The sequence below is a fragment of the Mongoliibacter ruber genome, from assembly GCF_003003005.1.
In the GTDB taxonomy this organism is placed as follows: Bacteria; Bacteroidota; Bacteroidia; order Cytophagales; family Cyclobacteriaceae; genus Mongoliibacter; species Mongoliibacter ruber.
On record NZ_PVTR01000001.1, the window covers coordinates 115,344 to 173,014 of the forward strand.

Here is a 57,671-nt window from a genome sequence, read left to right on the forward strand (position 1 = left end):
AGCGGTTCGGGCACCAAAGTACAAGGCAGATGGAGAGCATCTCTCGCGTGGTCAGGTGCTTCAGGATCTCAAGTTGACATCTACAGAGATGGGGCCAAAATAGCCACTGTCAGCAATAATGGCTCTTATGTTGATCAGACTAATTTTAGAGGCGGTGGATCTTTGACTTATTCTGTTTGTGAAGTTGGATCTACTACTTGTTCAAATAGTGTAACAATCTCTTTCTAAAATAAATACTTTTATTAAAAAGCCGGGAAGGTCTCAGACTTTTCCGGCTTATTTTTGATATCTTTTTTTCAATCCATAAAGAATTTCTTCTAGGCCATTCAACCGGATTTCATACAAGGTACTCAACCACATTCCTAATTTTCCTTCAGGAAAGCCTTGCCTATGCATCCAAACCAAATATGGCTCAGGGATATCACACAAAAGCCTCCCTTTATATTTCCCGAAAGGCATTGTTTTGGTAACCAAATCAATTAAAATTTCTTTATCCATTTGCCAAATAAAATATAAATTGGGCAAATTTTAATGCCAAACCCCATGAAGAAGCTCTTTTTCTCAGTCTATATGTTTCTCCTAGTTCTTGGAATACAACCTGCCAACTGCCAAACTGTTGAAGGTCAGTGGGAGGGAGTCCTCGAAGTGATGGGGACTAAATTGCCGCTGATTTTTAAGTTTGTACAAGAAGGTGACAGCTGGAAAGGTTCTATGGATAGTCCAAGCCAAGGGGCTAAAGGAATTGAGCTGTCTAAAGTCTTGATAGATGAAAACATGGTAGCTTTTGAAATTGCCGCTGCCAATATACAATACGAGGGGTTGCTACTCGGTGAAATGATCTCGGGTACATTTAAGCAGTCAGGAATGAGTTTCCCCTTGGACTTGAGCAAAATGTCAGACACTGAGAATGAGGATATACCATTGAATAGGCCACAGACCCCAAAAGAGCCATTTCCCTACTTTTCGGAAGATGTATCTTTCCAAAACACCAAAGAGGGAATTACCCTTGAAGGAACTTTGACCATACCTGATGGAGAAGGCCCTTTTCCCGCAGTGATCTTGGTTACAGGATCTGGGCCTCAAGATCGAAATTCTACAATTTTTGATCATGAACCTTTTTTGGTCATCGCTGACTTTTTGAGTAGAAATGGAATAATCGTTTTGAGGTATGACGAACGTGGTGTTGGTGAGTCAGACGGTGACTTCAGTACTGCAACCTCAGAAGATTTTAAAAATGATACCCAGTATGGTTTACAGTACTTAAGAGAACTTCCTCAAGTGCAAAAAGACAAAGTAGGTATGTTGGGTCATAGTGAAGGAGGAATGATCGCATGGATGTTGGCAGCTGAGAATCATAAAACGGCAGTGGATTTCATTATTGCACTGGCAGGACCTGTCGTAGAAATTCCAGACCTAATGGCCAAGCAAACGGAGGATATTTCGCGAAGTACTGGCAATACACAAGAAATGGTCTCCCGTCAAGTAGCTATAAACCGGAAGTTTTATAATCTGATAAAGGAAAACGCCTCCTTGAGCGATATAAAATCAGCAATTCCTGATTTGGTGGATGAGGTGATCACTACTTACGATCTCCCAGATGAGGTAAAATTGCAGCAAAAAGAAGCGCTTTTGGCAACTTTGGAGGTCAGTCTCAATCCTTGGTTGGTATATTTTATTCAGTATATACCTGAAGAAGATATCCGCAAGATTGAAATCCCGGTATTTGCAGCTTTTGGCGGTAAAGACTTGCAGGTCAATGCGGCTCAAAACGGGAATAAACTTATCGAACTGTTTGAAGGTAAAGAGGAGTTATTGAATCTTCAAGTATATGAAGATCTAAACCATCTTTTCCAAAAAGCTGACACGGGAGCGGTTGCCGAATACCAGGAAATTGAAGAAACCTTTAACCAACAAGTACTTGATGATATATTGGAGTTTATCAGAGAGTTAAAACGCTAATAATGGTTTTTAAGAATTTCAAATTCTTAAAAACCCACAGCCTTATCGTCTCCTCTCCAGTCTGCTCCACCTTCTAATTTCCCATCAGGCAAAACCAATATCGCATCTACCTTTCCCAGAATGGGAGTGTAACCTTCATTAATTTGGTATCCTTTTTCCTTTAGAATTTCCAAAGTCCCGACTGAAAATCCATTGGGTTCAAAGTTGACATAATCCGGTAGCCACTGATGGTGAAACCGAGGAGCATTTACCGCTTCTTGCATGCTCATGTCAAATTCTACTACATTGAGAATGGTCTGCAAAACAGAGGTAATAATGGTTGAACCTCCGGGAGTTCCCACAACCATAAATAATTCGCCATTTTTTTCCAATAAAGTAGGAGTCATTGAGCTCAGCATTCTCTTCTGGGGAACAATTGCATTGGCATCAGCACCGATTAAGCCAAACATATTGGGAACACCTGTTTTGGCACTGAAATCATCCATTTCATTGTTGAAGAAAAAACCTAATTCATCAGAATAGAGCTTTGAACCATAGGCCCCATTCAGGGTGGTGGTAATGGCTGCAGCATTGCCAAATTGGTCTACAATTGAATAATGAGTAGTTTCATCACTTTCTACGATCTGTATGCTTCCTTCCCTTATATCGCTGGAAAGACTAGCTTTATTGGGGTTGAAATCAGCTATTCGCGAACGTAAGTAGTCCTTAGAAATCAATTCTTTAACAGGAATATCCACAAAGTCAGGATCTCCTAGGAAAAAATTCCTGTCCGCGTAAGCCCTTCTTTCCGCTTCAGTCAATATTTGAATGTATTCAGGACTATTATGCTCCATAGATGCAAGATCAAAATCTTCCAACATTCCGAGAATTTGGGCTAAAGTAACCCCACCACTACTTGGTGGTGCCATAGAAACAACGGTAAATTCTTTATAAGGAAAAGTGATAGGATCTCTCCATTTTGCTTCATACGCTTCAAGGTCTTCTAGCGTAATGATGCCGCCATTTGATTGGATAAAATCAGCAATTTTCTGGGCTGTTTCTCCCTTATAAAACTCGTCCCTTCCGTTTTCGGAGATTTTTCTAATAGTATTGGCCAGTGCAGGATACTTGATGGTATCCCCTTCATTAAAGGGCTGTGCAAAAAAAGTATTCTCTCCATTGACTTGTATAAAATTCTGCCTGTTGTTAGCCAACCTTTGCGCTTGATTTTTGGTAACTACCACGCCCTTTTCTGCTAATTTGATGACAGGAGCTAAAATTTCTTCTATGGGTAAGGTCCCTAATTTCTCATGTACTGCAAAAATGCCAGCTATGGTACCGGGTACTCCCACAGCCATAGCGCCTAAGGTACTCAAACCCGGAATTACTTCTCCATTTTCATCCAAGTACATATCTCTACTAGCCGCAAGAGGTGCTTTTTCCCTGTAATCTATACTTCCTATACTGCCATCAGCAAGTCTATAGACCATGAATCCACCACCACCAAGATTGCCGGCAAATGGAAAAGCTACTGCCAAAGCCAATTCAGTTGCTACCATTGCATCAAAAGCATTCCCGCCTTTTTGAAGGATCTGAAGACCAATTGCAGAAGCCTCTTCTCTTGCGGTGACTACAATTGCATTTTCGACAATGAGTCCTCTGACTTTCTGATCCTTATCCAGTGAGCTGGTACAGGAAACAAAAATCATCAAAAACAAAAAGAAGAAGCTCAAGCCTCTTCTTCCCATATTTACAATAGTCATATTAATCTAATAAAGTATCATTAAATAGTTTCAATATCCTTTTGTACTCGTCAGTCCAACTGCTTGGTTCGACGAAGCCATGGTCCTCAACCGGATAAACTGCCATTTCCCAATTGTCTTTGCCAAGCTCGATCAGGATCTGAGCAAGCCTTACCACGTCTTGGAAATGTACATTGACGTCCAACATGCCATGAGCTATCAATAAGTTGCCTTGTAATCCATCTGCAAAATAAATGGGAGAGGACCTTTTGTATGCGATGGGGTCATTGAAAGGTTCATTTAGAATATTAGAAGTATAACCGTGATTATAATGAGCCCAATCCGTTACGGATCTCAGGGCAGCTCCTGAAGTAAATGTCTCTGCTTCATTGAACAAAGCCATCAAGGTGATAAAACCACCATAACTTCCGCCATAGATACCGATTTTGTCTTCCTGTACATTATGGTTTTCTTTCAAATACTTAGCCCCATCTACTTGGTCTGAAAGATCCAACCCTCCCATGTGTCTGTAGATTGCTGTTCGCCAATCTCGGCCATATCCAGCGGATCCTCTGTAATCTATATCCAAAACTGTATATCCAAGGTCGGTCAAAAGGTTATGGAACATGTATTCCCTAAAGTAACTGGACCACCACTTATGGACATTTTGAAGGTATCCAGCGCCATGGACAAATATAACAGCAGCCCCATTCCTATTGCGCTGAGAAGGTTTGTATAGTCTGGCAGGCACCTGAGTCCCATCTTGTGCTGCAAAAGTGATCAACTCAGGGTCTCTCCAATCGTAGGCTTTGAACTCATCGCTCAGTCCTTCTGTCAATTGCTTGGGTTCGGCCCCAGGTTCATTTGCTTGAAGGAACAATTCCCAAGGCTTGTTGCTGTATGAATATAAGATTGCTATGTTTTTTTCATCAGGGGAAAGGCTTACATCGTTATTCCCTGTCATTGTTGTCAGTTTTTCCAACGGACCACCATTAATAGGCATCATATAGAGGTGTCTTTCACCAGGATGAACTTCCGATGTGGTCAGGTACCAAAATTTACCATCATTTGAAATTTTTGGATTGAAAACTTCAAAAATGCCTTTGGTCAATTGCCTTTTGGTACCGCTTCGCACATCCAAAATATAAAGATGTGAATACCCAGAAGCCTCAGATTGAAAGTATATATTCTTGTCATCAGGCAACCATCCGAAAACTGCATTTCCCCAAGAACCACCTATTCCCGGTCCTGCTATCCAGGCTTCATCCCTCTGTCTGTCTAAGTTTTTGAGCTCACCTGTGTTCAAGTCAAGCAAGGAAATCCATCGGTCTTTGTTGTCATTGGAATAACCATTTACAACAGCATACTTTCCATCAGAAGAAAAATATGGCCCTGTCAATACCAATTCCCTCTCTTTTTCCTCCCACTCTTTGTCAGGATAATCTTTAACATAGTCGGGCAGGTCCTTGATACCAGGCAATTTGGATGAATCGACAGTGTAGACTGTGTCCTTATCTAAATTGTAGATAGCCATTTCCACTTTCATTGGATCATCACCAACCTTTGTTCTGGTATTGATTTCAGTGGTATATCCGGATATATGCGAGTAATCTGGAACTATAGTCCGCTTGTTTTCAGCTCTGGTAATCAGCGAAAAAGTAACAAACTTCTCATCAGGTGATAATTGCAGATTGTTGACTACTTTTTTGCCTGTGTAAAAAGTAAAGGGTTCAGTTTCTTTAGTAGCTTCTAAATAGCTTTTGGTCTCTTCTTTTTTCTCTTCTCTTTCTCTAACCACGCCCAAAAGTTCTCTGTTGTCATTTTTTAGCCACTCGTCTTTTTGTGATAAGCTAGGTTCAGATTCTTTGGGCTTTTCTCCTGATTTGATAAAAGTAGTCCTTTCCAGTTTTCCCTTATCTATATCAAAAACGTAAATGTTGGAATTCATGACAAATGAAATCCTATTTTCATTTTTTAAAAATTTGGCATTTGATATTCCTTCTCCAAGAGAAACAAGCACTATTTTTTCATCCTTGACAATATCGTATAGAATCAGATCTCCTTTTTGAGTGAAGATTTTTTTAGTTTTCCCCTTGTTTGAGTGAGCGTTTGAAGGAATTCGATTCCTTTGTTCAGATAGCCCAACTTTTTCGATTTTATCAGGATTACTGATATGGATTTTGTAAAGGGAATCACCGGGATGATTTTCAGGATTGTAGTTAAAGTAAATAACCTTTCCTTTTTCATCCCAAGAAACATTGGATGGAAAATTACCCATCCATTTGGGATCTTGCATAATCTGATCTACCGACAGATTTTGAGCATAGATACTTTGAAATGAAAATAGGGAGAGGATCAGTAGTAAACTGTATCTTTTCATAGAAATAAAATTTGCACAAATATGGAATAAAGTACCTGAAGTGTACAGAAAAAAAGTATGTATGGAAGAATAAAAGTGTGAATTAAAAGCTTTCTAAAAAAGTCTTGAGCTCTTTTTCAATAATTTCAATTTGCTTCAGCAACTCTTGATATGTACTATGGGAATTTTCAAGGTCGCCTTCAATCTGCTCTAATAGTTTTCTTGTTTTCATGGCACCAACATAACTCATGCTCGGTTTGGCTTTGTGACATTTCTTTTTAATAACCGCGAAATCCTCTTTTTTGTAGTAAGGTTCAAGCAACTTGAGGTCATGCAGATTTGTATCGATGATGATCTGGATCATCTCGCGCAACATTTCTTCATCGTCGTCGCCAAAATACTGAATAATGGTCTGCGGGCTTATTAATTGGTACATGAAAACATTTATTATAAAGAATAATGTATCTTTTACACAAGAATATGCATTTTACTTAAGAATTCGAAAGTTAATGGATTTTTTTTCAAATATAATATTTGTATTGAATAAATTAAATCTTAATCCTTAAGTAGACACCTTAATTAATAATTTGGAATGTATAGTTTTTTATAGTCTGGCTAAAACTTAATTTCGGGGTTTCAAACTGTTTAACCACTTCACAAGTTAGACTAAAATATTATGAATAAAAATAAGCTAGTATTCCTGATTCTTGCAATCCTTTTTCTTTTGGTTATGTTGTACATAGGATATGACATTTCCAGCAGGACAACCTTTCCAGGTTCTAAAGGAAACCTTAAGGAGAGAATTGCACCATCAGATAGTCTAAAAACCAATGAGTAAAAAAGAAAAAATTGATATTGACAAAATTGACCTTGACAAGATGAAGGAGATGACTACAGATAAGCCTGGTCTTCTCCCGTACGCACATCAGTCAGGAAGTGCCATTATCAAGCCAGAAGACAAGGGTAAAATTACCGGTAGAGCAGTATCTGCAATGCATTCGCAGACTGATATGCAAATGTCTCAGATTTACAAGCAGATGCAATTATTGGCTGATCAGGCAAAGGCAATCAAAAATAGGGTAGAGGTATCAGAAAGGATTTACCAAACACCGATGAATTTTGAACCATTGATCAATCATCACTATTTTTTATATCAAAAGGATGATGAATCAGACTTTTTGAGCATGGTAGCTCCTGAAGAGTGGGGTAGGAAGAAAAGGTTTCTTAGCTTTGTAGCTGAAGTTAAACTTTTGGCCGACCATACATGGGAAATTATTCGGCAAGGAGAATAAAATGATCAAATGCATCTACTTAAAGTACAAAACCTGATACAGGTAATTTCATTAGAAATTGAAGACATTGAGATTGACTTTCAGCTTGAGGTAAATGGTAAATACCTAGAAGGAAAAGGTGAAAAATTACTGGATGGAATTTTCCAATCATTGAATGGAAATGGTAAACTGCCACTTTTGGAAAGACTCAAATTCGATTTTAAAATCAATCGGTTTTTATTCCTGTATGATGATGAAGTTCATTTTAATAGATATAGGTTAAATACCTTTAAAACAGATCTTTATGATACTTTTTCTTTTCAATGGTTGGAGTCATACAAGCGCCTCTGTAGAACTTACGAAAGGGACTGCATGAAAGCGGGTATGCAGGAAAGAATCTGGAATGGTCCACCAATAGCTTCAAAGGTTTTTGGTAAAAGCGAGGAATTTGGTGACTTAAGTGGCAATGGATCTTCAGGATGGAAACTTAATGCTTATAATGATGCCCAATATGACCTTTTGAGTAGGTTACATGGCTATAAAATGGTTAGGATTCCACAATATGAAACATTGATGATTGGAGGGAGTCTCAAAAAAGTAGATGATCTTTTGAGAAATCCAAAAGAGGAACATCAAAAAGGTATAGTGAATTGGCTAAAGAGAAAAATGGAGTAAAAGCCTTGGCAGTTTTGCCAAGGCTTTTACTATTTATAAGTCAGGCAAATAATCCATACATTTCCCTGTCTACTTTCTGAACAATACCTGAAAAATCTTCAGGATGGGCCACAAAATCCAGTTCGTTTACATCAACAATCAACAATTTTCCTTTGTCATATGAGCTTATCCAATCTTCATAATGGCTGTTAAGATTTTTTAAGTAATCGATTCGAATAGAGTTTTCATAGTCTCTTCCTCTTTTTTCAATCTGACCGACTAGTTTTGGAATGTCAGCCTTTAGGTATATCAAAAGGTCAGGAGCCTTGACATAATTGATCATTGAGTCAAATAAGGCGAGATAATTGGAATAATCTCTGTCAGATATCAGCTTAGATTTATGAAGATTTGCTGCAAAAATGTAAGCATCTTCATAAATCGTCCTGTCCTGAATGACAGATAATCCGCTATCTCTGATTCGCTTGATTTGGTTAAATCTGCTGTTCAGGAAATAAACCTGAAGGTGAAACGACCAGCGTTTCATGTCCTCATAGAAGTCGGCCAAGTAAGGGTTGTTGTCTACTGCTTCCAGTTCGGCATTCCAACCATAATGTTTTGCCAATTTTGTAGTCAGAGTGGTTTTTCCACTGCCGATATTTCCAGACACTGCTATATGCATATTGATAAATTATAAACTTGATGTCTACTATATAATGAAAAGAAAGCCTGACAAGTTTCAAAAATTGTCAGGCTTCCATTTTTATGATGAAAATTGAAATTTATTTAAATCTTTCCGAAACTACCAATTCTTTGCTACCAGGGGTATACTTATAAAATCCTTCACCTGTTTTCGCTCCTTTATACCCTGCTTCCACCATATTCACTAATAATGGGCATGGTGCATATTTTGGATTCCCAAACCCATCATGAAGTACCTTGAGAATTGACAAACAAACATCAAGACCAATAAAATCAGCCAATTGAAGCGGACCCATTGGATGTGCCATCCCCAGTTTCATGACCGTATCTATTTCTTCTATACCTGCCACGCCTTCATAAAGGGTATAAATTGCCTCATTGATCATTGGCATCAAAATCCTGTTTGCAACAAAGCCAGGATAATCATTGACTTCGACAGGTGCTTTGTTCAATCCTTTGGACAGTTCCATGATCTGATTTGTAACTTCATCTGAAGTCGCATACCCTCTGATCACTTCAACCAGTTTCATGACCGGAACTGGGTTCATGAAGTGCATACCTATTACTTTATCGGGTCTTTCGGTGACAGCTCCTATTTTGGTAATACTTATAGAAGAGGTGTTACTGGATAGAATGCAGTTTTCGGGTGTGTATTTGTCAAGTTTCCTAAAGAGGTCAAGCTTGATGTCAATTTTTTCTGTGGCGGCTTCTACTACCAAATCTGCATCTTTAACTCCATCCTCTAAAGACGTAAAAATCTTAATTCTTTCCATGGAAGCTGTTTTTTCAGCTTCATCAATCAACCCTTTGGAAACTTGCCTGTCCATATTTTTGCGAATGGTAGCAATTGCTTTTTCCAGGGCATTGGCCGATATATCGACTAAAGAAACTGAATATCCAAACTGGGCAAAAACATGTGCAATTCCGTTGCCCATCGTTCCGGAACCTATCACTGATATATTTTTCATTTTTATTTTGGGTTTAGTATTTAAAGTAGAAACTCGGCAGGACAATTTTTGTATACCCACACTTAAAATATATTTCTAGGCTCAAATCTAGCCCGAATAAGAAGCAATTCCAATTTCACTTGTCATAAAATCCTTACCTTTAAGGCATGAAAGAACTTGGAAAAATCAACAGCCTATTAATCAATAGGTTTACCGATAATGGTGCTTATTTGGCATTACAAGAAGGTGGCGAAGTGCTTTTACCAAAAGGGTACTTGGATGGAACCGAAGAAGTTGGTAAAGAAATTGAAGTTTTTGTGTATACCGATTCTGAAGATAGGCCAGTAGCTGTCACATCGCCTCCTGTGGCTTTGTTGGATGAATTCGCAGTAATGGAAGCCAAGCAAATTACCAAAATTGGTGCTTTTATGGACTGGGGATTACCCAAGGATCTTTTTGTGCCCAATGCCGAAATGGGTCAAAATATGGAAGTCGGGGAGAAGTACCTTATACGGGTGTGTCTTGATTACAAGACCGAGCGCTTGATTGGTGTCAATAAATATGAAGATTTTTTACTTACCGATACTCAAGGCTTCGAAGCCGGGCAACAAATAGAGGTTTTGGTATTTGATGAATCTGACTTAGGCTATAAAGGATTGATAGAAGGGAATTTTGAAGGATTGATTTATAAAAATGAGGTTTTCAAACCCATGGAAATCGGTGATAGGGTGAACGCTTATGTCAAAAAAAGGAGAGATGATGGGAAATTAGACTTACAACTTCTACCAAGTGGCAGGGAAAAATATGAAGAAGGGGCCGAAAAAATCCTAGAAGTTTTAAAAGTCCAGAAGTTTTTGCCCCTTCATGATAAATCATCCCCTGAATCAATCAAAGAGTTGTTGGGAATGAGTAAAAAACACTTCAAACAATCAATAGGTCAACTTTACAAGGCTAAAAAAATTGAGATAAAAGGTGATGGAATCAGCTTAGTCTAATTCTAAGATGTTATTTGGCGTAAGGCACAATACAGCTTTATTCTTTTTGATGGCTATAGGCGCCTTGATCAAATGTGGAAATTTAGTCAAAATGGTTAGCCAGCTATCTTCATCCCATGTTTTGCCTGCAATTTTGGTTTGATAATCAGGATGTGCTCTGTTTAAAAGGTCCTTGGGCCGCAAGTTTAACATGTCTAATATAGACCTCCAACCAGTAGTTGTGATCGGCTCTTTTTCCATGTTGATTTCATTTACATGGTTGGAAACTGTTTTTGCATATGCTCTCATCTGTTTGTCCACACTGTGAGATGGATTGTAATAGAAGAATAATTCATTTGGATGTGCTTTCATAATGCATTGGTTTAGAGTTAGATAATTTACTGTATTTTAAGCAAAAAACAAACCAAAGAATGGTAATACTTCTAAGTATAGAATTTTGTTAAAGGATTTATTGGATATGCATATAGAAAATTTCAAGACTCAAAGCAAATCAGAGTTTCAGAAAAATAAAAAGCTCCTACCCAAATTAAAAAATCTCAAAGGCAAGGTTTTGGATGTGCTTTTTGAGAATGCCCATGATGAGCAATTTAAAAAGATCAATTGCTTAAACTGTGCAAACTGCTGCAAAACAACAAGCCCCATTTTTATCCAAACAGACATAGAAAGACTGGCCAAGGTTTTTAAAATGAAGCCATCGGGATTTGTGGATACCTACCTAAATTTGGATGAAGATGGTGATTATGTACTGAAGTCTTCACCATGTCCTTTTTTGAATGAAGACAATACTTGTCTAGTGTACGAGGAGCGTCCCAAAGCTTGCAGGGAGTATCCCCACACAAACAGAAAAAATATGCATGGAATACTGAATTTAACCTTGAGAAACACATTGGTTTGTCCCGCTGTATTTGAAATATTTCAAGACTTTGAGAAAGATTTTAGGAAGTAAGCAAATCTCTTTACTATTTTAGTGCCTTAAACCTATTGAAGATAACCATGAATAAAGAAGACCAGCATTTTTTGGGCGTAGATGTGGGAGGCACACATCTCAAAATCGGTTTGGTAAGCAAAGGCGGTGAAATTGTATCGTTTGAGAAAATCGATACAGCCCCATACAGAGATGACCCTAAGGGTTTTAATACCTGTTTTATTGAAGGAATGGCTGATATTTTGAAGAAATATCCGAATGTCAAAAAAGTTGGTATTGGTCTGCCGGGACTGATATCAAAAGACAGAACCACCACCTTGGAAATACCTGCAATTCCCGCTTTGAATGGTTTTAACCTCAAAGGTGAGTTGAAGAAAAACTATCCAAATATTTCATTTTTCTTAGAAAATGATGCTGCAGCCGCTGCTATTGGAGAATATAGATTTGGAAAGGCAAACCCTCCCAAAAATTTCCTTTTTATTACTATGGGAACGGGAATAGGCAGTGCATTTGTTCTGGATGGAGCCGTTTTCAAAGGTTCCAGGGGAAATGCTATGGAAATGGGACATATGCTTAGCCGGGGGAATGAAGGTTTGGAAAAATTGATCGGCAGAAATGGGATTTTAAAAATTATGGAGCGCTTCATTCAAGCTTACCCAAGGCTTGCAGGCGATTTGGAAAATAAAGAGCTTGGAACCCATTTGTTGGTAGATACAGCAAAAGAAGGGAATGAAGTTTCTTTGATGGTTTTTGAAGAAGTAGGAAGGATCCTTGGAGAAGCAATCGTTTCAGTAGTAAGGGTGTTGGATGTGACTCATGTTTATTTTGGTGGTGGAATCTCCGCAGGGTTAGAGTTTATGATGCCTTCTATGGAAAAAACTGTCAGACAGTACCTCACCCAATATTATGTATCCGACCTTTGTCTCACCAAAGCTACCCTAAAAAATGATGCGGGAACGTTAGGAGCTGCGGCCCTTTGCTTTTTGGAAGAAGAATAGAAAAATACAAGACATAAAAAAAGGTGGACTCAAAAATCCACCTTTTTTATTTTTCATCGGGGATTCAAAGTACTTATCGTCACTTCACTCACCCTACTATAGGCATTCAAGCGAAAGATTACTTTAAGTGGTTCGCTTTTAACGTCATCAGAATCACAATTAGGACTTGCCTCTACGTAGTAAATGAAGAAATTCTGACTTCTATCTGCCAATTCAACCCTGTCAGGCCTGCCAAATGTCTTGATTAAAGCCTGATTGTCTTTTCCCAACAAATCATTTTTCACCAGTCTGAAGGCCTCAACTTGGGGCTCTCTCAATCCCATACAGCCATTTCTGTCTTTTTTCCAAGCTTCTAAATCTACCCCTTCAAGGTCTACTTTTGAAGAACAAGCGCTAAAAGCATATAAACATAAAAGAAGAAAGAGGGAAGAAACTTGATTTTTAGACATTTAGAATGTTGGATAAATTTTTTATGACGAATTTTTTGTAAAAGTATGTTGACAGGACCTATAGAAAAAGAGTTTAAGCTGATTTAATTTGAATCTAAGCCAAGGAAAAAATTAAATTTCCAAAACATTTTTTTTCAAATTAACAGAATTCACATTTTTTTCCTTAATGTCAGGGACTTGAATATTAAACACACTATTATTATTGAATTAAAAACCCATTCGGATCAAAACAGTTTCAATTTTGTCTAAGCTTTAATCTTTATATTAGCACGCTAAAATATCAACACATATGTATTATCGATTCGGAAAAGCATTTCACTTCTTATCAATCTTTTTCTTCATTTTAGTTTTCATTTACATTTATTCATCTGTTCCAGAAACAGTAGCCTACGAAATTGACGAACAAGGACTCCTCAGCAAAGGATTCAGTAGAAGTTCTTTTTTCTATACTGGCATTGCTATTTTTGCAGCATTGAATATCATCTTGGCAGTACCGGCCAAAATGATTGAAAAGCAAAGTACACTGAAATTAAAAAGACTATTTCCAATTGGAGATGATTTCAGAGATTACATGTTGACTTGGATATTTAGTTTTACAGGTGTCATCAATGTCTCACTCAGCATCCTCGCTCTTTTTATCCATAGTATCAACAATCAAAATGAAATCAGTAGCAGCTCATTCAGTGGGTTCTTTTACCTGGTTCCTATTCTTTTTGTGACGTGGATTGTCGCATTGTTTTGGATATTATCTCAAAAATTCAAATCATTACAGCGCGAATCTTAACTGATCAAAAATATCTAGCAATTACTATTACCTCTATCAATACAAATGGCTGAAAACGTACAATACACAGAAGACAGTATCAAATCCCTCGATTGGAGGGAGCATATCAGGCTTAGGCCAGGTATGTATATCGGTAAACTCGGCGATGGAAGTGCCCATGATGACGGGATCTATGTATTGGTCAAAGAAGTGTTGGATAACAGTATCGATGAGCACATGATGGGGTATGGTCGTACCATAGACATCAAAATTTCCGAACACAAAGTAGAAATAAGAGATTATGGTCGTGGAATTCCGCTGGGTAAAGTGATTGATTGCGTTTCCAAAATCAATACGGGTGGTAAATACGATTCAGGAGCCTTCCAAAAATCAGTTGGCTTAAATGGTGTGGGTACCAAAGCAGTCAATGCCCTTTCTGATTATTTTAAAGTCCAATCTTATAGAGATGGAGAGACGAAAGTGGCTGAATTTGAAAAAGGTATACTCAAAGAAGATCGAAAAATAGAAAAAAGCTCCGATCGAAATGGCACCAAGGTGATTTTTACACCGGATGCATCTGTGTTTAAAAACTACCATTTTATACCTGAATACCTAGAAAACCAAATTTGGAATTATGCCTTCCTGAATGCAGGGTTAACTATTAATTTCAACGGTAAAAAATATTTTTCAGAAAGAGGACTTTATGATCTCCTGATGAGAAAGGTAGATGAAGACTCCATCAGGTATCCGGTCATTCACCTCAAAGGAACTGATATTGAAATGGCCCTGACGCATTCCAACCAATATGGGGAAGAATATTATTCATTTGTCAATGGTCAATATACCACCCAAGGTGGAACTCACTTGGCGGCTTTCAGAGAATCTCTGGTCAAAACTGTCAGAGAATTTTACAAAAAAGACTATGATGCTTCGGATATCAGACAGAGTGTCGTCGGAGCCATCGCAGTTCGGGTTCAGGAACCTGTGTTTGAATCCCAAACCAAGACCAAGTTAGGCTCTCAATCTATAGGCCCAGATGGTCCCACCCTGCGGACATTTGTCAATGACTTTGTCAAAACAGAATTGGATAATTACTTACACAAAAACCCAGCTGTTGCAGATGCTTTATTGAAAAGAATACTTCAGTCAGAAAGGGAAAGAAAAGAGATATCAGGTATTAAGAAGCTTGCAAATGAGCGGGCAAAAAAAGCAAATCTTCACAATAAAAAACTAAGGGATTGTCGTGTCCATTACGATGATCCTAAAGCGGACGAAGACAAAAAAAACAGGACCATGCTCTTTATCACAGAAGGGGATTCGGCTTCCGGTTCTATTACCAAGTCACGTGATGTACAGAGTCAGGCGGTGTTCTCTCTAAGAGGTAAACCGCTAAACTGTTATGGTATGACAAAAAAGGTGGTCTATGAAAATGAAGAATTCAACCTTCTTCAGCACGCCTTGAATATAGAAGATGGCATCGAAGGATTACGTTTCAGGAAAATAGTCATCGCTACTGATGCTGATGTCGATGGTATGCACATCCGCTTACTGATCATGACATACTTTCTACAGTTTTTCCCTGATTTGGTCAAAAATGGCCACTTGTTCATACTCGATACGCCACTGTTTAGGGTAAGAAACAAAAAAGAAACGCTCTATTGTTATACAGATGAAGAAAGGCAAAGGGCTATTCACAAGCTTGGGAAAACGGCTGAAATAACCAGGTTCAAAGGTTTGGGTGAAATTTCTCCAGAAGAGTTTGGTAATTTCATTGGAGAAGACATCAGGTTAGATCCTATCATATTGAGCAAAGAAACCAAAATCGCCGACTTACTAGGCTTCTATATGGGGAAAAACACACCTGATAGACAAACTTTCATTATCGATAACTTGAAAATAGAAAAGGATATCGTTTTTGATGATCCATCCAAAAATCAAGCAACTGAAAAAGAAGAAACTGAGGCAGCTTAGTTCGCAGTTTAATTTTCAATTTACTAAATAAATACCGCTACAATTACTCCAGAGTATTGAATTACTTAATCAAGAATGAGCGAAAATACCAACAATAGTAACCCTGAAGAAAAGGACGAAAGCTTACACGATTCTATTCCCGTAACAGGGATGTACAAAGACTGGTTCTTGGATTATGCTTCCTATGTGATTCTAGAGCGAGCTGTACCAGCGATTGAAGATGGGTTTAAGCCTGTGCAGCGACGTATCATGCATGCTATGAAAGAAATGGATGATGGGCGCTTCAATAAAGTAGCTAACATCATCGGTCAGTCCATGCAATACCACCCACATGGCGATGCCTCCATTGGAGATGCTATTGTCAATATGGGACAAAAAGACCTTCTGATCGAAACCCAAGGTAACTGGGGGGATATCCGAACAGGTGACTCGGCGGCCGCTGCAAGGTATATAGAAGCTCGCTTGTCTAAGTTTGCCTTGGAAGTGGTTTTCAACTCCCAGACTACTGAGTGGCAGCTCTCCTACGATGGAAGAAAAAGAGAACCTATTACTTTGCCGGTGAAATTCCCCTTGCTTTTGGCTCAGGGCGTTGAAGGAATTGCAGTAGGGCTTTCTACCAAAATCCTTCCACACAACTTCTGTGAATTAATAGCTGGCTCCATTGCTATTTTGAAAGGTGAAAAGACCAACGTGCTTCCAGATTTCCCTACAGGAGGGCTAGCTGATTTTTCTGAATACAATGAGGGTTTGAGAGGTGGCAGGGTTAAAGTCCGTGCCAGAATTGAAGAGGAAGACAGCAAAACCCTGTTGATTAAAGACATTCCTTTCGGTACTACAACCAACTCTATTATCGATTCCATTATCAAAGCCAATGATAAGGGAAAAATCAAGATCAAAAAGGTGGTAGACAATACTGCCAAAGATGTAGAGATTCAGATTCAACTTGCTCCTGGTCAATCGCCGGATATGACGATTGATGCACTTTATGCCTTTACCGACTGTGAAGTCAGCATTTCTCCCAATGCTTGTGTGATCATTGAGGACAAACCTGTTTTCTTGACGGTCAATGACATTTTGCAATATAATACCAAACAGACTCGGGCATTGCTCAAACGGGAATTGGAAATCCGTAAAGCCGAGTTGATGGAGAAATTGCTTTTTTCTTCTTTGGAAAAAATATTTATCGAAAACAGAATATACAGGGACATCGAAGAATGTACAACTTGGGAGTCTGTCATCGCGACAATTGACAAAGGTTTGGATCCATTCAAACCGGATTTTTACAGGGATATTACAACAGAAGATATTGTCAGACTTACTGAAATCAAAATCAAGCGTATTTCCAAGTTTGATACTTTCAAGGCTGATGAATTGATGCGCAAGTTGCAGGAGGAATTAAAAGAGGTCAATCATCACCTCAAGCACCTCACTGAATATGCCATCAAATATTATGAAAACCTATTGACCAAATATGGTAAGGGTAGAGAGAGAAAAACTGAAATCCGTGCCTTTGACACCATTGAAGCCACTGTGGTGGCTGCCAATAACGCAAAACTTTATGTGAATAGGGCTGATGGTTTTGTGGGATATGGATTGAAAAAAGATGAGTTTGTCTGTGATTGTTCAGATCTTGATGATGTAATCGTCATCCGAAGAGATGGAAAATGCGTCGTTACCAGGATTCAGGAAAAAGGGTTTGTTGGTAAAGATATTTTGCATGTAGCAATATTTCGAAAAGGGGATGAACGTATGGTTTACAACCTAATCTACCTGGATGGTGGATCGGGTAGGGCTATGGTAAAACGCTTTCAAGTTTTGGCCGTTACACGTGACCGTGAATATGAACTTACCAAGGGTTCAAAAGGCTCAAAGGTGCTGTATTTGACTGCAAACGCAAATGGAGAGGCAGAAATAGTAACAATCTATCTCACACAGGGCGCCAAGGCGAAAATTAAGGTTTTTGATTTTGATTTTTCAACAATCGAAATCAAGGGCAGGGGTGCAGGTGGAAATATTTTGACCAAGTATGCTGTTAGAAAAATACAACTGAAAATGGAAGGTGTATCCACTTTGGGAGGACTTGATATTTACTATGATTCGGTGGTAGGAAGGCTCAATACAGATGAAAGAGGTAAGTTGATCGGTAATTTTCTAGGAGACGATAAGATAATCGTATTCTACAAAAACGGAGACTACGAACTGACCTCATTTGAACTTTCCAATAGGTATGAGGCGAGCAATGTTATGCTTATTGAGAAATTTGATGCTCAAAAGGTGGTGTCAGTTATTTACTTTGACGGTGCGAGTAAAACACACTTTGTAAAGCGTTTTTTAATTGAGACGACTACCATGAATAAAAAATTCAATGTAGTATCAGATCATAAAAACTCTGCTTTGAAGATTGTTTCTACTGAAAAACAGCCTCAAGTAAAAGCTTTGCTTAAAAAGGGAAGTGTAGAGGAAGAGCAAGAATATGATTTGGATATGCTTATAGATGTCAAAGGCTGGAAGGCTATTGGTAACAAGCTTTCCTCACATGATGTGGTGTCTCTATCCCTTTTGGCTAGCCAAACTAAACCTGAGTCAGTTGCCGAAGACACAAAGGCAGAAGATGCTTCAGATGAAAATGACCAAGATGAAGATTTGGAAATAGGCACGACAGTAGATTTGAGTGTCAAAAAAGATGAAGACGACAAAGATCAATTGGGCTTATTCTGAGAAAAGCGGAAAACCTAGAAACAATGGCCACAAATGGAAGTGGGTACCAAAGTGGAAAGGGTGCAGCTAGGACCTAAGCAAGTTTGGATGATGGTTGGGATCGTTAACTTTAGGAATTAGTTTGAAAGGCTAAAAAAACCAAAGAGGAAGGTATTTTTCTTCCTAAAGTTTTTAGAGATAAAAGGAAAGAAGAATTATGGATCAAAATACCGAGTTGGCTTTTTTGGAGTACCTTAAAACATACATTACTCCTCACAAGATCAAACTGATGGACGAAATTTTGTCCAAACGTACCCGGTACTTTACTGTTGTGCTAGAGGACATATTCAAACCGCATAATGCATCAGCCGTTCTCAGGACGGCTGATTGTTTTGGTATCCAAGATGTCCATGTCATAGAAAAAACCAACACCTACAAAATCAACCCTTATGTCACAAGGGGAGCATCTCAATGGGTTGACTTACATAGGTATGGGTATCAAAATGGCTCTGGAGTCATGGACTGTTTTGATTCGCTCAGGTCAAAGGGTTATAAAATATACGCCACTAGCCCTGTGGCAGATAGCATCAATATCAATGACCTCAAACCAGATCATCCCATGGCTCTTGTTTTTGGAAATGAACATGAAGGGGTTTCTGATGAGGTTATTTCTCAATCAGATGGTTTGGTTCATATTCCTATGCATGGATTTACCGAGAGCTTTAACATATCTGTAACGGCATCAATTTTTCTTTTCGATTTGTTACGCAAGGTAAAAGAATACGCTATTTCAGATTTTTACATTTCAGAAAGTGAAAAAGCTAATTTGAGATCAAAGTGGTACAGAGGATTGGTGAAACAAGTAGACATTCATGAAAAGGAGTTTTTGCGAAAAATTGACATGGAAATTTGAGCTTATTTTTTTGCAAACCATTTTGAAATAAAAATTTTGATTTGATCAATACCTCTATAAAGTTAACCCAATTCATTTTTGTTTGAAATGAACTTTTCCGGAAGACATTCTAAGAATTCCCTTCAAATACAAGTAGCCAAAAATCAAACAAATCAAAGAACTGATAACCATAAAGGTCATCTTACCGGCCAATTCATTTAAATAGGGGTGGTCATTAAATAGGACCATGGGTATTCCAGCAAGTCCTCTCAATAAAAAAACTCCACAGATAGCAATTAGTATAGGTTTGAGTAAGGGTAATTTTATGATCAATCCTGCCCCTGAAAAAGCATAAAGTGCCCAAACAGCAAAAATCAATGCAATAAATAAAGTAACGATAATGGGTTCAATCATGCCCTGTTCAGCTTGCAAGGCCATCATTTCTCCAGCTCCAAAAAACCTATACCAATCAGGTCCACCTATGACAATTCCTACATGCATCAGTGAAATTGCGGCAGTCATACAGCCAGCTATAAAAAGGGGTTTATTCATACCATTTTCATTTAACTAACAGAAAAAAGCCCCTCAGTTAGTGGGCTGAGGGGCGAAAATCTACTTTCTGATGATTGGAAGTTTGATTTGACTTGGATATTTATTGGAATGGTGAATGCTATTGGTAGCTACCACACCCTCTGTTTCGTCATAATTATTTCCTCCCGTGTTCATATTTCTGTCAAATCTGGGAAAGTTTGAACTCGAAATTTCAATCCTGATACTATGGCCTTTTTCAAAGTAATTGGAAGTGGACATAGGTGTCATATTTACTTCATATACCTCACCACTTTCCATAAAGACTTCTTTTTCATAACCTTCTCTGTATCGGATTCTTTGGATAGTTTCATCTAGGTTGTATGCTTTACCATCTGGATATACATCGATAATTTTTATAGTCAAATCCGTATCTTTTACGTCAGATGATAAAAAAAGCTTGGCTTCAATAAAGCCACTGACCTCAATACCTTCTTTCAAAGGCTCTGAAGTATACACAAGGATATCTTCTCTCAATTCCATCTCTTGCTGGTCAAAAGCGCCACCTTGTACTGCATTTCCTGTGCAACACACATTTCCTCCATAAGAGTTGACAGGATTCATAGGGTCGTATTTGAAGGTATCAGGATTGTCTCTTCCCGCTTTTTTACCAGTTAGCGCTCCATCACCTAACCTGCTGTTGGCGTTCCCTTTACTATTAAGGTAGAAAGTTTCCATTTTAGCTTCTTTTGGCGGCCAAGTATCTGAAGTTTGCCATTTGTTGGCTCCCATGGTAAAGTAAGTCACTTTAGGCATGTCAAGGATGGCGTTCTGATCACCTTTAAGCCAATAGTCAAACCATTTGAATGTGATAGCCGGGTCAGGTAAAATTGCATTTCCCATGCTTCTTTCTCCAACTACTGTATTTTCTGTGGCTCTCAAGAAAGAGCAATGCAGGGTAGGGGCTATGATCAAAAACTGGTTTTCCTTTGTTCCCTCTACTTTTGCAGCCTCTCTAATGTGATTGTACATGGCCAAGTTTGGACTGCTAGCTACATCATACCAAGAGACAAACCAAAATGCTGGTTTTTCAAAATCCATATCATCATGAAAAAGTCCACCTTCATACCATTTTGGGTCATTAGGCTTTCTAGTTATCATTTCCTCATAAATGCCTTTTGGTCCATTTACATTTTTGATGATGTCTTTTACAGGTAAATGGCTCAACCCTTCTGCCCAATCTACTCTTGCGTATCGAGGCGCCATATCATAGAATTTCTGTAAGCGAAGTAAATCCTCTTGTTCAATGCCCTTAGGCAACCTAGGAGCCATTGGGTCATGTTGTGTACTGTACAACCAAGAAGTAAACAGCATCTGACCTGCTCCACCTCTGTACCAATTGCCTTGTTCATAATAATCACCTATCCGACCTACTCCAGCTCCAAAACCTTGGGCTACGAGTGCGGTATGTGAAGGGTGATCCAATGAAGCTACAGCCATTTGCCATTCCGCTGTGGAAGAACACCCGATGGTTCCGATTTTACCATTGCTCCAAGTTTGGTTGGACATCCACTCAAAGGCATCATAGCCATCGGTCAAGGGAACACCTAAGATATCCCATTCCCCTTCTGAAAAAAACCTTCCTCTTTCATTTTGAATCACATAGGCATATCCTCTTTTGACATATTCCAATGCCGTTTCCATATGTCTAGAGACCAACTCTCCATTGCTGTATGAATTGAATTGATAGGGCGTTCTGCTAAATACAATCGGAACTGGATCGTCGGTCTTTGGACGATAAATATCTGTAGCCAACCGTACACCATCTCTCATGGGCATCATGATTTTTTGGTCTACAATGGCTACCTCATGTAACTGATCCAATATGCTCTTTTCCTGAGCAAAGGACCATCCGTAAATGAGGAAGGTTAATAAAAATATAATTGAAAGTCGTTTTCGGGTCATATTCAAGGATGTGTTTAGTGAATTATGAAAGTAAAAAATTATACTTTAAGAAATAAAAAAACACCCATTTCATATTTAAGAAAAAGGTGTTTTTATATGACTTGCAGAAATTTAAACTTAATAGGTAATTTGAGATTCAAAAATCCAGGTATAATTAGGGGTTTTGATTGTTCTTAAAGTTAAAAGTGTTTTTCAACTTGTCTCCAAAAGTGTCATTATTCTTTTTTCTTTTTGCTCTGGCCCTTTTCCTTTTTCGCTTGTTCTGCTCCTTAGTCTTGACCAAAACTGTTCTGGCAGAAATGCCTACCTGGCCCCTGAAAAACTCTTCTCTCCCCATTAGATTGACATTGGGTTTGTAGTCCAATGAAATCACAGTATTGAGAATTGTCATTTCTATACCAGCGATTAAATCTACACCTGTAGTAGGGTTGCCATATGTGTGAATGATTTGCATGGATTCAGGATCTTTCACTTTACTTTCTTCCCATCCTGAAGATAGACCTGCTCCATAATAATAGTTGAATCTTTTGGAAATGATTGGTTTATGAGATTCCACCAGGAGGTGAAAAGTCGTATTTCTTGAAAAATCAGATTGTACTATTCCCTCTAGTGTGACATGTTTCAAAACACGTTGTTGTGCACTTAGCCCAAAAGTACGGCTAAAGTCATTGCTGCCCATTCTCAAACCTACAGCTGTTCCATAGCGCTGTGCTTCCGCTTGTTGAAAAAAGCTTAAAAGAACGAAAAGAGGAATAAACAGAAGATATTTTTTCATAGCAATCGAATTTCCAGCCGTATTGCTCTAAAATCGTTCCAAATACCACTTAGGCTACCAATCCTCATCCTCTTTTTCGATAAAATTATTTAAATCGTTAGTAAACAGGGGTTTAAAACTCGATACATATTCCTCAGAAATCAGTTCGAATTCCGTTTTGCTCATAAATTCACGGATCTTGAGCAAGGCTTCAAACGTGGGGGTAGAGGTGTGCATGGGTATTTTAAAAATCCTTTTATCATTTTTTTCAAAAGGTGTCACTTCTTTTCCTCCGTAAAAATAGGGTATCAATGTAGTGGCGCAGCTGAGCCCAATTGAATCTATTCTGAATTCACTGAAATACTTGTTTAACCTAAGGTTGATTTCATCAAAAAACTCCAAGGTTTCAGCCAGCCTAACCCTTGAGCCCGCTCTTGACTTACCTTTTGTTTTCAAGTATTTAATTTGGCTTTTTCCTTGCTTTTTTCTCACCATATAAGCTCGAAATACCTTGTGGTCTGACAACTCCCCATTTTCAAACAAGCCAAGAGATGCTTGTCCTGAGCGTATAAGTATCAAAACATAGTTGACAAACTCAAGCTCTCTTAGCTTTTGGCCATTTTCATCAAGGTCTATATTCAATGATAATCTTAGGCTGGCAACATTTTCTTCTTCTGAATTTTTGAAAGTAAGCTTTCTTTTTTTTAAGTTTTTTTCAAGATGTAAACCGCTGTTTAAAAGTGTGTTAAAGACATGTGTGGTTTTTTCGAAATCTAAAAGTACATTTTTCATGATGTGAAATTTATTATTGATCCTTTTATGGTCTTATTTTTGTTAAAATATTATAATCAATGAAGTATACAGTAGAACAACTCATTGCACGCATGTGCGACCCCCAGGAAAAAGAAGCTTATCTATACGCAGATAAGCTTTCAAAGATAGGCAATCAAGAAGTAATTGATAATCTTATATCAATATTGAAGGCTGAAAATTATGAAAGTGCTCTTTTGGCGGCTAGGTCTCTTGGCAATATTGAAAACAATAATGAAGCCCTCGAGCACTTATTTGAAGTCATTCATAGAAATGAAAATAAACTTCAAAATGGGGCTTTTGTCCAAACATTAGATGGCTATGATTTGTCGGAAAGGTTTGTAGACCTTTTCAGGTTATACCTCTTTGGAAATTTCAAAACTTCGGCACTTGCAAAGGAGTTTTTGGATACTGTAGAATTTGAATTGACTCCACGGGTGTTGAAAAAAATGGAAAAACACTGGAATCATTTTAAGAATAATTTTGATCAAAATTCGGATGAGTTTGAAATCAAAAAGTCTGAAGTTGAAGAAATGATTGAAGAAATTAAAGCAATCTTTTCTGAGGAATAAACAACATTTGATTACGCATAAAGGTTATATAAGTATATGAAATTCAGAGATGTAATACTGCTTCATGAAGAATTCTTAGCCGATTTTGGTTTTAAGTTAGATGGTAAATCTCTGCATTATACGAAGACTTTTGGAGAAGGGCGGCAAATGGTATTTTTTCATTATACCCATTATGAAGATGTCTCTTACCTCGAATATCACCTTGGAATAAGATACGATAACATTGAAAATATTGTCCATAGGTTTTTGCCATCTCTTGGCGATTACAAAGAACGTAGTATTACATTGGTAGAGACTATGGATAGGATAGATACTGAGATGCCTAGGAGGTTTTTAGTAGAAAATGACCTTGAACTTGGTTCTGTTATTGAAAATGCAGAAAATTTTTTGGTGAAAAACGGCTTCAGGTTTTTAGATAAATTTTCAGAGGGAAAATCATTGGAGTCGTATTTCAATTCGGATACGGCTACTCCAATATTGACTCAAAACTTTACTTATAGATCCGCTAGAGGTATTACCTTAGCCAAATTTTACAATCCTGACGCATTTGAAGACATCAAGAGCAAATACCTTGATATGTTGAATGAAAAACAGGTTACTCCTTTCAATCTAGCCTGTTTTATTAACCTCATTGATTATTTAGAGCATATTTAGTTTTTCCTTTTCACTCCTCTCACTGCTTCCGCTGCAAGTGGATCTTCAGGCCATGAGTGTTTGGGATATCTTCTTTTCAGTTCTTTTTTGACTTCGAAATAAGTGTTTGCCCAAAAGTTTTTTAAGTCTGACGTTACCTGAACAGGCTTAAAACCAGGTGAAAGCAGGTGCAATATCAATTTGGTCTTTCCTCGGTTGATAACAGGTGTATCCAACCAGCCAAAAATTTCTTGTAACCTTACTGCGATAATAGGATTTTCTCCTTCTTCCTTGTACTCTATCTTTATCTGACTGCCGCTTGGTACTGTAATCTTTTGAGGTGCCAATTCATTGAGCAGCTGTTGTGTTTTATATTCCATTCTGGAAAAGAGAATTTCCTTAATATCCAGTTTCTTCAAATCTTCAGCTGATCTGATGTTTTGTAAGTAATGCCCCATGCATTCCTTTAGGTTTTGCTTTAACCAATTTTTAGAATAATCGGGAAAATCCATATCAGGATTGGTTACCTTGAGTAATGATACTCTTCTTAGAAGTTGTATAGCATCATCATTGAAATTCAAATGTCTTTCAATATCCTGATGAATGACAGGTATTAAGGCATTGATTTTTTCATCAGGATGTACATCAGTCACAGGTGTAGACCTTAGGACAATAGAGCCTATCCCCAAGGTTTTGATTGCGATAAACTCCTCCGATTGTTTGTCCCACTTGACAATCCTTTTTTCTTGTAAAAGTGGTCTCAGATCAGTCGGGTTAATGGGAGCGGCCATAAAAATCTTGCCCATCCCATCTCTCTCATCAACGTGAGATATGGCAATCCATGATTCATGTGCCAGCTCATCTCTATGTCCCATCATTGCAATTTTGCCATTGGCCAATTGAAATTGGGCATTATTTCCAGGCCTTGCAGATGCGATCCTTTCAGGGTATGCATAAGCGATCAATAGCCCTGCCTCAAAAGGATCGAATATACCATTGTCTTCTTCTTCGACTAAGAGCCGTCTATATTGAGATGCTATCTTTTCAATTTTCCTGATCCCTTTTATGGAAAACTTTTCTTTACGGGCCCTTCTAATGGCTTCTAATCTAAGGTTGATATCAACTCCGATTTCTGGTTTCAAAGGATCTCTCTCTTCCAATAAAGCAGCTATATCAGTGGCTAATGGAACATTGCCCATTTCTTTTGCCTTCAACAGCATATGAGCAATTCTTGGATGCGCAGGTATACTGTGTATGGTCTTACCATGATCGGTCAGTTTACCATCTTGGATAGCTTCCAATTGTTCGAGCAAATCTAAAGCCTGTGATACAGATCCTCGGGGAGGAGGAGATAACCAAGTAAGATTATCTACATTTTCCACTCCCCATTTTACCAAGTCCAAAACTAAAGGAGCCAGATCGGCTTCCTGTATTTCTGGGGTTCGGAAGTTGTCTAAATGAGCATGTGAAGCTAAAGACCACATCCGGTAACAGACTCCCGGGCCTAAACGACCAGATCTACCCGCCCTTTGATCGGCCGCATCTTTAGATATGGCGACAGTTTCAAGTCTACTCAGTCCTGATCTTGGATTGAACTTAGATGTCCTTCCATACCCACAGTCGACAACAACTTTAATTCCTTCAATGGTGAGACTTGTTTCTGCAATTGAAGTAGCCAAGACTACTTTTCTCTTGCCATCTTTTCTAGGCATGATTGCCTGATGCTGGGCGGCGGGTGATAATTGGCCATACAAAGGATGAATAGAAAAATCTCTCAAATTTGACCTCAGTATGGCTTCAGTTTTCTTTATTTCACCCTGTCCAGGCAAAAAAGCGAGGATATCACCCTCATTTTCTTTTGAAGCTTGTATCACAATTTGACTGAGCATTTCAGGCATGCTAAAAAGGTCATAGTCGCCAGTATACCTGACTTCAACGGGATACATTTTCCCTTTACTGACTAGGGTAGGAGCTTCCAGAAGTTTTGATAAAAGTGGCATATCCAAAGTTGCAGACATCACCATTATCCTTAAGTCAGGCCTCAAGACTTGTTGCGCTTCACGGCAAAGAGCCATTGCCAGATCTGCATGAATATTTCTCTCGTGGAATTCATCAAAAATAACCAATCCAACATTCTCCAGTGCATTATCGCTGTGAAGCATCCTGGTCAATATTCCCTCAGTGAGTACCTCGATCTTTGTCCTATCAGAAACCTTGTTTTCAAACCTGATGCGATAACCTATTGTCTCTCCTACAGGTTCATCTAAAAGGGCTGCCATTCTCAATGCTATACTCTTGGCCGCTAGCCTCCTTGGTTCAAGCATAAGTATTTTTTTTCCTGCCAAAAAAGAAGTATCCAGTAAGGATAATGGCAAGATTGTACTCTTCCCGGCCCCCGGAGGAGCTGTCACAATGAGTGTACTATTGGCTTGAAGGGTGTCTTTTACCTGATCTAGAATATCACAAACAGGCAAATCAAAGGCAGAGGAGGAAAATTTCAATTCAGTAAGTTTTGTGCAAAAGTAACAAAAAAACCGCTGCGAAATGTTTTTCACAGCGGTCTTGAATTAGAATAAGTGAGCTTATTGTTCAATTTTGAAGAATGCTCTTCCATATTCCCAACGCATTTCTACACCATCAGGCTTTACTTCATAAGTAAGTCTCTCTTCCAGTGTAGCAGTCTGCCCTGCAGGAATATTCACCCTCAATGCGTCCTTGCCAGAATCATAATTGTTGGTTCCCCAAAGCCCGGTATCCTTATTGAAAATCAAGGTTGATTCACCTTCATTTGGTATAATGAAAAGGCTGTACTTTCCTGCTGGAAGCTCTTTGCCCTGAACCTTTATGTCCTTGCTTGTTTCAAAAGTGGTCGCTTCATTGGCACCCGCTCTCCATACCTCACCTAGAGGTACAAGAACTCCCCAAACCTGTCTACCATTTACAGCAGGGCTTGAGTAATTGATGTTGATGTCAGATCCAGCAACCGATCCGGAAGCAGTCCTTGGCGGACTTACTCTTTCTTGATCTTGGGCAACGGCGTAGGTAGCGAATACCAGTAAAAAAGAAAGAAAAATTCCAGAAAAGACGTTGATTTTATTTCTCATGGCTATTTAAAATTTGGTTTATGTTCCAAAATACTAATTTATTGTTGAATTCAAATTTTAACCCATGATTGTTTTTTGTTGCTTTCAATAATCCTTTCACAAATTAAAAGCTCTCTGTGACCATCTTCAAAGGTTGGGAAACTTGGTTTTTCCGGTTGTTTGCCTTCACGGATGGCAGCATATACTTCTTTAAACATTTGTTTGGATGTATCTGGAAATCCTTCGTTGTGACCTCCAGGAAAACTGATCAATCCTGCAGCTTCTTTTGTGAACAGTGAGGGATCTTTCATTAAGTGTTGATTAGCTGTCTCCCTTTTACCAATCCATAGTTCGTTTGGCTTTTCTGAACACCATTCATAGTTGGACTTTGAACCTGCTATTTCAATATTCAACCTGTTTTTTCTCCCTGCGTTGACTTGGGAAACTGTAACAGAGCCTTTATTACCATTATCAAAACGAAGCATCACTGTTGCATGGTCTTCAGTATTGATAGGAACCTCGGCATAATCAGATTCCTGCAGCATCTTGCCAGAATAAGTTTCGATAGGCTTGAGAGGCTTCAATCTCGTTTTGTGAACAGTAGAGAAATCAGCCATTACTTCTGTAACTTTAAGTCCCGTCACATATTCAGTCAAATCCAACAGATGGGAACCAATATCCGCAATCGCCCTGGAATCTCCTGATTGATCAGGTTCTAATCTCCAGTTATAATCTGTATTGAGGTACAGCCAATCTTGAAGATAGGAACCCATGATGCTGTAAATCTCACCGAGTTCTCCGTTTTCTCTCATGGTTTTCATTTGTCTTACCATTGGATAATAGCGAAGGTTAAAATGAACAGCATTGACAAGTCCTTTTTCTTTGGCCAAGGCCACAAGCTCTTCTGCTTCTTCGATTTTGGTGGCCAAAGGCTTTTCGCAAATGACATGTTTACCTGCCTCAAGGGCGGCTTTGGATTGTGAAAAGTGAAGAAAATTTGGAGTACAAATATGTACAGCATCGATGTCAGGCTGCTTTAACATTTCCTCAAATGTAAATGCATTGGGTATTCCCAAGAGTTCAGCTTTGGCTTTGGCAAGTTCTATGTTGACCTCACAGAGTGCGGTGACCTCAACATAAGGTATCCTTCTTAGGGCTTCCAAATGGGCTGGGCCAATAAAGCCAGTTCCAACAATTGCAGCTTTAATTTTTTTCATAATAGGTTATATGGTTTGATTTGATTTGTGAAAATAAGGATAGGACATGATAATTTCTAATCAAACACAAAACAAAAGGCTTTTTGACTTGGTATTCCATTCAAATTCAATAATTACGGTTTATCATATTAGCCCCGAAAAAGCTTTTGAATTGCTTAGCAAGTCATGCTAAAATGTTTAAATTAATAATCGAATCATCAAAAATCTAAAAATGGCAAATTACAGTCTAAAGATCAACGGAGAGACATTCAATGTTGATGTAGAAGAGGACACTCCTTTGCTTTGGGTACTCAGAGATCATTTAGGTCTGGTTGGAACCAAATATTCTTGTGGTATAGCTCAATGTGGGGCATGCACAGTTCACTTGAATGGTGAAGCCACTTTTTCTTGCACCCTTCCGGTTTCCAGTGTGGGAAGCGATGAAGTGACTACCATAGAAGGGCTTTCAAAGGAAGGAGACCATCCGGTCCAAAAAGCATGGAATGAAGTAGATGTTGCGCAGTGTGGTTATTGCCAGGCAGGCCAAATCATGACTGCCTCAGCATTATTGAAAAAAAATCCTTCCCCAAGCATGGCAGAAATAGAAGATGCCATGAATAGAAACCTGTGTAGGTGCGGGACATATCATAAAATCAGGGAAGCTGTGGCATTGGCCGCTAAAACAAAATAATTATGGCAGAACTATTAAAATCAAACAGACGGGATTTCCTCAAAATTGCCGGAACGGCAGCCGGAGGATTATTTATCGGCTTTTATTGGTCAGGCTGTGATTCTCCAAAAATGCAAGTACTTACAGATGAAGAAGTACTCTCGCAGGCACACAACTTCAATTCATTTTTATCCATTTCTCCCTCAGGTGATGTGGTAATATATTCTCCTAATCCTGAGTTGGGTCAAAATATCAAAACTTCATTCCCAATGGTCGTGGCTGAAGAACTGGACGCTGACTGGGAAAAGGTGAGGGTATTTCAAGCACACCTGGATAACGACAAATTTGACCGCCAAGTCACAGGTGGTTCAGGAGCCATGCCCCATTCTTGGGAAAGATTGCGAAATGCAGGAGCGACAGCTAAATTTTTATTGGTAAGTGCAGCTGCTGCACAATTAGATGTAGATGCGAGTGAGTTGACCACAGAAAAAGGTCAAGTAATCCACAGCAAGAGCGGAAAGAAAATTCCATACGGTGACTTGGTGACTGATGCATCCAAATTGGATGTTCCGGAGGAAGTTCCTTTGAAAAATTATAAAGATTTCAAAATCATAGGTACACCGGTCAAAAACGTGGACAATAAAGCCATGTTTACAGGTCAACCTATATATGGACTCGACATCTATCGGGAAGGCATGGTTCAGGCAATGATTCAAAGGCCTCCTTTTGGCATGAAAATCAAATCTGTAGATGACAGTGAAGCCAGAAAGATAGCCGATATCACAGATGTGGTTACCTTCAATAATAATGTGGCTGTAGTGGGTGATTCTACTTGGCCTTTGATGAAGGCAAAAAAACTGTTGAAAATAGATTATGAGCCTGATGGAAATGTAGAAAGTACTGAGGACCATGACCGACTATTCCAAGATCTTATGGAGAAAGGTAAGGCTCAGGTAATGAGGCAAGATGGTAATGTTGATCAGGCCTTTGGTAATGCAGCTAAAGTAGTGACGGCAGAATACCAATGTCCTTTCCTATCGCATTCTCCGATGGAGCCGATGAACTTCTTTGCGCATGTGAAAGGCGACAAAGTAGAACTTGTAGGTCCTACTCAGACTCCAGACCGGGCAAGAATGGAAACAGCCCAATTGCTTGATATACCAACTGAAAATATCAGTATGGAATTGACACGTCTTGGTGGCGGATTTGGAAGAAGACTCCGTGCAGATTTTGTGGTTGAGGCAGTTGAGCTTTCCAAAATTCTGGACAAACCTGTAAAAGTCACCTGGAGTAGAGAAGATGACATGACAGGTGGAGCTTACAGACCTGCCGTAAGATATAAATTTCAAGCAGCATTGGACGATAGTGGTAAAATGATCGGCTACAAACTCCGAGGTGTAGGCATCAACGCAGGTAATACTACCAGAGAAAATAATTTTCCATCTGGCTCTGTTGATAATTTATTGATAGAATCCATCAACCATAATTCACCCATTACCACTAATGCATGGAGGGCTCCGATTACCAATTTCCTCGCTTATGCGGAGCAGTCATTCTTGGATGAGGTTGCACTTGAAGCTGGAAAAGATCCTGTTTCATTCAGGCTGGAATTGATGGATAGGGCTAAAAAAGATCCTGTCGGTGAGATTCATTATGATATAGACAGGATGAAAGGCGTAGTCGAAATGGCGGCTGAAAAATCCAATTGGGGTAAAGATTCCAATGTCATGCAAGGCTTCAGTGTGTATTTCTCGCACAGATCTTATGTAGCACAAGTGGCCAATATAGAGATGGAAGATAGCCAGCCGGTCCTTAAGAAGATAACAGCTGTGACTGATTGTGGTATTGTGGTCAATCCAACGGGAGCCAATCAACAGGTAAGAGGTGGAATTGTAGATGGTATGGGACATGCCATGTTTACCAATATGACTTTTGCCAATGGTTTACCAAATCAAAAGAATTTCGATACTTACAGGCTTATCAGGATGAAAGAAGTACCTGAAATTGATGTGCATTTTGTCGACAATGGGATTGATCCTACCGGCTTAGGTGAACCAGCCCTGCCACCAACAGGAGGTGCCATAGCCAATGCCATATTCAAGGCAACAGGAAGGCGACTGCGTTCTCAACCATTTATAGAACAAAAAGAATTCTCAGATATTAAACTGGAAATTAAGAGAGCTTAAATTTTAAGTCCTCCAAAAAGTTTTGGAGGACTTTTTTTATATCTCATCCATTCCTCTTTCAGGCCAGAAAGGGCCCTTAAACTCAATTGAATTTGATTCAAAAAAGATATGGTATGTAAGTTCCATTTTTTCTTTTCCTTGTTCATGAATATTGAGACAAGCATTAAAATGGATCAGGTCAAATGAAACCATCACTTTTCCTTTCGTTTTATCATTCCCCAACTCAATGGAATTGAATGATACATTTTCTACAACTGCACCATCCTTACGGAAATAATAAGACAAAAAAATCCCAAAGTCTTTATTTTCCCTTGAAATTACGTTCTGGATAAATATTTCCGAGTTTTCAACTTTAATATCTTCATTGAGTGTAAATGTCCAACTTTCCTGCATATTCAAATATAATTCATTTGATTGTATCAGAAATTTTTCTTCATTCATTATTCAAAACCTCATAGCATAATTCTTTGTTGATTCTACAATGAAATACCCTATCTACCTCGATTATAATGCAACTACGCCATGTCATCCTGAAGTATTGGGAAAAATGACACCATGGTTTACCACACATTTTGGAAATGCAGCAAGTAAAAGTCATCCTTTTGGCTGGATTGCAGAAGATGCCGTGGAGCTAGCTCGGGACCAAGTCGCTCAGCTAATTGGTGCAAGGTCAAAAGAGATTATATTTACTTCTGGGGCTACAGAAGCAATCAATTTAGGGATCAAGGGGATTTTTGAATTCTATTCAGGGCAGAAACAACACTATATTACTTGCCAAACAGAACACAAAGCTGTCTTGGATACATTTAGAAGTATTGAGGAAAAAGGTGCTCTTGTCACTTACCTTTCGGTCAATGATAATGGGGAAATAAGTCTAGAGCAGTTGAAGGATGCGATCATTGCGGACACCAAGATGATTGCCCTCATGTGGGCAAATAATGAAACTGGAGTGATTCATCCGGTTTCCGATATTGCTAATTTAGCTGAACAACATAACATTATTTTTTTCACGGATGCTGTGCAAGCTGTAGGAAAAATTCCTGTAAACATTAAAGGAATCCATATGATGGCAATTTCTGGGCACAAATTCTATGGACCAAAAGGTGTGGGAGCCCTTTTTATCAGACATAATCATCCACTTCCCAAACCGTTGCCAATAATAGTGGGAGGGGGGCATGAAAAAGGTTATCGAAGTGGCACCTTAAATGTACCTGGAATAGTGGGAATGGGAGAGGCTGCAAGGATTGCTGTGGAAAGCATTGAAGAATTAGGAGATAAACTGAATATCCTAAGAAATAAACTAGAAAAAGAGCTTCTTAAAATTCCAGGAACGCAGTTAAACAGCAGTCAAGACCATAGGATACCGCATGTATGCAATGTTTCATTTGAAGGAGTGGGAGGGGAAGAACTCTTACAAATGCTCAACAAAGAAATTGCGGTAAGTTCAGGATCTGCATGCACCAGCATTTCACCAAAACCGTCTCATGTGTTAGAAGCGATGGGGGTCAAAGGAAATCTTGGTAGATCTTCAGTACGATTTTCTCTTGGCATGTTCACCACAGAGGATGAAATTGATTTTACGATAGCTTATGTCAAGAAAGTTGTTGGGGAATTAAGAACCTGAGAAACCACTTTTCAAATTCTCCAAATCTTCCGGGGTATCTATATCGACTGCACCTTTTGGAAAATTGATTTCCTCCAAATCCTCTTGATTTGATAAAATAACTTTTTTGGCACCTTCTTTTACATTGAGCTGAAATAAAGCATCAAAATATTTCTTACCAAAAACAGCCGGTACTCCGACTGTGTCGGCATAAGAACAACATACTATTCCTTTTTGAGTTTTTTCTTTTTCCTCAAGTAAAATTTTTAAAAGTTTTCCGTCCACAAAAGGTTGGTCACAGAGTAATAACATGACCTGTTGGAGGTCGGGATAATTGAGCATCAAGAACTTCAACCCTGTTTGCATAGACGAGGACATACCCTTTTCCCATTCAGAATTGATAATTTTACTTGAATTTTTGAAATTGATTTTGTTTATAATTTCCAGGTTATTGGATCCCAATACCACAACTGATACACAATCCATCAATTCGTCAAGCTGATCTATAGTATGCTGTAATAGGTTTTTGTTATTGAATTCTACCAACTGTTTGGCTTGACCCAGACGAGACGACTTCCCGGCAGCTAGTATGATGATACCTGTTTGAACCTGACTCATCTTTCTTCATCATGAATAGGACCATCTTTATCGCGTAAAAAGCCAGAGGATTTTTGGCTGACAACAGCTTTTATTTCCGAAAGCACAGATAATGCTATTTCTTCTGAACCTTCCGCTCCAATGTCAAGCCCCATTGGACCATAAAGGTTATTTTGATTGGCTTCAATACCTTCTAACTCCAACCTTTCAATCATTTTTAAGCGTTTCTTTTTAGGACCTAATATGCCAATGTACGGAATATCCTTTTTCAAAAGCGATTTTAAAACCTCGACCTCATATTCAAAATTATGGGTCATCAATAGTACCACTGAATAGGGGTCAAAAACCAATTGATCCACAGCTGCATCGGCAGTACTGATGATGATATGATTAACTGTTGGGAATCTTTGCGCTGTAGCGTGACTACTGCGCCCATCAATCAGGCTAAGCTCCCAGCCTAACAAATCCGCCATTTTAGCTAAAGGAATCGTGTCATTCCCTGCACCAAAAAGCATAAGATGAACCGGTGCTTTGATGCATTCTAAGAAAACGAAATGATCACCTGATGCAGATATCTTATTTCTCTGACTATCAAATATTTCTGATGATTCCTTTTGAATTAAGTTGAAAATAGATTCAGGGATTTTTTCTTCATTGCCAATCAAAGAATCAGGACTTACAAGCAACTGAGTTCCTATTTGCGAAGCCCTAGCCATTTTCAAAGAAAACACAGTGACCAAAACCTTTGTCTTGCGATCAGAGGATGCAGTTTTCAGAAGCTCTATGGGATTTTGAGTATTTGAAAAGTCTATAGGTTCAATCAAAACCTGAATAATACCGTTGCAGCCCAATCCAACACCGAATTTTTGATCGTCTTCATCGGTCGTATCATAGGTGACAATCATTGATTTTTGTTGAAAGATCACAGACTGTGCTTTCCTAAGGGCGTCGCCCTCAAGGCAACCACCGGAAATTGCACCTGTCAATTCCCCGTCTTCAGAAACCAACATTCTGGCCCCGGGTCTCCTATAGGCTGAGCCATCTACCTTTACCACCGTAGCCAAGGCTGTTTTTTTTCCTAAATCTTTATACTTGTGATATGCTGATATGATTTGGGTAATTTCTTTCATTCCGTAGATTTAATTTACTAATCTAAAGTAAATTTTACGATGATGGCATATCTGATTTGATAAATGGACTAGAAATGTGATACATAAAGAAAAGCTTTTTATTGTCTTGAATTTGAGCTAAAAATTGTTTTTATCTGAAAATCTGATAGTTGCTAATCTTTCTTATTTTTAGAATAATAATGAATTAAACAGATTCGCAATACTTATTTAATAAAAATAGGAATTTCACAAAATTTCTCGGTATTTTGTAGATATGGCAAAATCGAGAGAGACCTTTAATAAAAAAGAGAAGGAAAAACAGAGACAAAAGAAAAAGCAGGAAAAGGTAGACAAAAAGGAAGCCCGTAAGTCGAATACTGATAAATCAACAGATTTTGAAGATATGATCGCTTATGTGGATGAGTTTGGTAACATCACTTCCACACCTCCAGATCCAACGAAGAAAAAGATGGAAGTGGATCCAGATAGTATTAATGTTACCGTCCCTAAAGATTCTGAAATGGCCAATTCCCCCGAGGAGGCAAGAAAAGGTAGAGTTACTTTTTTCAATGAATCCAAAGGATATGGCTTTATCAAAGACAGTCAAACAGGCGAAAGTCTTTTTGTCCACATCAACAAATGCTTGGATGAAATAAGAGAAAGTGATCAAGTAACTTACGAAACTGAAAGAACTCCTAAGGGATTGAGTGCAGTTGATGTAAAATTGATCAAGTAATACTGCTATTCATACACCTTTGAATTTGCCCAATGCTGCTGAATTCAAAGGTGATTTCTTTTTTTTAGAGATTGTTTTTTTAAGAATAAAACCTTCGTAGTATTTTGCTATTCATTTCTTGAATAACATCCGTTCTTAGCCTTCAAAAACATGCAGATTCCAAGTTTGGCAATGCTCAAAAAGGAGCTAAGTCTCCTTGATGAGAAAGAGTTAGTAGCAACAGTCTTAGAATTGGCCAAATACAGCCGAGACAACAAGGCATTTCTATATTTTAAACTGTTTGAGAAGGAAAATCCTAGGATTTTTATAGAAAGTGCCATTGAAGAGATCGATGAGGCTTTTATGTCTGCCAATACCCGTCATTATCATGTGGCTAAAAAATCCATTCAGGGAATTAGAAGAAAACTCAACAAGACCCTCAAACTCAGTAAGAATAAAATAGCTCATATTGAGCTGATTATTCATTTTTGTAAAGAGATGAAAGCTTATGGTTATCTGGAATATCGTCATCCAGTGATAGATAATCTTTATAAAATTCAGGTGGGTAAGGTAGAAAAACTCATTGCAGGCTTGCATGAGGACCTTCAATATGATTATCAGCAGCTTCTTGAAGAAATATCCTGACAGCTTATTTTTAGATTTTTTATGATAGCTTGATGTCTTGTCCGAGAACCTTGGTCAGAAGCTTGCTGTTAAATAGGTATGAAATATTTTCTTTTTTTCTTAACCGTAGTCCTTTATTCAGGAAATACTTTTTCTCAGGGTGTTAATTTCACTTTGACTCCGAAATCCGATCCAATTCAAAACGCTATTTTTGAGATTATTGAAGTTGAAAACCTAGGCAGAAATCTTTCTGAAATTGGGAAAGTTTACACAGATGCCAATAAAATGCAAAGTGCCAGGATGGGAAATAACCTGTCTGAAGTATTTAAGTCCTACATGAATCAATCTATTAGGTCTAAAAACAGTGTGAATCAGGCAATTTTGGTAAAGGTTGAACAGTTTGAGATTGCCGAATCCAAAGCTTCTGGAAATGTGGCTTCAGGTGAGCTAAAGCTCAAGTTAGGGTTTTACGTAAAAAGTAGTTTTGAACCAATTCACCTTTTGGATTATGAAGGAGGCATGAATTACCGGAGGTCTATCAATAGGTTGGACTTGGCTCAAAGAGTCATTCAACAAGCTATGGATAATGCCTTGGAGTACTTTGATCAATGGATAAATTCTCAAGCACTTTCCAATCGGGCATTGGCAGGTTCAGTTCAAATATTAGTTGAAAACGGTGATTATATAAGCGGGAGAGATACTGTTTTCTATAGCCCAGAGAGGCCATTGACTTGGAAGGATTTTACGGATAGACCTAGAACAGGAAGTACCTATAATGCAGTGATTTTTACAAGTTTGGCAATGGAAGGCAAACCTTTTGTTAAAGATGGAAGCATAATATTACCATTAACTGTAAAGGTTTACATGTTGCCTGGTCAGTCATGGGTGAAGAATAAAAATGATTATTCTCTAAACCACGAACAGAGACATTTCGATGTGGTGAGGGTAGTGGCTGACAGACTTAAAAAAAACCTGCAAAATCTTGATGTGAATCCTGAAAATTATGAAGCCATGGTAAATGATGCATACTTTGACGCATACAGGGAGATGAATCGATTACAGGAACTTTATGACGGACAAACGAATCACGGGATAAAAAAAGACATACAGGAAAAATGGAATAAAATGCTTGATGAGGCTTTGGAAGGGGATTACAGGAGGTTAGAGAGGGTTTTGGATTGATCCTAGATGGATATTTGATAATTGAAGATACCTTTTCAGTCATATTATTTACCTCTTTATCAACAGGTTAAACAAGAATAATGACTTGAATATTATTTATTTATATTTCAAATGATTATTTTTATTGAGTCAAATGAAATTTTTATGAAAAAGAAAGCTAAAAAATATCCTGAAGTAAATCCTGATCATCTTTCCGAGTTCAGGGATTATCAGGGAGATGAAGGTTATACATCTACTTTTATAGTTAAAAAAGGAGGGGAAAAGCTCAATTATACTGTTAAGCCTGTTTTTGGCTACTTTATCAAATCCCTTCAAAAAGCAAGAAATTTACAAGAAGTAGGGGTAATGCTTGAGGAGAACTTTACCTATCAGGAAGTAAGTCCATTGATAGAGTTTCTTAATCTCAAAGCTTCAGAGATTGCCAAAGCCACATCTGTGTCTCCGAGTACCGTGTCGAGGTGGTCTGTGGATAGCTCGATAGGGACGCCAGGTTCTTACCAGTTTTTCAAGATAGATGAATTGATCAAGAATGGTGTGGAGTTATTCGGATCTGAAATTCAGTTCAAGAAATGGCTGTATTCATCCAATTTGGCACTAGGGAATGCCATTCCTGCACAGCTGATGCTTTCTATGTATGGCTTGGAGATGGTCAGTGAGACTGTGGAAGCACTTCATTTTGGAAATGTAATGTAGGCATGGCATTGTATTACAGAATCATGTCTGAAAAATACCATCAGCAACCTTACAGTTGTTCAATGTTCGGTGCCAGATGGAATCCAAAGGGATTTTCTATGATCTATGCTGCAAATACAGCTTCTCTAGCTGCTTTGGAATACCTGTGTATCAAAGGAACTTCGGTGCTGCATGAAGCCTGGTATATGCTTACGTTTGAAATAAAGAACGAAGATCTGATCGGAACGCTGGAACTTGATAGTTTACCTGCCAATTGGGATGTGTTGCCTCATGGCAAGGTTACACAGGAATTTGGCAAACAATGGCTGCAGGAAAAATCATTTCCTTTTTTAAAAGTACCAACTGCTAGGATGCCTGTATCGCTTTACCCAGGAGAACATAATCTCCTAATCAATCCTATGTTTTCAGATATTCAAGAGAATTTTGTCTTTAGAGATTCAAAAATGTTTGCTAATAAGTTAGGGAGTAATGTGCTTAGAGCTTAAAATTTAGTATCAATCTACACCTATTGAAAAACTACCTCCCGTTTTCATCATTTTCTCTACTTCTTTTAAGAAAAATGATGATCGGTTAGGAATTAATTTTCTATTTACTCAAATTGAGACAATAGAAATAACACCTTAACCTTAAACCTAATGAAAAATAACCGAAGACAATTCCTCCAGAAAATGGGGCTAGGCACAGCCGGTATCGCTGCGGTACCTTTTGTGGCAAATGCCAGAATTTCACCAACAGCCAAAAATGATTTAGAGGAAGATCAGATTCTTCAGATAGGAGATGAAATTGCTCTTGCCGAAACTGCCTTTGGAAAGGTCAGAGGATATCAACTTAACGGAGTTTTTACCTTTTTAGGGGTGCCTTATGGAGCCAACACTGGAGGGAAGAACCGTTTTATGCCTCCCCAAAAACCAGAAAAATGGGAAGGTGTAAAGGATACCATCTGGTGGGGAAATACTGCACCTCAGATCATGGACAACAGGTATGCCAATGTACATTATTCCTTTGCAGATCACTGGAACTATGATGACGTCAGCGAAGATTGTCTCAAACTGAATATATGGACAAATGCCATAGCTGACGGGGAAAAACGTCCAGTTCTGGTTTGGTTACACGGAGGTGGCTTTACCAATGGAAATGGATTCGAGCAGGATGGCTATCATGGGGAAAATCTTGCTAAAAACGGAGATGTCGTTTTCGTTTCCATCAATCATCGACTAGGACCCATCGGATTTACAGATTTATCAGGAGTAGGGGGGAGCAAATATGCCAATTCAGGGAATGTGAGCATGCTCGATATCATTGCTTCCCTGCAATGGGTGAATGAAAATATTGCCAATTTTGGAGGTGATCCTGGAAATGTGACCATCATGGGCCAATCCGGGGGTGGTGCGAAAGTAACTGCCACCATGTCTATGCCTGCTTCTAAAGGTTTGGTGCACAAGGGTGTTGCACTAAGTGGCAGCATGCTGACTGCAAATGACCAGGAATACAGTAAAAAACTTGGACAATATGTAATGGAGGAAGCTGGTCTTACTCCAGGTAATCTGGACAAACTTCAGGAAATTCCTTGGCGGGAGTATCTGGATATTGCCAATAAAGCCCAAGAAAGGATGCGCAAGGAATTTCCCCAGCCAGGTTTTAGGGGAGGATTTGGACCTGTGGCCGACGGGGTCAATTTACCAAAGGATACCTTTTTTGCTAATGCGAACAGCCATGACAGCGATATTCCATTGATGGTCTGTACTACTTTTCATGAATGGGGAGCCACAAGAGCGAACCCACAATTAGAAGCCATTGATTTAAATGGGGTTATTGAACAACTCAAACCTAGATTTGGAGAAAAAACTGCTGAAATCGTCCAAGCTTACCAGTCAAATTTTCCGGATAAAAAACCAGCTGAAATCATGATTTTGGTTGCTTCCAACCGACAAGGTGCCGTGGCTACTGCAGAGGCAAAAGTAAAACAGAATGCACCTGTTTATATGGCTTGGTTTGGATGGGAACCTAACTTATACAATGGGCGGATGAGGGCTTTTCATTGCATAGACATTTGTTTTTGGTTCCAAAATACCGACAGGATGTTCACACACACCGGCGGTGGAAAAAGACCAAGACAACTGGCCGATAAGATGTCAGCATCGTTATTGGCCTTTATGAAAACCGGTGATCCAAATACTGGATCTTTACCTGAATGGCCAAAGTTTACCGCAGAAAATGGAGAAACTATGGTGCTCAACGATACCAGTGAAGTCAAGAATGATCCTGACAGAGCAGCAAGATTGACTTTGCCAAGGGCTTAGATTTGCTAACAGTTTGAATTTTCATAAATCATCTATTTATGATTTGTTTAACTATAAAGGTTGTCGGATTTATTTCAGGCAACCTTTATAAGTGTATTTGATCCAAATTCCTGTTACTACAAAATAGCGTGAGAACATGAAAAATCATTATATGTTATATAATTTACATTATGTTAAATAAAGAAGAGTAGACTTCGAGACACAGACATAGATACCAATCCACACTGCTTTTTCTCACCAATCTTATTCCTTATCAATTCGTCAATTAAACCACTACCCTTATCCGGTTATTCTTGAATTATTAGATTTTTTTGACAAGCTTGGGTTTCGTATTACAAAATATGTCTCAAAACAATACCGCTAAAGTTGGGCTGTTACTAGGTCCACTTTTATTTCTGTTGATCTTACTTTTTCTTAATCCTCAAGGAATGAGTCCTGAGGCCCTAGCGATGTTAGCCGTTACCGCATGGGTTGCTGTTTGGTGGATTACAGAAGCTATCCCTATTGCCGCTACCTCATTGCTTCCCTTGGTATTGTTGCCCGCATTGGGTGCCTTGCCTATGAGCAATACAGCTTCCTCCTATTCACACCCCATGGTTTTGTTATATATGGGTGGCTTCATGATTGCCATGGCTATAGAAAAATGGAACTTACATAAGCGAATAGCATTAAACATCATCCTTTTTATCGGCACCAATATTCAGGGAATCATTCTTGGGTTTATGTTAGCCACAGCATTCTTGTCCATGTGGATTTCAAATACAGCTACCAGTCTCATGATGCTTCCTATAGCCATTGCTGTAGTTACACAATTGACGCCTAAGGGTCAGGAGACTGTCAAACCCAATCGCATTGGTCAGGCATTGATGCTTGGTATTGCCTATTCTGCTTCTATTGGAGGTGTTGCCACATTGATCGGGACCCCTACCAATATCATATTGGCCGGTGTGGTCAAGGAAATGTACGGCTATGAAATATCATTTTCACAGTGGATCATCTTTGGCCTTCCTGTTGCTATTATTTTGTTGGCCATTTGTTGGGTGTATTTAGTCAAATTTGCCTATCCTTTCGAAAAGAATTTCAGCGTGGCTGGAGGAAAGGATGAAATCAAAATGCAATTGACCCTCCTAGGTCCTATGAGTGTAGAAGAAAAAAGGGTCGCAATAGTATTTGGATTGGTTAGTTTTTCCTGGATTACCAGAACCTTCCTTTTGCAGGAATTGATTCCAGCTTTGGATGATACCATGATTGCAATAGCTGGAGTCTTGCTTCTTTTTGTTCTCCCCTCCTCTCAATTTTCAACTAAGTTGTTAGATTGGAAAACAGCGGAAAAAATCCCTTGGGGTATTTTATTGCTTTTTGGTGGTGGATTGGCATTAGCTGAAGGTTTTAAAGTGACGGGTTTAGCTTCTTGGATAGGTACTCAGTTTGTATTTTTGGATTTTATAGCTTTTTTCCTTTTCCTTTTGATCATTATTGCAGCCGTGAATTTCCTTACTGAAATTACGTCAAACGTGGCTACAGCTTCTATGATCCTTCCAATATTGGCAGCTGTCTCCTACTCTATGGGTGTGCATCCATTTGGTTTGATGGTAGGTGCAACCATGGCTGCTTCTTGCGCATTTATGTTGCCTGTTGCCACACCTCCCAATGCGGTCGTTTTTGGTTCAGGTTACCTGACCATCCCCGACATGTTTCGTGCAGGACTTTGGATGAACATCATATCGATTATTTTAATCACGATATTCACTTATTTTTTCCTACCCTTCTTGTGGGATATTGATTTAAGTAATTATCCTTTTTAGCATAAAAAAACACCAACCTGGAGGTAAGTCAAAGTTGGTGTTTGTAAGGCTTTAATGCTGAAATTAGACTGTCGCTTTTAACTTGTCTTAATTCTTATTTATTTCGAATTCACTTTTCTCACATCATTTTGACAACCAGAACCTAAGAAAGCCTCGTAAATCGTAAATCGTCCTTCGTAAATTCCTCTCGTTTCTCGTTTCTAATCTCTCGCTTCTCCCTAAAGCTTCCTCACCCAAATATTCCTAAACTTTACCAAATCTCCATGGTCCTGCAGCTTGATTGGCAATGCATCATCATGCGCCTTGTAATTTGGTATTCCTATGTATTCAGTTGGCCCTTTGATTTCAGTGTTGTTTTGTACCAAAACTCCATTGTGAACAACCGTTACCCTTGCAGGTGCCACCACCATGCCGTCAGAGTTGAATCTTGGAGCTGTAAAATAAATGTCATAGGTATTCCATTCTCCCGGCTTTTTCATAGCATTGACCAATGGAGGTGTTTGCTTGTAAATGCTGGCGGCCTGTCCGTTGGAGTAAGTACGGCTCTCATAAGAATCAAGCACTTGAACTTCATAATGTGACATCAGAAAAATACCTGAATTGCCTCTTCCCTGACCTTCACCTTTGATTTCGGTTGGAGCTGACCATTCTATATGCAATTGCATGTCCCCAAATTTTTCTTTGGTTTGTATATCACCGGTTCTTGGTGTGACTGTCATGACGCCATCTTCCAATTTCCAAGGGGCTGGGCTACTTTCATCTTTCGCAGAAACGAAATTATCCAAATTTTTCCCATCAAATATGACAATGGCATCAGATGGCGGCATAGTATTTTGATCACCTGGAGTAACTTGTCTTACCACCGGTTCCCAGAATTCTGTTGCTTCTGGTGGCAGTTTGATATCTTTCTGTTGGGAAAAAGCTGGAAGCGAAACAATTAGTCCCACTGCAACTAATGGAAATGTCAAAATTCTGTTCATAGGTTTAACGGTTATTTTTAAAACGGCTTCAAATTAAGTCAATTCCGAACTATTCAAAAGCCGTTAATGGATTTTCGTTTTATCCTGCCTGTTTTTCGGGTTAGTTTTAGTACAAATTCAATCTTATGAAAAAACTCTTACTCACCTATTTATTCAGCATTTGCCTGTTTTTTGTTTCGCAGGCCCAGACTGACTATTATTTTCCGGATGAAAATTTCGATTCCTCTGTCCCAAGTCCTGAATCTTTTTTGGGATATGAAATCGGGGAATGGCACACCAGGTATGACCGATTGGTGGCATATTTCGAAAAATTGGCTGAGGTCTCTCCAATGGCTGAACTCCAAACAATCGGCTATACCAATCAATTGAGGCCTTTGGTAGTGCTCGTCATAAGCCGACAGGAAAACATACAGAACCTGGATGGCATCAGAGAAAATCATCTCAAGTTGGTAGATCCTAGCCAAAGCCTTCCTGACGTATCAGCAATGCCGGCAATCATCAACCTTGCCTACAGTGTTCACGGGAATGAACCTTCCGGTGGCGAGGCATCCATATTAACGGCTTATTGGCTCTTGGCCTCACAATCTGAACTTGCCGGGCAAATCAGAAACAATGCCGTGGTGATGATAGACCCAGCCATCAATCCTGATGGAAGAGATCGCCATACCAATTGGGCCAATATGCACAAAGGCTTCCCTCCTGTGGCTGATCCCCTGGACAGAGAGCACAATGAAATATGGCCTTCTGGACGTGTCAATCATTATTGGTTTGATTTGAACAGGGATTGGTTGCCATTGGCACATGTAGAATTGCAAAAAAAGATCGAATGGTACCACACTTGGTATCCTAATGTGGTAGGCGATTTCCATGAAATGGGTACCAACAGTACTTATTTCTTTGAGCCAACCAAACCATTTAGTAGTGAAAACCCTGTAGTGCCTCGCAAAAATTACGAAGACATCAACAGCAAGTTTGCTTCTTATTTTGCTAAGGCTCTAGATGATATTGGTTCATTGTATTGGACTAAAGAAGTGTTTGACAACTCATACCCAGGATATGGGTCAACATATCCCGATATTCAGGGAGGACTTGGTCTTGTATTCGAGCAGGGATCGTCCCGTGGGCATATTCAGGCTTCTCAGAGGGGAGAGATTACTTTTGCATTTACCATTCGCAATCAACTTAAGACCTCCATTGCGACTATGGAAGCAGGGGTGAATGAAAGAGAATACATGCATAGGTATCTGAGGGAGTTTTTCCAAACTGCCATATCTGAGGCAAATTCCTCCAAAACCAAATCGTACGTATTTGGAGACCCTTATGATGAGTCAAGAAACAGACTTTTCCTGCAACTTCTTTTGGACCATAAAATTAAGGTTTATGAAAATGATAGGGATCTTAGCATTGGCGGACAAAAATTCGCCAAAGGTAAATCCTATGTGGTTCCTACCGCCCAACCACAATATAGAATGGTAAGAAGTATGTTTGAAAAAGTGACAGAATTTGCTGATTCTGTTTTTTATGATGCATCTTCATGGACTATGGCTTTGGCCTATGGTATCCCCTATGCTGACCAAACGGTAAGCAATCTTGGAGAAGAATTGTCAACCTTGCCAACTCAAGAATTACATTTCCCTGAAGGTGGCAAGTATGTAGCCTATTTGGTCGATTGGTCAGATTATTTTGCCCCGAAATTCTTGCATCATCTGCAGTCTTCAGGAGTGCATGTGGAGACTTCAGCACTTTCTTTTACTTCAAACACTGAAACCGGTGAAAGAGAGTTTCCCGCCGGAACTTTAGTGATTCCAACAGCTTTCCAGTCCATGGATCATGATGATTTGAGAAAAAAAATAAAAGAATCAGCTGCGGCATCTGGCGTTCACGTATTTGCAACAGGAACAGGTTTTTCTGTCAAAGGAATTGATTTGGGCAGCAACAATGTCTCAGCTGTACAAACCCCAAAAGTAATCATGTTGATAGGTCAAGGTACTTCGCAATATGAAGCTGGTGAAATCTGGCATTTGATGGATACCAAAGTAGGAATGCCCATCAGTAAAGTGGACATCAGTATGTTCGGCAGGGTAAATATGTACGATTACAACACCCTGATTCTTCCCTCAGGTAATTACTCAGGACTTTCCTCAGCTCAGATTTCCCATATTAAAGATTGGCTAAACAGAGGTGGTACGATCATTTCTGTAAGGATGGCCAGTCAGTGGTTGCAGGCTCAGGAGATTGTCAAAGAAGAGTATCTTGCTGGAGAAAATGATGAAGACCCCTCATTTGTTCCCTTCGCTTCAAGAAGAGATTTTGAAGGTGCTAAAGCTATCGGTGGCAGTATTTATCAGGCCAGACTCGACAACAGCCACCCATTAGGGTATGGCTACAGGACTGAAGAAATACCTGTTTATAGAAACTCGACTATTTTCTTCAAACCTTCAAAGGACAAATACCAAACACCTGTAAAGTATACAGAGAACCCACTTTTGGGAGGTTATATTTCCAGATCAAATCTGGAAAAAATCAAACAAAGCGCAAGTGTATTGGTCAGTCCTGTAGGTCGGGGAAGAGTTATCCATTTTGTTGATAACCCCAACTTCAGGGGGACATGGTTTGGAACTAATAAGCTCTTCTTCAATGCAATTTTCTTTGGAGATAAGATATGAAGCATTATTTGTGATCATCAAAGCTTATTTAAGCAATATTCATCAGTTATATTTTGAGATATATGATTATCCGCAATCATGCCACTAATCAATTAAACGAGGGTTTTTTGGCAAAGGGATATTCTTAGATACTGGATATTTATAGATATTGGATCTAAAACTTTGATTTACTCTTGAATTTGATCCTATCGGAAAATTAGTGGATAGAAATTTTCACATTGAATTGATGTGTTTTACTGATTTAATATTCCTGTCCTCATTTTTCTCTTGCAAAAGGTGCAGTCCATGGCTTGGGCTGCACCTTTTTTTGTTTTTAGGCAGGATGAAAGGTTTCTCCTAAAAATTCGTGAAATTTGCAATAAAATTATAGCCCGTGTCTATTTCAGTACTTCTTCTTACTCCGCCTTTTACGCAACTCAATACCCCCTACCCTGCCACCGCTTATATCAAAGGTTTTTTGAATACGATTCAAGTACCGTCCGTGCAGGCCGATTTGGGTATTTCAGTAATCTTGAAAATCTTTTCTCAAAAAGGTCTAATCAGGGTTTTTGAAACCATTGAGGCAAAAAATATTTCCCAAGTTTCCAAGAATGCCAAGAGGATAATCCGTCTGAAAGAAGAGTACCTTTCCACCATAGACCCCGTGGTCAGTTTTTTACAATTTCAAAACCCCACCTTAGCATACAATATCTGCGAAGGTGATTTTCTTCCTCAAGCTTCCAGGTTTGATCAATTGGATGATTTGGAATGGGCCTTCGGGACGTCCGGCATGCAAGACAAAGCCAGGCATTTGGCCACCTTATACCTAGAGGATTTGGGAGACCTGATTCAGGAATGCCTTGACGCTAACTTTGGCTTCAGTAGGTATGCAGAACGTCTGGGAAGGTCGGCAGTACGCTTTGACCCTATAGAGGAAGCCCTACAAAGTGAAGCCAGCTTTACAGATCAGTTTTTATTTGAAACGCTGAATGAGTTATTGGCAACAAAACATTACGACCTGATTTGTTTCTCCGTACCATTCCCTGGCAATCTATATGCAGCGCTACGTGCTGGTAAATTTATCAAAGAAAATTACCCACACATTAAAATTGCTATGGGAGGTGGTTACCCAAATACTGAGCTCAGGTCTTTGAAGGAGCCAAGAGTTTTTCAATACGTCGATTTTATCACATTGGATGATGGAGAACAGCCATTGACTTGTCTTTTGGAATTTTTGGAGGGAAAAAGGGAGTATAATCACTTGAAGCGGACCTTTATGCTGGTCGATGGTGAAGTCATTTACATCAATGCAGCCAAGGAAAGGGATGTCCCTTTCAGCAAAACAGGTACGCCGGATTATACAGGACTTCCACTGAAAAAATACCTATCTGTATTGGAAATGGCTAACCCCATGCATAGGTTATGGTCTGATGGACGTTGGAATAAACTGACTATGGCCCATGGTTGCTACTGGAAAAAATGCTCTTTTTGTGATATTTCCTTGGACTACATCCAAAACTATGAGCCTGTCAGTGCTGCCTTGATCTGCGATAGGATTGAAGAACTTATTGCACAGACAGGTGAAACCGGTTTTCACTTTGTTGATGAAGCTGCACCTCCTGCCTTGATGCGTGAATTGGCTTTGGAAATTATTAAGAGAAAGATTTCAATTACCTGGTGGACCAATATCCGCTTCGAAGAGCGCTTTACGCATGATTTATGTAGGTTGCTTAAGGCTTCAGGTTGTATTGCGGTTTCCGGTGGCTTGGAGGTTGCATCTGACCGTTTATTGCTTAAGATGCAAAAAGGGGTTACAGTTTCCCAGGTAGCAAGGGTGGCTCACAATTTTACCTCTTCCGGCATAATGGTACATGCCTACCTGATGTATGGTTTTCCTACACAGACCGCACAGGAAACCATTGACAGCTTGGAAATGGTGCGACAGCTTTTTATGAATAATGTCTTGCAATCTGGATTCTGGCATTTGTTTGCTATGACATCTCATGCTCCTATTGGAAAGAACCCTGAAGCTTTTGGAGTAGTCAAAATAGGTCCGGAGAAGGGGCTGTTTGCCGACAATGACTTGGCGCATGAAGATCCCACTGGTGCAGATCATGAAATGTTTAGTGAGGGATTAAAGAAAGCCTTATTCAACTACATGCACGGAGTAGGTTTTGAATTTTCTCTTCAAGAATGGTTTGGGTTCAAAGTTCCAAAAACAAGTGTTCCTAAAAATTTCATCTATAGGGCCGTTGAAGATCATGTTCCTAGCGTTCTGAGACCAAATCAAAAAGCTATTTGGCTTGGAAAAGCACCTGAACTGGAGCAATTTTACACCAATAAAAAAGGAAAAAAGAGAGAGCATTGGAAATTATTGTTTTATGGGAAGTCCCAAACACAAGAATTGAAAATCGATAAAGAAACAGGGGAGAAAATTATTTACTTGGTTAACAACTGTAAGCCCATTTTGGGTAAAAAGGAACAATCTGTCAACCAATTTCAAAAAGAAATGGAAGAGCAAAACATAGGAGAATTTGAAGCATTTTTAGGGTCAGAACTGTTCACAGTTTTGCAGGAAGAAGGCTTTCTTTTGGTATAGAATCTTCTCTTGAATCCAATAAAAAAACCCAGCCTAGAAGACTGGGTTTTCACTCACTTTAACCACTAACAACCATAAAACAAATTCTTCATGCAATGGGCTGAAAACAGCCTCAGAACACTCAGAACGATGAAAAACATCAATTTGTTGTAGTCGATACGGGAATCGAACCCGTGTTTCATCCGTGAAAGGGATGCGTCCTAACCCCTAGACGAATCGACCATTCAAAAAGAAAACACTGAAAGGTGGTCCAGTGTTTTTTGTAGTCGATACGGGAATCGAACCCGTGTTTCATCCGTGAAAGGGATGCGTCCTAACCCCTAGACGAATCGACCATTTGATGGTATTGGGGAACCTCTTTTTCGAAAGGTGATGCAAATATAGAGGCTTAATTTCACAATGCAAAACCCAGCCAAAAAATATTTGGTTTCTTCTCCCAATCCACTGAAAATTAGCGTGAAAAAAAATTCTTAGTCATTGCCCCTCAACTTTCCTATTTTCGCATTGCGTTTAAAAGTACCTTTTATCAGATGAAAAACAAAAGAGTTGCAGTCAATGGCTGTGGTAGAATTGGCCGATTGGCCATTAAATTAATTTTAGAAAAAGAAGGCATAGATCTAGTCGCGGTAAATGACCTCATTGATCCAGAGACTTTGGCTCACCTGATACAGTATGATTCCATTCATGGCAAATATCCACATAAGGTAGAAGTAGTCAACGGTGATATTGTCACGAAAGGAAAGACCATTAAAATTTTTGCAGAGAAAGATCCATCAAGAATCCCTTGGGCTGACTTGGATATTGATATTGTCTTAGAGTCTACTGGCAGATTTACTGAAAGAAAATTGGCTGAAGGACATTTGAAAGCTGGAGCGAAGAAAGTGATCATTACTGCTCCAGCTAAGGATGAAGGAGTTCCAACTGTCGTTCTAGGCGTTAACCAAACGGTGCTAGAGCAAGAATCTGATATCATTTCAAATGCTTCATGCACCACCAACTGCCTGGCGCCGATGGTGAAAATCCTGGATGATCATTTTGGAATTGTGAAGGGATTTGTATCTACTGTGCACTCTTATACCAATGACCAAAACCTACATGATGCACCCCACAGAGATTTGCGTCGTGCCCGCGCCGCTGCATATTCAATTATTCCAACTACGACACATGCTGCGAAAGCGATGGAAATCGTCCTTCCCCACCTCAAAGGCAGGATAGAAGCTTCTGCAATGCGTGTTCCTGTTCCTGATGGTTCCTTGACTGACTTGATTGTAGAATTGTCTCAGGACACCACCACAGATGAGGTAAATGCTGTGTTTAAAAAGGCAGCGGAAGGAGATTTAAAAGGAATTCTGGAATACGAAGAAGCACCTATAGTTTCTATTGACATCATTGGAAATCCACACTCTTGTATTTTTGATGCCGGACTGACTTCTGCAAAGGGAAATTTGGTGAAAATAGTAGGATGGTATGACAATGAAGCCGGTTATGCCAACAGATTGGTGGATTTGATACAGTTGATATAAAGACTTAAGTCAGGCCTCATCCTCGATGTCAGTGACATGAGGCCTGACGTAATCAATGGCATCTTCTACTGCGTCCAAAAATTTATCAAAATGCTCCATAAAGGCTTCATTGAAACCTTGATTTTCAATGATATCCTTTCCGTCTTGAATAATTTCATTCAACAAGATCATATCAAAAAGAGCGAGTGAAGGCTTGACTTTATGCCTGATTTCCTGAATGATAACTGTATCGTGATTGGCAGCTCCTTCTATGTATTTTTGCCGTAACTCCTGCAATGAAAAATATATCGCCGAAATCAATTCCGCCTTAAATTCAGCGTCTCCTTCGGTCATCTCTTCGATTTTATCGAAACTTACAGGTGGTATTTGTTGCATGCTATATTGGATGATTCACATTAACACCAGCTAGGTATCCGGTACTCCAAGCAGCCTGAAAGTTGAAACCGCCCGTAATTCCATCAATATTCAATACCTCTCCGGCAAAAAACAAATCTTTTACGATTTTGCTTTCCATTGTCTCAGGATCAACTTCTGATAATTCTACCCCTCCTGCCGTCACGAATTCTTCTTTGAAAGTTGTTTTGCCTTTGACGCCAACAATATAACAAAAAAGATTTTGAACCATTCTATTAAATTGCTTTTTTGGGATGTCCTGCCAAAGTAGGTTTTCATTGATTTCTGCCACTTGGGTCAAGTGCTCCCACAACCTCCCAGGTAATTCAAACAAAGGGTTTGTCGCTATTTTCTTTTTGGGATGTTGGTTTTTAAAATTTGTCAGTTGGTTTTGAATATCATTTTCTGAAGTAGAAGCCACCCACCTGATGTGTGCATTGGCTTGATAAGCATGATCATAGAGCCATTCTGCTCCAAAAGCTGAAAGTTTTAATACTGCCGGCCCACTGACTCCCCAATGAGTAATTAACAAAGGGCCTTCATAAGATAACTTGGTTCCTTCTAACCTTACATGAGCATTTGGTACGGAAATGCCCATTAGTTTTCTCAAAGGCTCTGTAGGTGTATTAAAAGTAAACAATGAAGGAATGGGGGGGACTATGCTGTGGCCCAATTCCTTGATAAACTCAAAACCTTCCTTTTTGGGGTTTCCTCCCGAGCACAAGATCAATCGGTCAAAATTCAATTGCCTCTTGCCATCGCTTACTTCAAAACCTTGATGATTCTTTGCTATTTTTTGGACATTAAAACTTTTGATAATGGTCACATTTTTGGTTTCAGCCTCTTTTTCCAAAGCGTCAATTATTGTTTGGGAACTATCAGATACGGGAAACATTCTCCCGTCTCCTTCTGTTTTTGTTTTGACGTTCCTGCTTTCAAACCACTCGATGGTGTCGTTGACTGAAAAGTGCTTAAACACTTTTTTAAGGAATTTTTCTCCTCTAGGATAATTTTTAACCAGTTTAGAAATTTCTCTTGCATCATGCGTCACGTTGCATCTTCCACCACCTGAGACTTTAACCTTCGCCAATGTCTTGGAAGTTTTTTCTAAAATACTCACCTGCGCACCACTTTGGGCGGCATGTATGGCTGCAAAATACCCAGCTGCACCAGCTCCTATAATTCCTACCTTCAATTCACCCACTACTTTACTTCTTTTTTTTACCTGAAATTGAGCCCATCAAATTTCGGGTAATTTCTCTAAAAATCGTTCTTCCAATTTGTCTGACCATCGTGTTCTTGGAAAAATCTTCCAAAATAGATGTTTCTTTAGCAGGTCTTCCCGGTCTTTTTTGTTGCTGAACCTCTGTGTTGTTGGCCGCTGCAATTTCGGCCTGTGTGATTTTTTGATCCAGCAGATGAAAAGCACTTTGCCTGTCAATGTTAACATTGTACTTGGGCACTAAGCGTGATTTGGAAACCAAATTATCCAGCTCATTCTCCATTAGAATATCCATTCGGGAAACCGGAGCCCTCAATAATGTATGTGATAAAGGTGTTGGGATACCTTTTTCATTTAATGCTGTCACCAATGCCTCCCCTATTCCCATTGTCGTCAGGACTTCGTCTGTCTTATAGTATTCAGAAATAGGGTAATTCTCAGCTGTCCTTCTGATTGCTGTTCTATCCTTTGCAGTAAATGCCCTTAATGCATGTTGTATTTTTAGGCCTAATTGACCAAGAATTCTTTCCGGCACATCAGTCGGTGTCTGGGTACAGAAATACACCCCTACCCCTTTTGACCTTATCAATTTGACAATAGCTTCTATTTTATCAATCAAATCCTTTGAGGAATTGTTGAATACCAAATGAGCTTCATCTATAAATAAACAGAGTTTGGGCTTATCAGAATCACCTTGCTCGGGAAATGTCTCATAAATCTCTGACAGAAGACTTAACATAAACGTAGAAAATAGCTTTGGTCGGTTTTGAATGTCAGTCAAGCGGATGATTGAGACTACTCCTTTGCCATTCACTGTTCTTACAAAATCGTCTACTTCGAATGATAATTCGCCAAAAAAGTTCTCTGCTCCCTGTTGCTCCAACTCTATAATTTTTCGCATGATGGTGTTGATCGTAGCTGGAGATACAGCACCATATTCTTTGGTAATTTCCTCTTTACCTTCATTGATGACAAATTGAAGTACTTTTTTCAAATCCCTCAAATCCAGTAGTGGCAGGTGATGGGTATCACAATACCTAAAGACAAGGGCCATTACTCCCCTTTGTGTATCATTCAATTCTAAAATCTGTGACATTAGAACAGGACCAAATTCAGATACTGTTGCTTTCAATTTCACACCTTTTTCGTTACTAATCGACATTAACTCGACAGGCAATCCCATTCCTTCAAAATCAACCTCTATCAACTGAGATCGTTTTTCGATATGGGAATTAAAAGTGCCTGGCTGTGCCAAACCAGACAAATCACCTTTCAAATCCATCAATACTGAAGGCACTCCCTGTAATGAAAGCTGCTCTGCAATTACCTGTAAAGTTTTGGTTTTTCCTGTTCCGGTGGCTCCTGCAATCAAGCCGTGCCTGTTCATCGTTCTCAAGGGTATTTTTACTTGTGCCCCTTGAATTGGTTCATAATCTAAGATTCCAGTTCCCAAAATAATTGAATCTCCTTTGAAGCTGTATCCACTTTCTAAATGAGTTTTAAAATCTTCTAGTTTTCCCATCATGGTTATATTTAAAAAAAAAGACAAAGTTTTGATCTTTGCCAAAAGTAATAATTTCTGTTTTTAAAAAGAGTATTTATCTCTTAACTTCAAAAACTTAAACTCCTTTTCATGAAACATATTTACTTATTTGTCTTAAGTCTTGGTTTAGTACTGCTTGTCAATGTAGCACCCTATGCTCAGACGGTTCTTCCTAATCCTATCACCTTAAGTTTGTCCGAAGCCAATAGGCTATCCAAAATGCCGCTTCACTGCATGCAGGTAGAATATCCGAACAAGCTGAACCAAACACTTGAAGATGAAACTTACCTAAAAGGACCTAAAGAACTACATCCTGCTTTTTATGGCTGTTTTGATTGGCATTCAAGCGTTCATGGCCACTGGATGCTGGTCAGTCTTTTGAGACAGTTTCCAGATTTGGAAGATGCTGATTTGATCAAAGAAAAGCTAGCAGAGAACCTGAGTAAGGAAAATATACTTCAAGAAGTCAGGTATTTTGACATGCCACAAAACAGTAGTTTTGAAAGGACATATGGATGGGCATGGGTTTTAAAATTAACTGAGGAGTTGGCTTTGTGGGATGATCCCTTTGCTAAGAAACTTGGAGAAAACCTCCAGCCACTTACTGCATTGATGGTTGAAAAATACATGGATTTCCTACCTAAATTGATATATCCAATTAGAGTTGGTGAGCATTCCAATATTGCTTTTGGATTGTCCTTTGCACATGATTTTGCAATCACTACAGGTGATGAATCATTGGCTAAACTCATCACAGAAAGGGCTTATCATTGGTTCGAAAATGATCAAAACTGTCCTTTGAATTGGGAGCCAAGTGGTTTTGATTTTCTTTCGCCTTGCTTTCAAGAATTGGATATCATGAGAAAGGTAATGCCAGAAGATGAATTTCTTCCTTGGTTAGAAGCCTTTATGCCTAAACTTGCAGAATCAGAATTTAACTTGATTCCAGGGAAAGTTAGTGATCGTACAGATGGCAAATTGGTACATTTAGATGGTCTCAATTTCAGCCGTGCATGGGTTATTTACGGTTTGATAAAAGACTATCCTGAAAAGTACAGCCACCTAACCGGAATAGCCAACGAACACATTTTATATTCCTTACCTTCTATAGTAGATGATAATTATGAAGGCACACATTGGCTGGGAAGTTTTGCCATTTACGCTCTGCAGCAGGCGCAATGATAGGAAAGTTTCGGAAATACATTGGCCCAGGACCTTTAATTGCTGCGGCATTTATTGGTCCCGGAACTGTTACGGTCTGCACCATAGCAGGTGTTAAATTTGGCTATGATTTGCTATGGGCATTAGCGCTCTCGGTTTTTGCGACAATTGTACTACAGGAAATGGCCTCTAGAATTGGTTTGTTCACCGGCAAAGGCTTAGCCACTGTGGTATCAGGATCTCTGAAAAAAGGCATGTCACGGTATCTTTCCCTCACCTTGATTTTGCTGGCTATTGTACTTGGAAATGCCGCTTATGAGGCTGGAAACATTAGCGGAGGTTCAATGGGCTTAAGCTTGTTTGTAGACATGCCCGCTTTGCAGTTTGCCACACTTTCACTAAATCCACTCAATATGCTTCTGGGTATTGTTGCTTGGTCCTTGCTGATGATCGGTTCTTACAAAAGGATTACCCAAGTTCTTACGTTTTTGGTCATTTTAATGAGCTTGGCCTTTATCCTGAATATTTTTATGGTCAAACCATCATTTGGAGAATTGGCTGGAGGTTTTGTTCCAAAAGTCAATTCATTGAACATTATTCAAATAGTAGCACTGATAGGAACTACTGTAGTCCCCTACAACCTATTTCTGCATTCCTCTTTAGTCTCTCAAAGATGGAATTCTATCAAAGATCTTAAATATGCACGAGTCGACACCATCATATCGGTAGTACTGGGAGGGCTTGTTTCTATGGCTATTGTGGCTACTGCTGCTGGTAGTGGGATCTCTGAGGTAAACTCAGCCGCTGAATTGGCTATTGGTGTAGAGCCTTTGTTGGGAAATCAGGCAAAATATTTCATTGGATTTGGACTCTTCGCTGCAGGTATTACTTCAGCTATCACAGCGCCATTGGCAGGAGCGTTTGTAGTATGCGGGATTTTTGGATGGTCAAGTAATTTATCCCAGCCACCAATGAAATGGAGTATAAGCGCTATATTAGGCTTAGGATTGTTGTTTGCCTCACTAGGGATTAAACCCGTACAACTGATCAATCTGGCCCAATTAGCAAATGGGATGTTACTGCCCTTATTATCAGCATACATACTTTGGCTTGCCAACAAATCAGAATTGATGCAAGGCTACAAAAACACTGCAATCATAAATGTGTTAGGGTTTTTGGTATGGTTGATCACACTTGGTTTAGGCTGTATGAGTGTAGCCAAAGTATTCAATTGGATTTGAATTACTGTCCTCATTATTTAAAAGCGAAATTAAATATTTATCCAACATACTTATGAAATCATTAATACAGGTCATTTTCTTTGGCTTAATCTGCCAAATGAGTTTTGGTCAGGGAAGCAGGTTGCTACGTGAACCAACTATCTCAGATCAATACATTGTCTTTGTTCATGCCAATGATCTTTGGCGTGTAGAAAAAGAAGGAGGTCAAGCCATACGACTTACCAGCAATGAGGGACAGGAACAACTCCCTAGATTTTCTCCGGACGGAAAGCATGTTGCCTTTACGGCGCAATATGATGGCAACACAGATGTATACATTATTCCAACAGAAGGTGGAGAACCCAAAAGATTGACATGGCATCCAGGAGCAGATCTTGTGACGGGTTGGACACCTGATAGCAAACATATTCTGTTTACTTCAGCCAGGGAAAATGTACCTACTAAAGAATCGAAATTTTATAAGATATCAATTGAAGGAGGTATGGAAGAAGCACTGCCGATTCCTAGGGCAGTAAATGGAAGGCTTTCAACTGATGGAAACAAAATGGCTTACCAGCAAATTGCTTTTTGGGATCCTGAGTGGAGAAACTATCGAGGCGGCCAAGCCAAACCCATTTGGATAGTAGACATGAATGATTTTTCATTAAAAAAAACACCAAGGTCTGATAATGAACGTCATACTTTGCCGATATGGCATGGGGATAAGGTTTTTTTCCTGTCTGAACTTGATTATGCCAGCAACATCTGGTCTTATCATCCAGAAAGTGAAGAGCTAAAGCAAGAGACTTTCCATGTGGATTTCGATGTCAAAAACCATGATTCCAATGGAAAGGAGCTTGTGTATGAACAAGGAGGCTACTTACATCTTTTGAATCCCGAGACAGGGGAATCCAAACAATTGACAATTGAAATAAAAGGAGATTTTCACTGGGCAAGAGAGAGATGGGTAGATGTCAATTCAAGAGGTCTTTTGAACGCTTCGCTTTCCCCAACAGGCCAAAGGGCTCTCTTTGAATTTAGAGGTGACATCATCACTGTACCAAAAGAAAAAGGCAATGCGCGCAATTTGACAAATAGCTCCCATTCAGCTGAACGTGCACCAGTGTGGTCGCCTGATGGGAAACAAATAGCCTGGTTTTCTGATATTTCGGGTGAATATCAACTCATGATAGGTGACCAAGAAGGCCTTGAGTCTGCAAAGGAAATCAAGTTACCTAACAATTCGTTTTATTTTAAGCCAGCTTGGTCTGCTGATGGCAAATACATTTCTTTTACCGATACAGATTATAACCTTTGGCTAGTCAATGTCACCAATGCTGAAGCTCGGATTTTGGATACTGATAGATTCGCCCACCCCAACCGTTCATTAAATCCAGAATGGTCTCCGGACAGCAAATGGATTGCCTACTCTAGACTACTCGACAATCAGTTTAAAGCGATTTTTATCCACAATATAGAAACCAACAAGAAGATCCAGCTGACCGATGGAATGGCTGATGCCATTACCCCGATATGGGATGTAAAGGGTGAATACCTCTATTTTCTAGCAAGCACTAATTTTGGCCTCAATACAGGTTGGCTTGATATGAGCTCTTATGACAGGCCTATCACAAGAAGTTTGTATGCAGCGGTTTTGAGCAAAAATGGGAAGTCACCTCTTCTTCCAGAAAGTGATGAAGAAAAAGAAAAGACTGATAAAAACGATAACAAAGAGGAAAATGGCAAAGTAACTGTCACAATAGATGAGGAAGGTCTTGGGCATAGAATTGTAGCAATGGATATTCCAGACAGAAACTATACTTCACTGTACGCTGGACCTGAAAATCATCTTTTTTACACTGAAAATGTACCAAATGAAACAGCTGAGACCTTGCACAGGTACAACTTCAAGGACAGAAAAGCTGAGGAGTTTATGACAAAAGTAGCCCAAGTGGCTATTTCTCAAGATAGAAAATCATTGCTCTATCAATCCAATGGCAACTGGGGCATAATGGAAACAACAGCTGGAGTTAAAAAGCCAGGTGATGGTGCTTTGAAAG

At 39.2% G+C, this 57,671-nt stretch carries 52 protein-coding genes and 2 tRNA genes (2 of these 54 cut by a window edge); 30 read left to right on the top strand and 24 right to left on the bottom strand.

The genetic code is table 11. From position 1 onward, the window contains the following. On the top strand, positions 1 to 228 hold the 3' portion of the coding sequence (locus CLW00_RS00470) for a S8 family peptidase (protein WP_106131691.1). The gene continues 1,401 nt to the left of window position 1, outside the view; only the last 228 of its 1,629 coding nucleotides appear in the window; its start codon lies beyond the left edge, outside the window; its stop codon occupies positions 226 to 228. A gap of 48 nt (positions 229 to 276) precedes the next feature. On the opposite strand, the gene CLW00_RS00475 is transcribed toward CLW00_RS00470, so the two are convergent. After that, entirely contained in the window at positions 277 to 498 is a 222-nt protein-coding gene (locus CLW00_RS00475) for a DUF3820 family protein (protein WP_106131692.1), read from the bottom strand. 45 nt (positions 499 to 543) lie between these two features. On the opposite strand from CLW00_RS00475, the gene CLW00_RS00480 reads away from it, so the two are divergent. Beyond that, positions 544 to 1,959 carry an alpha/beta hydrolase family protein gene (locus tag CLW00_RS00480; protein WP_106132189.1) on the top strand — a complete coding sequence of 472 codons (1,416 nt, stop codon included), beginning with the start codon at positions 544 to 546 and terminating at the stop codon, positions 1,957 to 1,959. A gap of 26 nt (positions 1,960 to 1,985) precedes the next feature. On the opposite strand, the gene ggt is transcribed toward CLW00_RS00480, so the two are convergent. The 3 genes from ggt to CLW00_RS00495 all read right to left on the bottom strand — a co-directional run bounded on the left by ggt (position 1,986) and on the right by CLW00_RS00495 (position 6,475). Next, complete coding sequence (ggt, locus tag CLW00_RS00485; RefSeq protein WP_245917132.1) at positions 1,986 to 3,701, bottom strand: gamma-glutamyltransferase; 1,716 nt, start codon at positions 3,699 to 3,701, stop codon at positions 1,986 to 1,988. Between the two features lies 1 nt (position 3,702). Next, a complete protein-coding gene (locus CLW00_RS00490; RefSeq protein WP_106131693.1) occupies positions 3,703 to 6,060 on the bottom strand; it encodes a S9 family peptidase in 2,358 nt (785 codons plus the stop codon). An 82-nt stretch (positions 6,061 to 6,142) separates the two neighbouring features. Continuing rightward, positions 6,143 to 6,475: an Hpt domain-containing protein gene (locus tag CLW00_RS00495; protein ID WP_106131694.1), complete on the bottom strand. Its 333-nt coding sequence runs from the start codon at positions 6,473 to 6,475 to the stop codon at positions 6,143 to 6,145. 240 nt (positions 6,476 to 6,715) lie between these two features. Between CLW00_RS00495 and CLW00_RS21300 the strand changes: the two genes are divergently transcribed. The 3 genes from CLW00_RS21300 to CLW00_RS00505 are packed head-to-tail and all read left to right on the top strand — an operon-like array spanning position 6,716 to position 7,985. After that, positions 6,716 to 6,877 (top strand): hypothetical protein, encoded by a 162-nt coding sequence (locus CLW00_RS21300; protein WP_170073151.1) that lies wholly within the window; start codon positions 6,716 to 6,718, stop codon positions 6,875 to 6,877. Beyond that, positions 6,870 to 7,331 carry a DUF2452 domain-containing protein gene (locus CLW00_RS00500; protein WP_106131695.1) on the top strand — a complete coding sequence of 154 codons (462 nt, stop codon included), beginning with the start codon at positions 6,870 to 6,872 and terminating at the stop codon, positions 7,329 to 7,331. The genes CLW00_RS21300 and CLW00_RS00500 overlap by 8 nt, the downstream gene beginning before the upstream one ends. A gap of 9 nt (positions 7,332 to 7,340) precedes the next feature. Continuing rightward, positions 7,341 to 7,985, top strand: a complete 645-nt coding sequence (locus CLW00_RS00505; protein WP_106131696.1) for a DUF7255 family protein — start codon at positions 7,341 to 7,343, stop codon at positions 7,983 to 7,985. A gap of 40 nt (positions 7,986 to 8,025) precedes the next feature. On the opposite strand, the gene CLW00_RS00510 is transcribed toward CLW00_RS00505, so the two are convergent. Continuing rightward, on the bottom strand, positions 8,026 to 8,643 hold the full coding sequence (locus CLW00_RS00510) for a deoxynucleoside kinase (protein ID WP_106131697.1): 618 nt from the start codon (positions 8,641 to 8,643) through the stop codon (positions 8,026 to 8,028). Between the two features lie 100 nt (positions 8,644 to 8,743). Further along, positions 8,744 to 9,631, bottom strand: coding sequence for a 3-hydroxyacyl-CoA dehydrogenase family protein (locus CLW00_RS00515; protein ID WP_106131698.1), 888 nt, complete (start codon positions 9,629 to 9,631; stop codon positions 8,744 to 8,746). 146 nt (positions 9,632 to 9,777) lie between these two features. Here CLW00_RS00515 and CLW00_RS00520 point away from each other — a divergent pair, with 146 nt between their 5' ends. Continuing rightward, on the top strand, positions 9,778 to 10,605 hold the full coding sequence (locus CLW00_RS00520; protein WP_106131699.1) for a CvfB family protein: 828 nt from the start codon (positions 9,778 to 9,780) through the stop codon (positions 10,603 to 10,605). Here the strand turns inward: CLW00_RS00520 and CLW00_RS00525 are convergent. Continuing rightward, complete coding sequence (locus CLW00_RS00525; RefSeq protein WP_106131700.1) at positions 10,597 to 10,956, bottom strand: arsenate reductase family protein; 360 nt, start codon at positions 10,954 to 10,956, stop codon at positions 10,597 to 10,599. The genes CLW00_RS00520 and CLW00_RS00525 overlap by 9 nt on opposite strands. A gap of 106 nt (positions 10,957 to 11,062) precedes the next feature. Here CLW00_RS00525 and CLW00_RS00530 point away from each other — a divergent pair, with 106 nt between their 5' ends. Continuing rightward, positions 11,063 to 11,551: a YkgJ family cysteine cluster protein gene (locus CLW00_RS00530; RefSeq protein WP_106131701.1), complete on the top strand. Its 489-nt coding sequence runs from the start codon at positions 11,063 to 11,065 to the stop codon at positions 11,549 to 11,551. Between the two features lie 47 nt (positions 11,552 to 11,598). After that, entirely contained in the window at positions 11,599 to 12,528 is a 930-nt protein-coding gene (locus CLW00_RS00535) for an ROK family protein (protein ID WP_106131702.1), read from the top strand. Positions 12,529 to 12,581: 53 nt separating this feature from the next. Here the strand turns inward: CLW00_RS00535 and CLW00_RS00540 are convergent, their stop codons facing one another. Next, on the bottom strand, positions 12,582 to 12,977 hold the full coding sequence (locus CLW00_RS00540; protein WP_106131703.1) for a hypothetical protein: 396 nt from the start codon (positions 12,975 to 12,977) through the stop codon (positions 12,582 to 12,584). A gap of 289 nt (positions 12,978 to 13,266) precedes the next feature. Here CLW00_RS00540 and CLW00_RS00545 point away from each other — a divergent pair, with 289 nt between their 5' ends. From CLW00_RS00545 to CLW00_RS00560, 4 genes are all read left to right on the top strand, one after another. After that, complete coding sequence (locus CLW00_RS00545; RefSeq protein ID WP_106131704.1) at positions 13,267 to 13,761, top strand: DNA topoisomerase IV; 495 nt, start codon at positions 13,267 to 13,269, stop codon at positions 13,759 to 13,761. 45 nt (positions 13,762 to 13,806) lie between these two features. After that, the gene (locus CLW00_RS00550; protein ID WP_106131705.1) at positions 13,807 to 15,711 is read left to right on the top strand and encodes a DNA topoisomerase IV subunit B; all 1,905 of its coding nucleotides are present in this window, start codon (positions 13,807 to 13,809) and stop codon (positions 15,709 to 15,711) included. Between the two features lie 75 nt (positions 15,712 to 15,786). Further along, positions 15,787 to 18,429, top strand: coding sequence for a DNA gyrase/topoisomerase IV subunit A (locus CLW00_RS00555; protein WP_106131706.1), 2,643 nt, complete (start codon positions 15,787 to 15,789; stop codon positions 18,427 to 18,429). A gap of 196 nt (positions 18,430 to 18,625) precedes the next feature. Continuing rightward, complete coding sequence (locus CLW00_RS00560; RefSeq protein ID WP_106131707.1) at positions 18,626 to 19,321, top strand: TrmH family RNA methyltransferase; 696 nt, start codon at positions 18,626 to 18,628, stop codon at positions 19,319 to 19,321. A 72-nt stretch (positions 19,322 to 19,393) separates the two neighbouring features. Here the strand turns inward: CLW00_RS00560 and CLW00_RS00565 are convergent, their stop codons facing one another. From CLW00_RS00565 to CLW00_RS21305, 4 genes are all read right to left on the bottom strand, one after another. After that, entirely contained in the window at positions 19,394 to 19,852 is a 459-nt protein-coding gene (locus CLW00_RS00565; protein ID WP_106131708.1) for a hypothetical protein, read from the bottom strand. Between the two features lie 60 nt (positions 19,853 to 19,912). Next, a complete protein-coding gene (locus CLW00_RS00570) occupies positions 19,913 to 21,793 on the bottom strand; it encodes a CocE/NonD family hydrolase (protein WP_106131709.1) in 1,881 nt (626 codons plus the stop codon). Between the two features lie 154 nt (positions 21,794 to 21,947). Further along, positions 21,948 to 22,568, bottom strand: a complete 621-nt coding sequence (locus CLW00_RS00575; RefSeq protein ID WP_106131710.1) for a hypothetical protein — start codon at positions 22,566 to 22,568, stop codon at positions 21,948 to 21,950. Positions 22,569 to 22,622: 54 nt separating this feature from the next. Beyond that, a complete protein-coding gene (locus CLW00_RS21305; RefSeq protein ID WP_170073152.1) occupies positions 22,623 to 23,339 on the bottom strand; it encodes a hypothetical protein in 717 nt (238 codons plus the stop codon). Positions 23,340 to 23,398: 59 nt separating this feature from the next. Here CLW00_RS21305 and CLW00_RS00585 point away from each other — a divergent pair, with 59 nt between their 5' ends. Then, complete coding sequence (locus CLW00_RS00585) at positions 23,399 to 23,929, top strand: HEAT repeat domain-containing protein (protein ID WP_106131711.1); 531 nt, start codon at positions 23,399 to 23,401, stop codon at positions 23,927 to 23,929. Positions 23,930 to 23,965: 36 nt separating this feature from the next. Further along, a complete protein-coding gene (locus tag CLW00_RS00590) occupies positions 23,966 to 24,583 on the top strand; it encodes a hypothetical protein (protein WP_106131712.1) in 618 nt (205 codons plus the stop codon). Here CLW00_RS00590 and hrpB read toward each other — a convergent pair. The 3 genes from hrpB to CLW00_RS00605 form a co-directional block, all read right to left on the bottom strand. Then, a complete protein-coding gene (hrpB, locus tag CLW00_RS00595) occupies positions 24,580 to 27,063 on the bottom strand; it encodes an ATP-dependent helicase HrpB (protein WP_106131713.1) in 2,484 nt (827 codons plus the stop codon). The genes CLW00_RS00590 and hrpB overlap by 4 nt on opposite strands. An 81-nt stretch (positions 27,064 to 27,144) precedes the next feature. Next, positions 27,145 to 27,666: a DUF2911 domain-containing protein gene (locus CLW00_RS00600; RefSeq protein ID WP_106131714.1), complete on the bottom strand. Its 522-nt coding sequence runs from the start codon at positions 27,664 to 27,666 to the stop codon at positions 27,145 to 27,147. 50 nt (positions 27,667 to 27,716) lie between these two features. Then, positions 27,717 to 28,862, bottom strand: a complete 1,146-nt coding sequence (locus CLW00_RS00605) for a Gfo/Idh/MocA family protein (RefSeq protein ID WP_106131715.1) — start codon at positions 28,860 to 28,862, stop codon at positions 27,717 to 27,719. A 211-nt stretch (positions 28,863 to 29,073) separates the two neighbouring features. Here CLW00_RS00605 and CLW00_RS00610 point away from each other — a divergent pair, with 211 nt between their 5' ends. Together CLW00_RS00610 and CLW00_RS00615 are read left to right on the top strand one after the other, a co-directional pair. Further along, positions 29,074 to 29,532 carry a (2Fe-2S)-binding protein gene (locus tag CLW00_RS00610; RefSeq protein WP_106131716.1) on the top strand — a complete coding sequence of 153 codons (459 nt, stop codon included), beginning with the start codon at positions 29,074 to 29,076 and terminating at the stop codon, positions 29,530 to 29,532. Between the two features lie 2 nt (positions 29,533 to 29,534). Then, positions 29,535 to 31,697 (top strand): xanthine dehydrogenase family protein molybdopterin-binding subunit, encoded by a 2,163-nt coding sequence (locus CLW00_RS00615; RefSeq protein WP_106131717.1) that lies wholly within the window; start codon positions 29,535 to 29,537, stop codon positions 31,695 to 31,697. A 36-nt stretch (positions 31,698 to 31,733) separates the two neighbouring features. On the opposite strand, the gene CLW00_RS00620 is transcribed toward CLW00_RS00615, so the two are convergent. Beyond that, positions 31,734 to 32,138, bottom strand: coding sequence for a hypothetical protein (locus tag CLW00_RS00620; RefSeq protein ID WP_245917133.1), 405 nt, complete (start codon positions 32,136 to 32,138; stop codon positions 31,734 to 31,736). 40 nt (positions 32,139 to 32,178) lie between these two features. On the opposite strand from CLW00_RS00620, the gene CLW00_RS00625 reads away from it, so the two are divergent. Continuing rightward, positions 32,179 to 33,321: a cysteine desulfurase family protein gene (locus tag CLW00_RS00625; RefSeq protein WP_106131718.1), complete on the top strand. Its 1,143-nt coding sequence runs from the start codon at positions 32,179 to 32,181 to the stop codon at positions 33,319 to 33,321. Here the strand turns inward: CLW00_RS00625 and CLW00_RS00630 are convergent. Together CLW00_RS00630 and CLW00_RS00635 are read right to left on the bottom strand one after the other, a co-directional pair. Continuing rightward, positions 33,310 to 33,918 (bottom strand): nucleotidyltransferase family protein, encoded by a 609-nt coding sequence (locus CLW00_RS00630; RefSeq protein WP_106131719.1) that lies wholly within the window; start codon positions 33,916 to 33,918, stop codon positions 33,310 to 33,312. The genes CLW00_RS00625 and CLW00_RS00630 overlap by 12 nt on opposite strands. After that, on the bottom strand, positions 33,915 to 35,027 hold the full coding sequence (locus CLW00_RS00635) for an XdhC family protein (RefSeq protein ID WP_106131720.1): 1,113 nt from the start codon (positions 35,025 to 35,027) through the stop codon (positions 33,915 to 33,917). The genes CLW00_RS00630 and CLW00_RS00635 overlap by 4 nt, the downstream gene beginning before the upstream one ends. A 253-nt stretch (positions 35,028 to 35,280) precedes the next feature. Between CLW00_RS00635 and CLW00_RS00640 the strand changes: the two genes are divergently transcribed. From CLW00_RS00640 to CLW00_RS00670, 7 genes are all read left to right on the top strand, one after another. Continuing rightward, a complete protein-coding gene (locus tag CLW00_RS00640; protein ID WP_106131721.1) occupies positions 35,281 to 35,742 on the top strand; it encodes a cold-shock protein in 462 nt (153 codons plus the stop codon). Positions 35,743 to 35,892: 150 nt separating this feature from the next. Further along, positions 35,893 to 36,366, top strand: a complete 474-nt coding sequence (locus CLW00_RS00645) for a hypothetical protein (protein ID WP_106131722.1) — start codon at positions 35,893 to 35,895, stop codon at positions 36,364 to 36,366. A 78-nt stretch (positions 36,367 to 36,444) separates the two neighbouring features. Beyond that, positions 36,445 to 37,527: a DUF922 domain-containing protein gene (locus tag CLW00_RS00650; protein WP_106131723.1), complete on the top strand. Its 1,083-nt coding sequence runs from the start codon at positions 36,445 to 36,447 to the stop codon at positions 37,525 to 37,527. A 144-nt stretch (positions 37,528 to 37,671) separates the two neighbouring features. Beyond that, positions 37,672 to 38,220 (top strand): antitoxin Xre/MbcA/ParS toxin-binding domain-containing protein, encoded by a 549-nt coding sequence (locus tag CLW00_RS00655; RefSeq protein WP_106132192.1) that lies wholly within the window; start codon positions 37,672 to 37,674, stop codon positions 38,218 to 38,220. Between the two features lie 2 nt (positions 38,221 to 38,222). After that, positions 38,223 to 38,705, top strand: a complete 483-nt coding sequence (locus tag CLW00_RS00660; protein ID WP_245917134.1) for an RES family NAD+ phosphorylase — start codon at positions 38,223 to 38,225, stop codon at positions 38,703 to 38,705. A 150-nt stretch (positions 38,706 to 38,855) separates the two neighbouring features. Next, the gene (locus tag CLW00_RS00665) at positions 38,856 to 40,520 is read left to right on the top strand and encodes a carboxylesterase/lipase family protein (protein WP_106131724.1); all 1,665 of its coding nucleotides are present in this window, start codon (positions 38,856 to 38,858) and stop codon (positions 40,518 to 40,520) included. A 341-nt stretch (positions 40,521 to 40,861) separates the two neighbouring features. Further along, positions 40,862 to 42,325, top strand: a complete 1,464-nt coding sequence (locus tag CLW00_RS00670; protein ID WP_106131725.1) for an SLC13 family permease — start codon at positions 40,862 to 40,864, stop codon at positions 42,323 to 42,325. A gap of 218 nt (positions 42,326 to 42,543) precedes the next feature. Here CLW00_RS00670 and CLW00_RS00675 read toward each other — a convergent pair whose 3' ends face one another. Then, positions 42,544 to 43,305 (bottom strand): 3-keto-disaccharide hydrolase, encoded by a 762-nt coding sequence (locus CLW00_RS00675; protein ID WP_106131726.1) that lies wholly within the window; start codon positions 43,303 to 43,305, stop codon positions 42,544 to 42,546. 125 nt (positions 43,306 to 43,430) lie between these two features. On the opposite strand from CLW00_RS00675, the gene CLW00_RS00680 reads away from it, so the two are divergent. Together CLW00_RS00680 and CLW00_RS00685 are read left to right on the top strand one after the other, a co-directional pair. Beyond that, entirely contained in the window at positions 43,431 to 45,971 is a 2,541-nt protein-coding gene (locus CLW00_RS00680; RefSeq protein WP_106131727.1) for a M14 family zinc carboxypeptidase, read from the top strand. Between the two features lie 373 nt (positions 45,972 to 46,344). After that, a complete protein-coding gene (locus CLW00_RS00685; protein ID WP_106131728.1) occupies positions 46,345 to 48,549 on the top strand; it encodes a B12-binding domain-containing radical SAM protein in 2,205 nt (734 codons plus the stop codon). 150 nt (positions 48,550 to 48,699) lie between these two features. On the opposite strand, the gene CLW00_RS00690 is transcribed toward CLW00_RS00685, so the two are convergent. Then, positions 48,700 to 48,771, bottom strand: a tRNA-Glu gene (locus CLW00_RS00690). A 41-nt stretch (positions 48,772 to 48,812) separates the two neighbouring features. Continuing rightward, positions 48,813 to 48,884: transfer RNA gene (locus CLW00_RS00695), tRNA-Glu, on the bottom strand. Positions 48,885 to 49,079: 195 nt separating this feature from the next. On the opposite strand from CLW00_RS00695, the gene gap reads away from it, so the two are divergent. Next, positions 49,080 to 50,072, top strand: coding sequence for a type I glyceraldehyde-3-phosphate dehydrogenase (gene gap / locus CLW00_RS00700; protein ID WP_106131729.1), 993 nt, complete (start codon positions 49,080 to 49,082; stop codon positions 50,070 to 50,072). A 9-nt stretch (positions 50,073 to 50,081) separates the two neighbouring features. On the opposite strand, the gene CLW00_RS00705 is transcribed toward gap, so the two are convergent. From CLW00_RS00705 to CLW00_RS00715, 3 genes are read right to left on the bottom strand one after another with little or no spacing between them, the layout of a single operon-like run. Further along, the gene (locus CLW00_RS00705) at positions 50,082 to 50,447 is read right to left on the bottom strand and encodes a hypothetical protein (RefSeq protein ID WP_106131730.1); all 366 of its coding nucleotides are present in this window, start codon (positions 50,445 to 50,447) and stop codon (positions 50,082 to 50,084) included. Between the two features lies 1 nt (position 50,448). After that, entirely contained in the window at positions 50,449 to 51,660 is a 1,212-nt protein-coding gene (locus CLW00_RS00710) for a BaiN/RdsA family NAD(P)/FAD-dependent oxidoreductase (protein WP_106132194.1), read from the bottom strand. A gap of 13 nt (positions 51,661 to 51,673) precedes the next feature. Beyond that, positions 51,674 to 53,209 carry a helicase HerA-like domain-containing protein gene (locus CLW00_RS00715; RefSeq protein ID WP_106132195.1) on the bottom strand — a complete coding sequence of 512 codons (1,536 nt, stop codon included), beginning with the start codon at positions 53,207 to 53,209 and terminating at the stop codon, positions 51,674 to 51,676. 111 nt (positions 53,210 to 53,320) lie between these two features. Here CLW00_RS00715 and CLW00_RS00720 point away from each other — a divergent pair, with 111 nt between their 5' ends. The 3 genes in view from CLW00_RS00720 to CLW00_RS00730 are tightly spaced (at most 52 nt apart) and all read left to right on the top strand, a layout consistent with a single transcriptional unit that may run on beyond the window. Then, the gene (locus CLW00_RS00720; RefSeq protein WP_106131731.1) at positions 53,321 to 54,412 is read left to right on the top strand and encodes a DUF2891 domain-containing protein; all 1,092 of its coding nucleotides are present in this window, start codon (positions 53,321 to 53,323) and stop codon (positions 54,410 to 54,412) included. Then, positions 54,409 to 55,632 (top strand): Nramp family divalent metal transporter, encoded by a 1,224-nt coding sequence (locus CLW00_RS00725; protein WP_106131732.1) that lies wholly within the window; start codon positions 54,409 to 54,411, stop codon positions 55,630 to 55,632. Before CLW00_RS00720 ends, CLW00_RS00725 begins: the two co-directional genes overlap by 4 nt. 52 nt (positions 55,633 to 55,684) lie before the next feature. After that, on the top strand, positions 55,685 to 57,671 hold the 5' portion of the coding sequence (locus CLW00_RS00730; RefSeq protein WP_106131733.1) for a S41 family peptidase. The gene runs 1,253 nt beyond the window's last position; the window shows 1,987 of its 3,240 coding nt (coding positions 1-1,987); its start codon is at positions 55,685 to 55,687; its stop codon lies beyond the right edge, outside the window.

Excerpts from the sequence above, each read along its gene's own strand:
- CLW00_RS00475 (WP_106131692.1), bottom strand. The coding sequence starts at position 498 with ATGGATAAAGAAATTTTAATTGATTTGGTTACCAAAACAATGCCTTTC.
- CLW00_RS00480 (WP_106132189.1), top strand. The coding sequence starts at position 544 with ATGAAGAAGCTCTTTTTCTCAGTCTATATGTTTCTCCTAGTTCTTGGA.
- ggt (WP_245917132.1), bottom strand. The coding sequence starts at position 3,701 with ATGACTATTGTAAATATGGGAAGAAGAGGCTTGAGCTTCTTCTTTTTG.
- CLW00_RS00490 (WP_106131693.1), bottom strand. The coding sequence starts at position 6,060 with ATGAAAAGATACAGTTTACTACTGATCCTCTCCCTATTTTCATTTCAA.
- CLW00_RS00495 (WP_106131694.1), bottom strand. The coding sequence starts at position 6,475 with ATGTACCAATTAATAAGCCCGCAGACCATTATTCAGTATTTTGGCGAC.
- CLW00_RS21300 (WP_170073151.1), top strand. The coding sequence starts at position 6,716 with ATGAATAAAAATAAGCTAGTATTCCTGATTCTTGCAATCCTTTTTCTT.
- CLW00_RS00500 (WP_106131695.1), top strand. The coding sequence starts at position 6,870 with ATGAGTAAAAAAGAAAAAATTGATATTGACAAAATTGACCTTGACAAG.
- CLW00_RS00505 (WP_106131696.1), top strand. The coding sequence starts at position 7,341 with ATGCATCTACTTAAAGTACAAAACCTGATACAGGTAATTTCATTAGAA.
- CLW00_RS00510 (WP_106131697.1), bottom strand. The coding sequence starts at position 8,643 with ATGCATATAGCAGTGTCTGGAAATATCGGCAGTGGAAAAACCACTCTG.
- CLW00_RS00515 (WP_106131698.1), bottom strand. The coding sequence starts at position 9,631 with ATGAAAAATATATCAGTGATAGGTTCCGGAACGATGGGCAACGGAATT.
- CLW00_RS00520 (WP_106131699.1), top strand. The coding sequence starts at position 9,778 with ATGAAAGAACTTGGAAAAATCAACAGCCTATTAATCAATAGGTTTACC.
- CLW00_RS00525 (WP_106131700.1), bottom strand. The coding sequence starts at position 10,956 with ATGAAAGCACATCCAAATGAATTATTCTTCTATTACAATCCATCTCAC.
- CLW00_RS00530 (WP_106131701.1), top strand. The coding sequence starts at position 11,063 with ATGCATATAGAAAATTTCAAGACTCAAAGCAAATCAGAGTTTCAGAAA.
- CLW00_RS00535 (WP_106131702.1), top strand. The coding sequence starts at position 11,599 with ATGAATAAAGAAGACCAGCATTTTTTGGGCGTAGATGTGGGAGGCACA.
- CLW00_RS00540 (WP_106131703.1), bottom strand. The coding sequence starts at position 12,977 with ATGTCTAAAAATCAAGTTTCTTCCCTCTTTCTTCTTTTATGTTTATAT.
- CLW00_RS00545 (WP_106131704.1), top strand. The coding sequence starts at position 13,267 with ATGTATTATCGATTCGGAAAAGCATTTCACTTCTTATCAATCTTTTTC.
- CLW00_RS00550 (WP_106131705.1), top strand. The coding sequence starts at position 13,807 with ATGGCTGAAAACGTACAATACACAGAAGACAGTATCAAATCCCTCGAT.
- CLW00_RS00555 (WP_106131706.1), top strand. The coding sequence starts at position 15,787 with ATGAGCGAAAATACCAACAATAGTAACCCTGAAGAAAAGGACGAAAGC.
- CLW00_RS00560 (WP_106131707.1), top strand. The coding sequence starts at position 18,626 with ATGGATCAAAATACCGAGTTGGCTTTTTTGGAGTACCTTAAAACATAC.
- CLW00_RS00565 (WP_106131708.1), bottom strand. The coding sequence starts at position 19,852 with ATGAATAAACCCCTTTTTATAGCTGGCTGTATGACTGCCGCAATTTCA.
- CLW00_RS00570 (WP_106131709.1), bottom strand. The coding sequence starts at position 21,793 with ATGACCCGAAAACGACTTTCAATTATATTTTTATTAACCTTCCTCATT.
- CLW00_RS00575 (WP_106131710.1), bottom strand. The coding sequence starts at position 22,568 with ATGAAAAAATATCTTCTGTTTATTCCTCTTTTCGTTCTTTTAAGCTTT.
- CLW00_RS21305 (WP_170073152.1), bottom strand. The coding sequence starts at position 23,339 with ATGAAAAATGTACTTTTAGATTTCGAAAAAACCACACATGTCTTTAAC.
- CLW00_RS00585 (WP_106131711.1), top strand. The coding sequence starts at position 23,399 with ATGAAGTATACAGTAGAACAACTCATTGCACGCATGTGCGACCCCCAG.
- CLW00_RS00590 (WP_106131712.1), top strand. The coding sequence starts at position 23,966 with ATGAAATTCAGAGATGTAATACTGCTTCATGAAGAATTCTTAGCCGAT.
- CLW00_RS00600 (WP_106131714.1), bottom strand. The coding sequence starts at position 27,666 with ATGAGAAATAAAATCAACGTCTTTTCTGGAATTTTTCTTTCTTTTTTA.
- CLW00_RS00605 (WP_106131715.1), bottom strand. The coding sequence starts at position 28,862 with ATGAAAAAAATTAAAGCTGCAATTGTTGGAACTGGCTTTATTGGCCCA.
- CLW00_RS00610 (WP_106131716.1), top strand. The coding sequence starts at position 29,074 with ATGGCAAATTACAGTCTAAAGATCAACGGAGAGACATTCAATGTTGAT.
- CLW00_RS00615 (WP_106131717.1), top strand. The coding sequence starts at position 29,535 with ATGGCAGAACTATTAAAATCAAACAGACGGGATTTCCTCAAAATTGCC.
- CLW00_RS00620 (WP_245917133.1), bottom strand. The coding sequence starts at position 32,138 with ATGAATGAAGAAAAATTTCTGATACAATCAAATGAATTATATTTGAAT.
- CLW00_RS00625 (WP_106131718.1), top strand. The coding sequence starts at position 32,179 with ATGAAATACCCTATCTACCTCGATTATAATGCAACTACGCCATGTCAT.
- CLW00_RS00630 (WP_106131719.1), bottom strand. The coding sequence starts at position 33,918 with ATGAGTCAGGTTCAAACAGGTATCATCATACTAGCTGCCGGGAAGTCG.
- CLW00_RS00635 (WP_106131720.1), bottom strand. The coding sequence starts at position 35,027 with ATGAAAGAAATTACCCAAATCATATCAGCATATCACAAGTATAAAGAT.
- CLW00_RS00640 (WP_106131721.1), top strand. The coding sequence starts at position 35,281 with ATGGCAAAATCGAGAGAGACCTTTAATAAAAAAGAGAAGGAAAAACAG.
- CLW00_RS00645 (WP_106131722.1), top strand. The coding sequence starts at position 35,893 with ATGCAGATTCCAAGTTTGGCAATGCTCAAAAAGGAGCTAAGTCTCCTT.
- CLW00_RS00650 (WP_106131723.1), top strand. The coding sequence starts at position 36,445 with ATGAAATATTTTCTTTTTTTCTTAACCGTAGTCCTTTATTCAGGAAAT.
- CLW00_RS00655 (WP_106132192.1), top strand. The coding sequence starts at position 37,672 with ATGAAAAAGAAAGCTAAAAAATATCCTGAAGTAAATCCTGATCATCTT.
- CLW00_RS00660 (WP_245917134.1), top strand. The coding sequence starts at position 38,223 with ATGGCATTGTATTACAGAATCATGTCTGAAAAATACCATCAGCAACCT.
- CLW00_RS00665 (WP_106131724.1), top strand. The coding sequence starts at position 38,856 with ATGAAAAATAACCGAAGACAATTCCTCCAGAAAATGGGGCTAGGCACA.
- CLW00_RS00670 (WP_106131725.1), top strand. The coding sequence starts at position 40,862 with ATGTCTCAAAACAATACCGCTAAAGTTGGGCTGTTACTAGGTCCACTT.
- CLW00_RS00675 (WP_106131726.1), bottom strand. The coding sequence starts at position 43,305 with ATGAACAGAATTTTGACATTTCCATTAGTTGCAGTGGGACTAATTGTT.
- CLW00_RS00680 (WP_106131727.1), top strand. The coding sequence starts at position 43,431 with ATGAAAAAACTCTTACTCACCTATTTATTCAGCATTTGCCTGTTTTTT.
- gap (WP_106131729.1), top strand. The coding sequence starts at position 49,080 with ATGAAAAACAAAAGAGTTGCAGTCAATGGCTGTGGTAGAATTGGCCGA.
- CLW00_RS00705 (WP_106131730.1), bottom strand. The coding sequence starts at position 50,447 with ATGCAACAAATACCACCTGTAAGTTTCGATAAAATCGAAGAGATGACC.
- CLW00_RS00715 (WP_106132195.1), bottom strand. The coding sequence starts at position 53,209 with ATGGGAAAACTAGAAGATTTTAAAACTCATTTAGAAAGTGGATACAGC.
- CLW00_RS00720 (WP_106131731.1), top strand. The coding sequence starts at position 53,321 with ATGAAACATATTTACTTATTTGTCTTAAGTCTTGGTTTAGTACTGCTT.
- CLW00_RS00725 (WP_106131732.1), top strand. The coding sequence starts at position 54,409 with ATGATAGGAAAGTTTCGGAAATACATTGGCCCAGGACCTTTAATTGCT.